The 55,559-nt window shown below is 61.0% G+C and carries 54 protein-coding genes, 4 tRNA genes and 1 other RNA gene (1 of these 59 running past the window's edge); 37 read left to right on the top strand and 22 right to left on the bottom strand.

The window, feature by feature from the left end:
* The 7 genes from J8Z04_RS00295 to J8Z04_RS00265 form a co-directional block, all read right to left on the bottom strand.
* Window positions 1-20, bottom strand: the start of a protein-coding gene (locus J8Z04_RS00295; RefSeq protein WP_192848724.1) for a gluconate 2-dehydrogenase subunit 3 family protein. Its footprint begins 760 nt before the window's first position; only the first 20 of its 780 coding nucleotides appear in the window; its start codon is at window positions 18-20; its stop codon lies beyond the left edge, outside the window.
* A gap of 133 nt (window positions 21-153) precedes the next feature.
* On the bottom strand, window positions 154-996 hold the full coding sequence (locus tag J8Z04_RS00290; protein WP_192848725.1) for a hypothetical protein: 843 nt from the start codon (window positions 994-996) through the stop codon (window positions 154-156).
* A complete protein-coding gene (locus tag J8Z04_RS00285; RefSeq protein ID WP_081562913.1) occupies window positions 983-2,089 on the bottom strand; it encodes a hypothetical protein in 1,107 nt (368 codons plus the stop codon). The genes J8Z04_RS00290 and J8Z04_RS00285 overlap by 14 nt, the downstream gene beginning before the upstream one ends.
* A complete protein-coding gene (hslO, locus tag J8Z04_RS00280; RefSeq protein ID WP_081563433.1) occupies window positions 2,086-3,063 on the bottom strand; it encodes an Hsp33 family molecular chaperone HslO in 978 nt (325 codons plus the stop codon). Before hslO ends, J8Z04_RS00285 begins: the two co-directional genes overlap by 4 nt.
* A 78-nt stretch (window positions 3,064-3,141) precedes the next feature.
* Entirely contained in the window at window positions 3,142-4,110 is a 969-nt protein-coding gene (gene argF, locus J8Z04_RS00275) for an ornithine carbamoyltransferase (protein ID WP_192848726.1), read from the bottom strand.
* 12 nt (window positions 4,111-4,122) lie between these two features.
* On the bottom strand, window positions 4,123-5,298 hold the full coding sequence (locus J8Z04_RS00270) for an aspartate aminotransferase family protein (protein ID WP_192848727.1): 1,176 nt from the start codon (window positions 5,296-5,298) through the stop codon (window positions 4,123-4,125).
* Window positions 5,299-5,503: 205 nt separating this feature from the next.
* A complete protein-coding gene (locus J8Z04_RS00265; RefSeq protein WP_232086419.1) occupies window positions 5,504-7,147 on the bottom strand; it encodes a D-aminopeptidase in 1,644 nt (547 codons plus the stop codon).
* Between the two features lie 91 nt (window positions 7,148-7,238).
* On the opposite strand from J8Z04_RS00265, the gene J8Z04_RS00260 reads away from it, so the two are divergent.
* The 9 genes from J8Z04_RS00260 to dld all read left to right on the top strand — a co-directional run bounded on the left by J8Z04_RS00260 (window position 7,239) and on the right by dld (window position 17,817).
* Complete coding sequence (locus J8Z04_RS00260) at window positions 7,239-7,844, top strand: regulatory protein RecX (protein ID WP_043558945.1); 606 nt, start codon at window positions 7,239-7,241, stop codon at window positions 7,842-7,844.
* A gap of 121 nt (window positions 7,845-7,965) precedes the next feature.
* The gene (locus J8Z04_RS00255; protein WP_192848759.1) at window positions 7,966-8,421 is read left to right on the top strand and encodes a CHAP domain-containing protein; all 456 of its coding nucleotides are present in this window, start codon (window positions 7,966-7,968) and stop codon (window positions 8,419-8,421) included.
* 102 nt (window positions 8,422-8,523) lie between these two features.
* Window positions 8,524-8,799: a twin-arginine translocase TatA/TatE family subunit gene (locus J8Z04_RS00250; RefSeq protein WP_043558941.1), complete on the top strand. Its 276-nt coding sequence runs from the start codon at window positions 8,524-8,526 to the stop codon at window positions 8,797-8,799.
* Between the two features lie 49 nt (window positions 8,800-8,848).
* On the top strand, window positions 8,849-9,781 hold the full coding sequence (locus J8Z04_RS00245; RefSeq protein ID WP_043558939.1) for a bifunctional riboflavin kinase/FAD synthetase: 933 nt from the start codon (window positions 8,849-8,851) through the stop codon (window positions 9,779-9,781).
* Between the two features lie 70 nt (window positions 9,782-9,851).
* Entirely contained in the window at window positions 9,852-12,821 is a 2,970-nt protein-coding gene (gene ileS, locus J8Z04_RS00240; RefSeq protein WP_081562908.1) for an isoleucine--tRNA ligase, read from the top strand.
* Window positions 12,818-13,354, top strand: a complete 537-nt coding sequence (gene lspA, locus J8Z04_RS00235; protein ID WP_081562907.1) for a signal peptidase II — start codon at window positions 12,818-12,820, stop codon at window positions 13,352-13,354. The genes ileS and lspA overlap by 4 nt, the downstream gene beginning before the upstream one ends.
* Window positions 13,355-13,409: 55 nt before the next feature.
* Window positions 13,410-13,967: a DUF3035 domain-containing protein gene (locus tag J8Z04_RS00230; protein ID WP_373364572.1), complete on the top strand. Its 558-nt coding sequence runs from the start codon at window positions 13,410-13,412 to the stop codon at window positions 13,965-13,967.
* 67 nt (window positions 13,968-14,034) lie between these two features.
* Window positions 14,035-15,930 carry a DNA mismatch repair endonuclease MutL gene (gene mutL, locus J8Z04_RS00225; RefSeq protein ID WP_192848728.1) on the top strand — a complete coding sequence of 632 codons (1,896 nt, stop codon included), beginning with the start codon at window positions 14,035-14,037 and terminating at the stop codon, window positions 15,928-15,930.
* Between the two features lie 171 nt (window positions 15,931-16,101).
* The gene (gene dld, locus J8Z04_RS00220; protein ID WP_043558934.1) at window positions 16,102-17,817 is read left to right on the top strand and encodes a D-lactate dehydrogenase; all 1,716 of its coding nucleotides are present in this window, start codon (window positions 16,102-16,104) and stop codon (window positions 17,815-17,817) included.
* Between the two features lie 58 nt (window positions 17,818-17,875).
* On the opposite strand, the gene J8Z04_RS00215 is transcribed toward dld, so the two are convergent.
* Window positions 17,876-18,433, bottom strand: a complete 558-nt coding sequence (locus tag J8Z04_RS00215; RefSeq protein ID WP_081562905.1) for a DUF1643 domain-containing protein — start codon at window positions 18,431-18,433, stop codon at window positions 17,876-17,878.
* Between the two features lie 25 nt (window positions 18,434-18,458).
* A complete protein-coding gene (locus J8Z04_RS00210; RefSeq protein ID WP_052348959.1) occupies window positions 18,459-19,664 on the bottom strand; it encodes a transglycosylase SLT domain-containing protein in 1,206 nt (401 codons plus the stop codon).
* Window positions 19,665-19,920: 256 nt separating this feature from the next.
* Between J8Z04_RS00210 and J8Z04_RS00205 the strand changes: the two genes are divergently transcribed.
* Both J8Z04_RS00205 and J8Z04_RS00200 read left to right on the top strand, forming a co-directional pair.
* On the top strand, window positions 19,921-20,139 hold the full coding sequence (locus J8Z04_RS00205) for a hypothetical protein (RefSeq protein WP_081562904.1): 219 nt from the start codon (window positions 19,921-19,923) through the stop codon (window positions 20,137-20,139).
* A 71-nt stretch (window positions 20,140-20,210) separates the two neighbouring features.
* Window positions 20,211-21,068: a glycosyltransferase family protein gene (locus tag J8Z04_RS00200; protein WP_043558923.1), complete on the top strand. Its 858-nt coding sequence runs from the start codon at window positions 20,211-20,213 to the stop codon at window positions 21,066-21,068.
* Window positions 21,069-21,181: 113 nt separating this feature from the next.
* On the opposite strand, the gene J8Z04_RS00195 is transcribed toward J8Z04_RS00200, so the two are convergent.
* The 3 genes from J8Z04_RS00195 to ssrA form a co-directional block, all read right to left on the bottom strand.
* Window positions 21,182-22,300 (bottom strand): AbrB family transcriptional regulator, encoded by a 1,119-nt coding sequence (locus tag J8Z04_RS00195; RefSeq protein WP_192848729.1) that lies wholly within the window; start codon window positions 22,298-22,300, stop codon window positions 21,182-21,184.
* A 15-nt stretch (window positions 22,301-22,315) separates the two neighbouring features.
* Complete coding sequence (locus J8Z04_RS00190; protein WP_192848730.1) at window positions 22,316-22,969, bottom strand: SspB family protein; 654 nt, start codon at window positions 22,967-22,969, stop codon at window positions 22,316-22,318.
* A 137-nt stretch (window positions 22,970-23,106) separates the two neighbouring features.
* Window positions 23,107-23,428: a transfer-messenger RNA gene (ssrA, locus tag J8Z04_RS00185) on the bottom strand.
* Window positions 23,429-23,571: 143 nt separating this feature from the next.
* Between ssrA and thyX the strand changes: the two genes are divergently transcribed.
* Both thyX and J8Z04_RS00175 read left to right on the top strand, forming a co-directional pair.
* Window positions 23,572-24,477 carry an FAD-dependent thymidylate synthase gene (gene thyX / locus J8Z04_RS00180; RefSeq protein WP_043558921.1) on the top strand — a complete coding sequence of 302 codons (906 nt, stop codon included), beginning with the start codon at window positions 23,572-23,574 and terminating at the stop codon, window positions 24,475-24,477.
* Between the two features lie 3 nt (window positions 24,478-24,480).
* Window positions 24,481-24,783, top strand: coding sequence for a hypothetical protein (locus J8Z04_RS00175; RefSeq protein WP_043558918.1), 303 nt, complete (start codon window positions 24,481-24,483; stop codon window positions 24,781-24,783).
* Window positions 24,784-24,795: 12 nt separating this feature from the next.
* On the opposite strand, the gene fbaA is transcribed toward J8Z04_RS00175, so the two are convergent.
* Window positions 24,796-25,914: a class II fructose-bisphosphate aldolase gene (gene fbaA, locus J8Z04_RS00170; RefSeq protein ID WP_232086420.1), complete on the bottom strand. Its 1,119-nt coding sequence runs from the start codon at window positions 25,912-25,914 to the stop codon at window positions 24,796-24,798.
* Between the two features lie 182 nt (window positions 25,915-26,096).
* Between fbaA and J8Z04_RS00165 the strand changes: the two genes are divergently transcribed.
* From J8Z04_RS00165 to J8Z04_RS00125, 9 genes are all read left to right on the top strand, one after another.
* Window positions 26,097-26,660 carry a NifU family protein gene (locus J8Z04_RS00165; protein WP_043559316.1) on the top strand — a complete coding sequence of 188 codons (564 nt, stop codon included), beginning with the start codon at window positions 26,097-26,099 and terminating at the stop codon, window positions 26,658-26,660.
* Between the two features lie 6 nt (window positions 26,661-26,666).
* Window positions 26,667-27,293: a malonic semialdehyde reductase gene (locus tag J8Z04_RS00160; protein WP_081562902.1), complete on the top strand. Its 627-nt coding sequence runs from the start codon at window positions 26,667-26,669 to the stop codon at window positions 27,291-27,293.
* 20 nt (window positions 27,294-27,313) lie between these two features.
* Window positions 27,314-27,979: a tRNA (adenosine(37)-N6)-threonylcarbamoyltransferase complex dimerization subunit type 1 TsaB gene (gene tsaB, locus J8Z04_RS00155; RefSeq protein ID WP_232086421.1), complete on the top strand. Its 666-nt coding sequence runs from the start codon at window positions 27,314-27,316 to the stop codon at window positions 27,977-27,979.
* Window positions 27,979-28,485 carry a ribosomal protein S18-alanine N-acetyltransferase gene (gene rimI / locus J8Z04_RS00150; protein ID WP_192848731.1) on the top strand — a complete coding sequence of 169 codons (507 nt, stop codon included), beginning with the start codon at window positions 27,979-27,981 and terminating at the stop codon, window positions 28,483-28,485. The genes tsaB and rimI overlap by 1 nt, the downstream gene beginning before the upstream one ends.
* Window positions 28,486-28,949: 464 nt before the next feature.
* Entirely contained in the window at window positions 28,950-29,369 is a 420-nt protein-coding gene (locus J8Z04_RS00145) for a MucR family transcriptional regulator (RefSeq protein WP_043558914.1), read from the top strand.
* Window positions 29,370-29,489: 120 nt separating this feature from the next.
* Window positions 29,490-30,017 carry a Fur family transcriptional regulator gene (locus J8Z04_RS00140; RefSeq protein ID WP_043558908.1) on the top strand — a complete coding sequence of 176 codons (528 nt, stop codon included), beginning with the start codon at window positions 29,490-29,492 and terminating at the stop codon, window positions 30,015-30,017.
* Between the two features lie 128 nt (window positions 30,018-30,145).
* On the top strand, window positions 30,146-30,976 hold the full coding sequence (locus J8Z04_RS00135) for a GNAT family N-acetyltransferase (protein WP_192848761.1): 831 nt from the start codon (window positions 30,146-30,148) through the stop codon (window positions 30,974-30,976).
* A gap of 72 nt (window positions 30,977-31,048) precedes the next feature.
* Window positions 31,049-32,524 carry an apolipoprotein N-acyltransferase gene (lnt, locus tag J8Z04_RS00130; protein WP_332067213.1) on the top strand — a complete coding sequence of 492 codons (1,476 nt, stop codon included), beginning with the start codon at window positions 31,049-31,051 and terminating at the stop codon, window positions 32,522-32,524.
* A 91-nt stretch (window positions 32,525-32,615) separates the two neighbouring features.
* Window positions 32,616-33,083: a helix-turn-helix domain-containing protein gene (locus tag J8Z04_RS00125; protein ID WP_043558903.1), complete on the top strand. Its 468-nt coding sequence runs from the start codon at window positions 32,616-32,618 to the stop codon at window positions 33,081-33,083.
* 22 nt (window positions 33,084-33,105) lie between these two features.
* On the opposite strand, the gene J8Z04_RS00120 is transcribed toward J8Z04_RS00125, so the two are convergent.
* Complete coding sequence (locus J8Z04_RS00120; RefSeq protein WP_043558901.1) at window positions 33,106-33,768, bottom strand: protein-tyrosine phosphatase family protein; 663 nt, start codon at window positions 33,766-33,768, stop codon at window positions 33,106-33,108.
* A gap of 63 nt (window positions 33,769-33,831) precedes the next feature.
* Between J8Z04_RS00120 and J8Z04_RS00115 the strand changes: the two genes are divergently transcribed.
* Window positions 33,832-34,203: a hypothetical protein gene (locus tag J8Z04_RS00115; protein ID WP_192848733.1), complete on the top strand. Its 372-nt coding sequence runs from the start codon at window positions 33,832-33,834 to the stop codon at window positions 34,201-34,203.
* A 29-nt stretch (window positions 34,204-34,232) separates the two neighbouring features.
* Here J8Z04_RS00115 and J8Z04_RS00110 read toward each other — a convergent pair whose 3' ends face one another.
* From J8Z04_RS00110 to J8Z04_RS00100, 3 genes are all read right to left on the bottom strand, one after another.
* A complete protein-coding gene (locus tag J8Z04_RS00110) occupies window positions 34,233-34,415 on the bottom strand; it encodes a Trm112 family protein (protein WP_043558894.1) in 183 nt (60 codons plus the stop codon).
* A 92-nt stretch (window positions 34,416-34,507) separates the two neighbouring features.
* On the bottom strand, window positions 34,508-35,185 hold the full coding sequence (locus J8Z04_RS00105; protein WP_043558892.1) for an LON peptidase substrate-binding domain-containing protein: 678 nt from the start codon (window positions 35,183-35,185) through the stop codon (window positions 34,508-34,510).
* Window positions 35,186-35,274: 89 nt separating this feature from the next.
* On the bottom strand, window positions 35,275-36,195 hold the full coding sequence (locus tag J8Z04_RS00100; protein ID WP_086431542.1) for a tetratricopeptide repeat protein: 921 nt from the start codon (window positions 36,193-36,195) through the stop codon (window positions 35,275-35,277).
* Window positions 36,196-36,370: 175 nt separating this feature from the next.
* Between J8Z04_RS00100 and J8Z04_RS00095 the strand changes: the two genes are divergently transcribed.
* Both J8Z04_RS00095 and J8Z04_RS00090 read left to right on the top strand, forming a co-directional pair.
* A tRNA-Gly gene (locus J8Z04_RS00095) sits at window positions 36,371-36,445 on the top strand.
* A gap of 38 nt (window positions 36,446-36,483) precedes the next feature.
* Window positions 36,484-36,558: transfer RNA gene (locus J8Z04_RS00090), tRNA-Gly, on the top strand.
* 137 nt (window positions 36,559-36,695) lie between these two features.
* Here J8Z04_RS00090 and ppa read toward each other — a convergent pair.
* Complete coding sequence (gene ppa, locus J8Z04_RS00085; RefSeq protein ID WP_043559301.1) at window positions 36,696-37,220, bottom strand: inorganic diphosphatase; 525 nt, start codon at window positions 37,218-37,220, stop codon at window positions 36,696-36,698.
* Between the two features lie 205 nt (window positions 37,221-37,425).
* On the opposite strand from ppa, the gene J8Z04_RS00080 reads away from it, so the two are divergent.
* The 8 genes from J8Z04_RS00080 (at window position 37,426) to J8Z04_RS00045 (ending at window position 44,812) form a co-directional block, all read left to right on the top strand.
* Window positions 37,426-37,499 (top strand) — tRNA-Ile (locus J8Z04_RS00080).
* Window positions 37,500-37,615: 116 nt separating this feature from the next.
* Window positions 37,616-39,295 (top strand): energy-dependent translational throttle protein EttA, encoded by a 1,680-nt coding sequence (gene ettA / locus J8Z04_RS00075; protein WP_043558883.1) that lies wholly within the window; start codon window positions 37,616-37,618, stop codon window positions 39,293-39,295.
* Between the two features lie 21 nt (window positions 39,296-39,316).
* A complete protein-coding gene (locus J8Z04_RS00070; protein ID WP_043558880.1) occupies window positions 39,317-39,826 on the top strand; it encodes a GNAT family N-acetyltransferase in 510 nt (169 codons plus the stop codon).
* Between the two features lie 45 nt (window positions 39,827-39,871).
* Window positions 39,872-40,783, top strand: coding sequence for an N-acetyl-gamma-glutamyl-phosphate reductase (gene argC / locus J8Z04_RS00065; protein WP_043559298.1), 912 nt, complete (start codon window positions 39,872-39,874; stop codon window positions 40,781-40,783).
* 113 nt (window positions 40,784-40,896) lie between these two features.
* Window positions 40,897-40,981, top strand: a tRNA-Leu gene (locus J8Z04_RS00060).
* A gap of 184 nt (window positions 40,982-41,165) precedes the next feature.
* Window positions 41,166-42,332 (top strand): phosphoserine transaminase, encoded by a 1,167-nt coding sequence (locus J8Z04_RS00055; protein WP_192848734.1) that lies wholly within the window; start codon window positions 41,166-41,168, stop codon window positions 42,330-42,332.
* The gene (locus J8Z04_RS00050) at window positions 42,329-43,474 is read left to right on the top strand and encodes an ATP phosphoribosyltransferase regulatory subunit (RefSeq protein ID WP_192848735.1); all 1,146 of its coding nucleotides are present in this window, start codon (window positions 42,329-42,331) and stop codon (window positions 43,472-43,474) included. Before J8Z04_RS00055 ends, J8Z04_RS00050 begins: the two co-directional genes overlap by 4 nt.
* Before the next feature lie 48 nt (window positions 43,475-43,522).
* A complete protein-coding gene (locus J8Z04_RS00045; protein WP_043558873.1) occupies window positions 43,523-44,812 on the top strand; it encodes an adenylosuccinate synthase in 1,290 nt (429 codons plus the stop codon).
* A gap of 325 nt (window positions 44,813-45,137) precedes the next feature.
* On the opposite strand, the gene ftsY is transcribed toward J8Z04_RS00045, so the two are convergent.
* The 3 genes from ftsY to dapF are packed head-to-tail and all read right to left on the bottom strand — an operon-like array spanning window position 45,138 to window position 48,117.
* Complete coding sequence (ftsY, locus tag J8Z04_RS00040) at window positions 45,138-46,052, bottom strand: signal recognition particle-docking protein FtsY (protein WP_086441939.1); 915 nt, start codon at window positions 46,050-46,052, stop codon at window positions 45,138-45,140.
* Between the two features lie 44 nt (window positions 46,053-46,096).
* Window positions 46,097-47,311, bottom strand: coding sequence for a MiaB/RimO family radical SAM methylthiotransferase (locus J8Z04_RS00035; protein ID WP_043558866.1), 1,215 nt, complete (start codon window positions 47,309-47,311; stop codon window positions 46,097-46,099).
* Window positions 47,308-48,117, bottom strand: coding sequence for a diaminopimelate epimerase (gene dapF, locus J8Z04_RS00030; protein WP_043559290.1), 810 nt, complete (start codon window positions 48,115-48,117; stop codon window positions 47,308-47,310). Before dapF ends, J8Z04_RS00035 begins: the two co-directional genes overlap by 4 nt.
* Window positions 48,118-48,291: 174 nt before the next feature.
* On the opposite strand from dapF, the gene J8Z04_RS00025 reads away from it, so the two are divergent.
* Window positions 48,292-48,927, top strand: coding sequence for a class I SAM-dependent methyltransferase (locus J8Z04_RS00025; protein ID WP_227449724.1), 636 nt, complete (start codon window positions 48,292-48,294; stop codon window positions 48,925-48,927).
* A gap of 132 nt (window positions 48,928-49,059) precedes the next feature.
* Window positions 49,060-50,865, top strand: coding sequence for a DEAD/DEAH box helicase (locus J8Z04_RS00020; RefSeq protein ID WP_192848762.1), 1,806 nt, complete (start codon window positions 49,060-49,062; stop codon window positions 50,863-50,865).
* A 32-nt stretch (window positions 50,866-50,897) separates the two neighbouring features.
* On the opposite strand, the gene J8Z04_RS00015 is transcribed toward J8Z04_RS00020, so the two are convergent.
* Window positions 50,898-51,659 (bottom strand): SDR family NAD(P)-dependent oxidoreductase, encoded by a 762-nt coding sequence (locus J8Z04_RS00015; RefSeq protein WP_154981022.1) that lies wholly within the window; start codon window positions 51,657-51,659, stop codon window positions 50,898-50,900.
* Window positions 51,660-51,742: 83 nt separating this feature from the next.
* Here J8Z04_RS00015 and J8Z04_RS00010 point away from each other — a divergent pair, with 83 nt between their 5' ends.
* Window positions 51,743-52,351 (top strand): YqgE/AlgH family protein, encoded by a 609-nt coding sequence (locus tag J8Z04_RS00010; protein ID WP_192848736.1) that lies wholly within the window; start codon window positions 51,743-51,745, stop codon window positions 52,349-52,351.
* A gap of 234 nt (window positions 52,352-52,585) precedes the next feature.
* Window positions 52,586-55,186: an ATP-dependent chaperone ClpB gene (gene clpB, locus J8Z04_RS00005; RefSeq protein ID WP_192848737.1), complete on the top strand. Its 2,601-nt coding sequence runs from the start codon at window positions 52,586-52,588 to the stop codon at window positions 55,184-55,186.
* Window positions 55,187-55,559: the final 373 nt, after the last annotated feature.

Here is a 55,559-nt window from a genome sequence, read left to right as displayed (position 1 = left end):
GGGGAGGAAGATGATGTCATCGCACAGGGCGGCCCGGTTTGAGAAAGTCCAGAAGAGGGGGCAGAATGGGAAAAAAGGCAGCAGAAGACAAGTTAACCAGCTGTCATGCCTGTTTTCTTCCGCCTTTTTTCCCGCATTGGGCGCACAGGTCCGTTATTGGGGCAGGGTGAGCATGTGGGGCTGGGGAGAATGGATGCGGCCTGCGGAAGGTGCCTGGCCTGTTTCCGTATCAGCCGGTTTCTGCCAGCTGCCGGCAGTGCTGGCAGCATTGCCAACGGCCCGGTCTGCCGTTGCGGTGGCACCGGTCACGACCGTGCTGGCCGGGGGCTGCGGTGCAGCCGGGGGTGTGCCGGACAGATCCGTGCTGCTCAGCTCCTGGCTCTGGATGGTGGCGGCATTCAGCGGTGTGCCTGTTGCGTCCGTCAGCCATGAGGCCAGATGGCTGCGAACCTGGTATTCCAGCTCGACATTCATGTCATCCATGAGCTGCGTGTTGAGCGTATGGAGGTTGTGCTCCAGTCCGAGCTTGCCCGGGGCATCAATCGTGCGCTGGACATGCGCCGTGATGAAGCCGTGGTGATGGCTGGCGGTGTCATTCAGGTTCAGCTGGACTGTATAACTCCCGCTGAGGGCATGGTGCGGGGCCTTGCTCATCTCCGCTTTCGTGATGGTGAAGCTGGCCGTACCGGATGCCCCCATGGCGTGCAGGCGCTGGCGCCCCATAAGGGCCAGAGCGTCGGTGGGGTTGGTCGGGCTGTGGGAGGACAGGGCGTCACTGTCGGGCTGGACCTGGTTGCTGACATCAACCTGGCTGACATTCAGGTTGAGGGGGGGCAGGTAGCTGTAATCCGGTGACGGGAATGTTTCCTCTCCGGAACCGCCGGAGGCACAGCCTGCCAGCAGAGCCAGCGCACAGCCCATTCCCAGGCTGAAGAGAGAGGAACGCAGCTTCATGCGGCTGACCAGATGAGGCGTTCTGGCACTATGGTTCGTCATGGTTTTCATGTCCGGCGCCTGTTGTTTTTTCGTGGTCCTGCGGGGTGAGCCGGTCCCGGTCGGGCAGGCCTGCTGTCCGACCGGCCTCAAAAAAGAAAGACTGCCCCCAGTGTCTGGAAGAAAATGGAAAAGATGTCCGGTTTTGTCCAGTCTCTTCCTGTGTGGTGGCCTGTGTATCGGTCTGGGAGGACGAAGGTGACAGGGCGATGTCCTTCCACAGGGCCGAGGCCTTGCCCACGCCATAATCTTCCAGCCGGAAGGGGTGGGCATGTTTCAGTTCCTCAATGCAGTTGGGGTTGCTGATGAACCATGAGAGGAGAAAGATGGGGACCAGTGGCGTAAGCGGCCCATCTCCCAGCAGGAGTTCACCCTGCGGGTGGTAGAAAAGGGGCTGCTGTGCTGTTTGCGGGTCTATCTGCCCTGCTGGGCCGGGCCAGAAGAGGTAGAAGGTTTCTCCGTTTCTTTCGTCACTGAAGCGGCAGGCCACACCTCTGTCTGTCGGCATGGTCAGTTCGGCCCGGATGATGCGGCCACTGAAAGGGGAGCAGGCCAGCGTGTGGGGGCCGGCGGGCCGTGTCTCCAGCATGGCCCGGATGAACCGGGGCGCAAAGGGCTGGCCAGTTGCATCCGCTGCCTCCAGCTCCAGTGAGGTCTCTTCACCATCCAGCAGTGTGGCGGGAGACAGGACAAGAAGCGACCTGCTGACAGAGCGGAACCAGAGGCCGAGCAGCTGGAGGCGGGCCGTGTGCGGCAGGTTGGTGAGTGGGGCCATGGCCTCATGCGGGAAGCAGGCCTCGGCTGGCAGAGGCGTTACCCGGCCCAGCAGCGTCGTGCTGAGTTGCTGTAGGGCGGGGGCAACGGCCTCCCTGATCTTCTGGCTCCAGTGTTTGTCCAGCGCCAGGGCGTGGCAGGCGAGGATATCCCCTTCAGGTGTGAGCCACCAGCAGGCTTCCTGCCCTGTGTGCCTGTGCTGGAGACTCAGGACCTCCATCCCGGCAGGGGCCGGATGACGCCCGTTGCACTGCCAGCCCGGATAGAGCCGTTCGACGGGCTGCCCGTCCCGCTGGAGAGGTACTGGAAGCCCTGCTGTCATGGCGCTCCAGCATCACCGTTTTTCTGGCCATCGGGCAGGCTTTCACGGGTGAAGGTGAAAGCCGTGTTGCAGAAATGGCATTCCATGGAGATCACGCCATCCTGTGCCATGTGGTCGAGGTCCTCCCCGCTGAAACGTTCCAGCACCCCCTGGAGGCGGGCCCGGCTGCACCGGCAGCCGAAGGAGAGAGGCCTGGCCGGGGCCAGCTCCACATCCAGCGTGCCGAAGAGACGGTTGATGAGCGCCCCGGGGGAGAGCTGTGGGTTGAAGAGCTCCTCTGCCGTCAGGGTCTGGCCAAAGGTGCAGGCCGTTTCCCACAGGTCCTGGATGGTGGCATCGGCTGGTCTGTGGTCATCATTGCCCGCAATCGGGGTGCTGTCTGGCAGGCGTTCCAGTACCAGGGCTCCGGCCTGCCAGCCCGATTCCGTATGGCGGGAGAAGAGGTGGATGGCGCAGTCATGCTGCTCACTGGTCTGGAAATAATGTTCGGCCATGTCAGCCAGAGTGGGGCCTTCGAGCCCGACAATGCCTTGATAACGGTCGGTATCCGGCCCCTGATCCACGGTAAAGGCCATATAGCCCTTGCCCAGCAGTCCGGAAGCATTTTCCGGCAGGGGGAGGGTGTAATCTTCAGCCATGCGGGCGGTAAAGCGCAGTTCGCCTGTATCGGTGCAGTCTGCAAGGAACAGGGAAACAGGTCCGTCTCCTTTGACCTGAAGGGAGAAGGACCCTTTGAATTTGAGGGCCGTCGCCATGGCTGCCACGAGGGCGAGCGCCTGTCCGCCAAGGAGGCGGACCGGTTCTGGCAGTTCATCATGGCGGGAGAGGATGGCCCCGGCCAGCGGGCCAAGTGTGATCAGCCGCCCCCGTACTGGCACATGGCCAAGATGGAACGGTGTGATGGCATGGGCGACCGTGAGGTCGGGGACATCATGCGGGCGGGGCGTTGCTGCGGGCGTGGTGGTTTCTGTCACCGGGGTCACAATCCTCTCTGTCGGGCCTGTCTGGCCTGATGCCGTACCCCCTCCGGGGCAGGCATCAGGCGGAAGGGTCTAGCCCTGATAGGCCGAAAGATCATCCTTCTCCATGCACCAGAGCAGAAGCCCTTTCTGGGCATGCAGGCGGTTTTCGGCTTCATCAAACACGATGGAGGCCGGGCTTTCGAACACGGCCTTGCTGACTTCTTCCCCTATATGGGCAGGCAGGCAGTGCATGAACAGGGCCTGGGGTGAGGCCAGCGCCATGAGGGTTTCATCCACATGGTAAGGGCGGAACAGCCTGAGGCGTTTTTCCGCATCTTCATCCCCCATGCTGACCCATGTGTCCGTGATGACGGCATCCGCTCCTGCTGCGGCCTCCTTGGGGTCATGCGTCAGGCGGATGTCACCGCCATTGTCCCGGGCCCATTGCACTGCGGTTTCGGACGGGGTGAATTCCCCTTCCGGTGTGGCCAGATGCAGGGTGAAGCCCAGTCGGGCTGCGGCCTCGATCATGGAGGTGGCAACATTGTTGCCATCGCCGATCCAGGCCAGTTTTTTGCCGGTGATCGGCCCCCTGTGTTCCTCAAAGGTAAGGATGTCGGCCAGAATCTGTACAGGGTGGGAGATCGGTGTCAGCCCGTTGATGACCGGCACGCTGCTCCAGCGGGCCAGCTCACGCAGGTTGGCATCCTTGCCCGTGCGCAGCACGACGACATCCAGAAAACGGGAGAGGACACGGGCCGTATCGGCAATGCTTTCTCCACGCCCCAGTTGCATGTCGGATGGAGCCAGCACGTTGACGGTCCCGCCAAGCTGTTTCATCCCGACTTCAAAGGAGACACGGGTGCGGGTGGAGGGGCGGGACATCATCAGCCCCAGCGCACGGCCGGCCAGTGGCTGGCCGGGGCAGAGCGGATGTCTGCGCCCCTGCTGGAGAGCCTTGACCCGTGCGGCGAGCGTGAGGATGTGCCGCAGTGTCTCGGTGGAGTGGTCCTTGATGTCCAGGAAGTGACGGGGCGATGAGGCCTTGGTGGTACTCACGCAGGTGTCTCCTTACTTGTTGGCAAGGGCGTGAGCAGCACGCCCGATGCGGGTGCAGGCTTCCTGACAGTCAGCCTCGGTTGCAATGAGGGGCGGAACCAGACGCAGCACGTTGTCCCCTGCGCCTATGGCCAGAAGGCCCTCGGCCATGACAGCGGCCAGAACATCCCCGACAGGGATGCGGCAGCGCAGGCCCCGCATCAGTCCGACACCACGGACTTCCTCGAAAATGGTGGGATATTCCCTCACGCAGGCTTCAAGCATTGTGCCAAAGGCGGCACCGGTCTTGCGGACATGCTCCAGAAAGCCGGGTGACAGAATCTCTTTCAGCACGGCCAGCCCGGCCGAGCAGGCCAGTGGGTTGCCGCCATAAGTGGTGCCATGCGTGCCGGGTGTGAGGTGCTGGGCCAGGTCTTCACGGGCCAGTACAGCCCCGAGCGGTACGCCCCCGCCAATGCCTTTGGCGGAGGACACGACATCCGGTGTGATGCCTGCCTGCTCGAAGGCGAAGAGCGTACCGGTACGGCCCATGCCGCTCTGTACCTCATCAATGCCCAGATAGAGGCCTTTCTCATCGCACAGGGCACGGAGGCCCTGCAGGAATTCATGGTCTGCTGCCCGGATGCCACTTTCCCCCTGCACGGGTTCCAGCAGGATGCCGGCTGTCTGGTCTGTCACGGCGGCCCGGACGGCGTTGAGGTCGTTGAAGGGCACATGGTCGAACCCTTCCACCGGTGTGCCGAACCCTTCCAGATAGGTCGGGTTGCCGGTTGCGGAAATGGTGGCCAGTGTCCGTCCATGAAAGGCATTGTTGAAACAGATGATGCGTGTGCGTTCGGGGTGACCATTTTTGTACTGGGCCCGCCGGATCAGTTTGATGAGGCCCTCATTGGCCTCCGCACCGGAATTGCAGAAGAGGACTGAATCCGCAAAGCTGTTCGCCACCAGCATGTCCGCCAGGGCCCTGGCCTGTGGAACCTGATAGAGGTTTGAGACGTGGATGACTTTGCTGGCCTGTTCGGTGATGGCCTTCACGAGGGCCGGGTGGCTGTGGCCCAGGGAGGACACGGCAATGCCAGCCCCGAAGTCCAGATAGCGTCGTCCATCCGTGCCGGTGAGCCAGAGGCCTTCGCCATGCTCAAAGGCAAGGTCAAAGCGTTTGTAGTTCGGCATGATGGAGGCGATCATGGTGGACGCGTTCCCGGTCTGAAAAATCAACGACATACAGCCCGTATCCGGTGGCGCATCAGTTCCATGCCTCCAACGGAAAATACCCCTGTCCGGTTTTCAGATCAGGGGGAGCTGCCCGACCATACTGCTTGCAGAACGGGGAATCGTCAAACCCTGTTTTGCAGGCAGGCCATGGAGGGCTTTGCAGCCGGACGCATGGCCTTCAGTCCGGCAGCCGCCGATAGATGAGATTCCGTGCCAGCCAGCAGCTGACACGCAGCTGGTGGAGGCGCCCGTTTCGCCGTTCGAAGTGGAGGGTCCAGTCGCCGGGCGGGGTGTGATCCAGAGCCCGGGGGCAGGGGAAGGCCCACAGGTCCGGTCCCAGTCCGGTCAGCCGTTCCATCCGCCCTGTTCCCAGAAAACCGGAGAACCCGCCATGCAGCAGCCCGCTCTGGCTGGTGATGGTGAAACGGGAGCCGTCCAGCTCCTCACATTCATAGTCTCCGGCAAGTTCTTCCGGGTCGGGCTGGGGGCTGGCAGGGTAGGGGCGGAGCAGGGCATGCCGGTTCTCCCCTGGCCGTTCCATGATGATGTGGGGCGTGGGGATTTCCTGTGTGCTGGCCTGCATGTGTTCGCCCTGTATATGCCGCACACGGAGGTTCCCGGCCTCGGCAAGCTGGGGGGAGATGATGTCCAGCGTTTCCGGCAGCATGAGGTAGCGGAGCTGAAGCTTGCCCGGTGCTGCTGCGGTGATGCGGGCGGAGAGGCCGGTTTCCTCATCCAGCCAGAGGCCCTCCAGTGCATGGGGAGCCTGTCTGCCAGAGGGGGCCTGTCGGGCAGCCGGTTTTCCCTCTTCTCCCAGAAAGGCCCGGAACAGGTTGGCGGCGGCCTGCTGGGCCGGGGACATGTGGTTGAAGAGGACCACGACAGAGAGGCGCAAGGCGGCACAGTGCAGCCGGTGGGACCGCCAGCCCCGCAGGGCGCCGCCATGGGCTGTGATCTCATGGCCTGCGATGGTGCCATGCTGCAGCCCGAAGCCGTAAGGCGCCTTGTGCCCGTTATCGAACAGGACGGGGCGGCTCATGCGGTTATAGAGGCCTTCGGGGTCATCACGCTGCTGGTCGATGAAACGTTCCCAGGCGATCATGTCATCCAGCGAGGCTGCCATCCCGGCATCCCCTGTCCAGTAGATGTGATTGCGGGCGGGCCAGTAGCCGCCCTCCTGTGTCCCCTCATAGCCGGTCGTGCCATCGGGCAGGGCGCTGGTTTCCGCCGCCAGGATGGCCCGCCTCATGCCGACCCTGTCGAAAACATGCTGCTGGAGCAGCTCGGCAAAGCTCAGCCCGCTTTCTTCTTCCATCGCCTCGGAAATCAGACGGAAATTCTGGTTGACGTAGGAATAGGATGTGCCGGGAAGAAACTGGAGGGACCGTGTCCCGGTGATGACCCTGTTGGAATCCGCCGGGCTGAATGTGCCTTCAATGGCGGCACCATGCAGCATGGCCACGGCCCAGTAATCCCGCAGGCCGGACTGGTTGTGAGCCAGCTGTGTGACAGTGGGCGGGTCGGAGCGGAGCCGGGGCAGCCGCCTGTGGATGTATGGGGCCAGGGTTTCCGGGTTTTCGTAACGGTCCAGCAGGGTGGCGCAGGTGAACTGCTTGGTGATGGAACAGATGCGGAACAGGCTTGCGGGCGTGAAAGGCAGGCGGCGTTCCAGCGAGGCATAGCCCCAGCAGTGCCGGGCGATCACTTCCCCCTCATGCAGGACGGCAACAGCTCCACCGGGGCCGGGATAACGGGAGGCCGTGGCGTGCATTTCTTCCTTCAGGCGCCCGGTCCGGGGCAGGATGGAGTGTTGTGCGTGCATGAGAACTCACTGGCGGGTACTATGGAGAGGCCTGTTACCAGTGATGAAGATTTTGGACGGGCAGGGCAAGAGCAAGTTATGGACTGATCGCATGGATGTTATCCCACCTTCACCAGATTATCAGAGCCTGAAAGACGCAGCTCTGGCCCATCTGGCCCGCTTTGCCACGACCCGGCAAAGCTTGCGGCAGATGTTGCAGCGGCGTGTTCGCCGCTGGGGGGTACGGGCTGCCCGGGCTGGCATGTTTGCCGAGGAGGTCGCTGCACATGAGGCCGTCTGCCTGCCGGTTATCGACCAGATCGTGGAGGAGATGGGGCGCCTCGGAGCTGTGGATGATGCGGCCTTTTCCCGTTCCAGGTCCCGCAATCTGGCCCGTGCCGGGCGGTCCCGCCGAGCTGTGCAGGCCCATCTTCAGGCAAGGGGCGTTGATGGTGAGACGGTCCGGCAGGCGGTGGATGAGAGCCTGGGAGAGGCAGGGGAGGAGCAGGCCCATCAGGCCGAACTGGCCGCCGCACTCATCCTGGCTCGCAAAAGGGCGGTCGGGCCATTCCACAGGCCCGACAGGCCGGAGAAGGAACACATGAAGGTACTGGCCATTTTTGCCCGCAACGGTTTTTCGCAGGATGTTGCGGAGAAGGCGCTTGGAATGGACAGGGAGGATGCGGAAGATCTGATTATCGGATTCCGGTCCCTGTGATGTTCCGTTGGGCAGGAACCAGATTCAGCCTCAATGTCCGGTTAGGCTGATGTCCGGCGAGAATGGGCAGAGCGTGAGGTGGACCATGCAGAAAAGCGGGGCTGTCATGCAGGGATGGCAGATGCGGGACCGCCGGAAGGAGGTGCTGGCCCTGTGTGTCTGCCTCACTCTCGGAGCATGCAGCTCGGTCGGATCCTACCATGGGCCGGTGCAGTGTGCGCCTTATGCGCGGCAGGTGAGTGGGGTCAACCTGCGGGGGCGGGCTGCCAGCTGGTGGTGGGAAGCCCGGGGCCACTACCAGCGTAGCCACAGGCCACAGCCGGGGAGTGTGCTGGTGTTCCGGGCAAGCTCCCGTATTCCGGATGGGCATGTGTCGGTCGTGCGGCGCCTGCGGACGAGGCGGCGGATTGAAGTGGATCATGCCAACTGGGTTGGCGGGCGTATTGAGCACAGCGTGCCGGTGGAGGACATCTCCCCAAGGGGGGACTGGTCGCTGGTCCGGGTCTGGTGGGCCCCGGCAGGAAGTATGGGCAGGCGTGCATATCCCACCTATGGTTTTATCCTGCCAATGCGCTAGGATGCCTTCACGACATGGGTGGGCCCATGGGCCGGGGGTTGCACAATCAGTACGCCCCTGCCACATGGGGGACGCCTCAACCTTATCAGGGAGTATGGTCCTATGGGCAGCATGAGTCCGATTCACTGGATAATCCTTGCCGTTATTGTACTGGTGCTGTTCGGTGGTGGCGGCAAGATCAGCAGCCTGATGGGCGATTTCGCCAAGGGGATCAAATCCTTCAAGAAGGGCATGGCCGAGGATGACCGGGAGGGAACCGCCGCCCCGCAGCAGGCTGACGAACGTCTGTCCCCGCCCCAGCCCCAGCAGGGTACGGCAGCGCCCCATCAGCAGCCGGATGCCCGTATGGCTGATGATGAAAGCCACCGTTCCCGCTGATCCCGCTCTGCGGAACAGTTCCGGCACCTGAAGACCCGATGATACCCATATGACTTTCTGCACAGACTGGCGGGCCGTGCCCCGCTCCTGCTGGGGTGCGGCCGTGGCTCTGGGCAATTTTGATGGCGTGCATCGAGGTCATGTCCATTTGCTTCAGAGCCTGAAGATGGCTCGCCCCGGCTGTCGGTTGGGGGTGCTGACCTTCGAGCCACATCCACGGTCTTTTTTCCGTCCGCAGGACCCACCCTTCCGTCTCATGCGGCCGGAGGTGCGTGCCGCCGCCCTGAAGGAACAAGGCGTAAGCTGCATCGTGCAGGCAGAGTTTGATGAGGCTTTTTCCCATCTGGGTGCCGAGGCCTTCGTGCGGGATGTGCTGATCGAGGGGCTGCATGTGGCTCATGTGGCCTGTGGGGCGGACTTCGCCTTCGGGCACCGGCGGGAGGGTGATGTCACGTTTCTGGAGCAGCTTCTGGTGGAGCATGGCGTGGGCGTCAGTATCGTCCCGCAGCTGGCGGATGTGGCAGGGCCGGTGTCTTCCAGCCGGATACGCCGTCTCCTTCAGGAGGGTTATCCCGAGAAGGCAGCGGAGCTTCTGGGGCGCAACTGGGCCATCACGGGAGAGGTGGTCCAGGGGGATCAGCGGGGGCGCCTTCTGGGGTTCCCGACAGCCAACATTGCGCTGAAGGAGCATCTGGAGCCTGCCAGGGGTGTCTATGCCGTGAGGGTGCAGATGCCGGACGGCCGGCTCGTGCCCGGCGTGGCCAATCTTGGCCGCCGCCCGACCATCAATGACGGGCGGGAGAGCCGGCTGGAGGCTCATCTTTTCGATGTGGATGAGGACCTGTACGGCCAGATTCTGGGGGTGGAGCTGGTTGCTCTGCTCCGGGACGAGAAACGCTTTTCCTCCCTTGATGAGCTGAAGGCCCATATTGCGGCAGATGCCGCACAGGCGAAGCAGGTGCTCGGCAAGACAGGGGGTTGACCGGGACGGCAGGCTCTCTCCATAAGTACAGTTATTTTTATCCCGTACTGAGAGCTGGCGCACCTATTCCATGTCTGAGCCTGTAGAAAAGACCGATACCGTTTTCCGTGAGCAGCAGGAGCGTTACCGGGGAACGGTCTTCCTGCCCAAGACGTCTTTCCCCATGCGGGGCAACCTGCCAAAGCGGGAGCCGGACATGCTGGCCCATTGGGCGGAGACGGGGCTGGATGGCCAGATAGCGGAGGCCGGGCGTCGGGCGGACAGCATCTTCACGCTGCATGATGGCCCGCCCTATGCCAACGGGCATATCCATATCGGCCATGCCCTCAACAAGGTGATGAAGGACGTCATCAACCGTGCCCAGCGCATGAATGGGGCGCAGGTGCGCTACATGCCGGGATGGGACTGCCACGGCCTGCCGATCGAGTGGAAGGTCGAGGAGGAATATCGCCGGAAGGGCAAGGACAAGGATGCCGTGCCGGTTCTCCAGTTCCGTGCGGAATGTCGGGAATATGCCGCAAAGTGGGTGGAGGCCCAGCGGGAGGACTTCAAGCGTCTGGGCATCCAGGCGGAGTGGGACAACCGCTACGTGACGATGGACTTCGCCTCCGAGGCGCAGATTGCCGAGGAAATCGGCAAGTTCCTTCTCAATGGCCGTCTCTATCGTGGGTTGCGCCCCGTGATGTGGAGTCCGGTCGAGAAGACGGCCCTGGCCGAGGCGGAAGTCGAATATCACGACATCACCTCCACGACCCTGTTCGTGGCTTTCCCCAATGTGAAGGACCCGACGGAAGGGCAGCTGCTCTCCGGTGCCTCGGCCGTGATCTGGACCACGACCCCGTGGACGATTCCCGTCAACCGGGCCCTCGCTGCCGGGCCGGATATCACCTACACGGTCATCCATGTCACCGGCGTGGCCGAGGACAGCCTCGTGCCGGTTGGGGCAAAGCTGATCGTGGCCGTGGACCGTCTGGAAGACTTCCTCTCCGGCGCAGGCGTTACCGGGCATGAGGTCCTTCACACCCTTCCCGGCCGTGCGCTGGAAGGGGCCGTGTTCGCCCATCCGCTGCGGGGGCGTGGGTTTGATTATGACGTGCCGCTGCTGCTTGGTGATTTCGTCACGACGGATGCCGGTACCGGTCTGGTGCACATGGCCCCGGCGCATGGTCATGACGACTTCATGCTCTGCCGTGCCCACGGCGTGGAAGTGACGGAAGAGGTCTGCGACAACGGAACCTATGTGGACTGGATGCCGGAGCTTGGGGGTGTTCATGTCTTCAAGGCCACGCAGCCCGTATGTGATCTGCTGACACAGGTGCGGGATCAGGCCCGGCAGGACGGTGCCCCGGCCCGTGGCCTTATGGCACGGGCGGAGATCGTCCATTCCTATCCCCATTCGTGGCGGTCCAAGAAGCCGGTGATTTTCCGGGCCACGCCGCAGTGGTTCATCGCCATGGAGCCCCGTGAAGGGGATGAGGGTGGCCCAGGCCTGCGTGAGCGTGCCCTGAAGGCCCTTGATGACATCAGCTTCGTACCGGCCAGCTCCCGCCGCCGCCTGACGAGCATGATCGAGCAGCGGCCGGACTGGTGCATCTCCCGCCAGCGGTCCTGGGGCGTGCCGATCGCCGTGTTCGTGGAGAAACGCACCGGTGAGGTGCTGCGGGATGCCGATGTGATGTCTCGCATCGTGCAGAGCTTCCGGGAGCGTGGGGCGGATGCCTGGTATGACACGGACCCTGCCGTCTATCTCGGTGAAGGCCGCAATCCGGAAGACTATGATCAGGTTTTCGACATTGTTGACGTCTGGTTCGAGAGCGGATGCAGCCACCGTTTCGTCCTGCATCAGGAGGGCGTGAACTACCCGGCTGACCTGTATCTGGAAGGTTCCGACCAGCATCGCGGCTGGTTCCAGTCCTCCCTGCTGGAAAGTGTGGGGGCCGAAGGCGTGGCGTCCTACAGGACGGTCGTGACGAACGGGTTCGTGCTGGACGGGCAGGGGCGCAAGATGTCCAAGTCCCTCGGCAACACCATCGTGCCTGATGACGTGACGAAGACGCTGGGTGCGGACGTGCTGCGCCTGTGGGTCCTGAACTCTGATACCAATGAGGACCTCCGCATCAGTCAGGAGATTCTCAAGCAGCAGGGCGAGCTGTACCGCCGTGTGCGGAACACGCTGCGCTGGCTGCTGGGGGCACTGGATGGCTTCACGCAGGCCGAGGCCCTGCCGCTGGGCTGGGATGACGTGTCCGCCCCGGTGGACGTGATGCTGGACAGGCTGGTCCCGGACGAGGCGGCCCGTGCCCTCCGCCACAAGGCAACGGTGAAGGCCCGCAAGGCCCTGCCGCTGCTGGAGCAGTACATTCTGCACCGTCTGTACGAGCTGTACCAGCGTGTGCAGGAGGCGGTGAAGACCCATCAGTGGAACGGCGTCTATCCGCTGCTGCACAATTTCTGCAACAATGAGCTGTCGGCCTTCTATTTCGACATCCGCAAGGACGTCCTCTATTGCGATCCAACGGACTCCCATGCACGCCGGGCGGCCCGCACCGTGCTGGACGTGCTGCACCGTGCCCTGACGACGTGGCTGGCCCCGGCTCTGGTCTTCACGGCGGAAGAGTCGTGGCAGGCCCGTTTCGGGCAGGAAGGCAGCGTGCATCTGGAGCGCTTCTTCGTGCCGGAAGAAGGCTGGCATGATCCTGAACTGGCCGGACGGTGGGAGACGCTGCGTCAGGTCCGCCGCCGTGTCACCACGGCTCTGGAAGTCGCCCGTCGGGAAGGGTTGATCGGCTCCTCGCTGGAGGCCCAGGTCCATCTGCCCCTGACGGCCGATGAGCAGGTCGTGTCCGAAGGGATCGACTGGGCGGAGCTTTGCTTGGCGTCCGAGGTCCATGTGCAGCCGGGTCAGGCCGAGGATGAGGTGAGGGTCAGCCGTGCGGACGGGCAGAAATGTGCCCGTTGCTGGCGTGTCCTGCCTGATGTCGGGCAGAATGAGGACCACAGCCATCTCTGCCTGCGCTGTTTTGGTGCGGTGAGTGCATGAGGTCGGCCCGGGCTGAAGGTACAGGGAGCGGCGCATCCCCGGCCCCTGTACCGGGGTCGCCACGGTGGCGGCTGGTCGGGTTGGTAACGGCTCTTGCTGTCCTGTTCGTGGACCAGGCGAGCAAGGCATGGATTCTCTACGGGCTGAACCTGCCGGCACGGGGGACCATGGATGTCATGCCCTGCCTCAGCTTCACGATGGTATGGAATCACGCCGTGACGTTCGGCATGTTCGGCGGGCACGGACGCTGGCTGTTCATTGCCATCTCCCTGCTGGCAGTGTTGGGGCTTCTGGTCGTTCTTCTGCGGTCACGCCGTCGGCTGGTCAGTCTTGCCTGCGGCGGGATCATCGGGGGCGCCATTGGCAATGTGATAGACCGTCTTCATTACGGGGCTGTAGTGGATTTCCTGCATTTTCATGTCGGGGGATGGTCCTGGTATGTTTTCAACATTGCGGATTCCGGCATTGTCTGTGGTGTTGGCCTGTGGCTGCTGGACTCCTTTCTGGCGGAGCGGCGGAGCCGGAATGGCTGAAGTGACAACCGGCTTGCCCATTGCAGGCAGGCCCTATAGGATTGGGCATCTTTTTGTGAGTGCAGTGCGGGAACCTGTCATGCGGCTTTTTGCTCCTTCAGTTATACGTCACGGAGTCCGGTTGGGTGCTCTGGCCACGTTCGGGCTGGCGTTGGCTGGGTGCTCCGGCAGTGATGTGGCGCGTGGCTTCGGCCTTCAGCGCAGCCTGCCGGATGAATACGCCGTGACGACCCGTGCGCCACTCTCCATGCCACCCTCGGAGAAACTGGCCCTTCCGGGGGCAGCCAGTGCCAACCGCCCGGATGAAAGTCCCCGTATGCAGGCGCTGGAGACGCTGGCCCCGGATGTCGCTCTTCACCCCAATGAGGGGACGGAGAGCGTCGGGCAGGAGGCCCTTGTCCAGCGGGCCACATCGGCGGCCCGTGGTCCGAACAATGCCGAACTTGGCGATGCTGATGCTGGATTTGTGGACAGTCTTCTTTTCTGGCGGGGTGGCCGGGCTGGCAATGTCGTGGATGGCGAAGCGGAAAATCGCCGCATCCAGAAGAATGCGGCCCTGGGGCAGAGCTTTGCTGAAGGCGCCACGCCGACCCTGCGGAAGGGTGGCAAATAAGAGCTTCCAGGCTCTCCTTTTGCGGTTGGTGTTCCGTCCTGTTCTGCCTCCTGTCTGAGGAGAAGTCATGATGAGGCCTGTCATCCGCCGTCTTTCCAGCCATGTTGTGGATCTTATTGCCGCTGGTGAGGTGGTGGAGCGCCCGGCGGCGGCGCTCAAGGAACTGGTGGAAAATGCGCTGGATGCCGGGGCGACCCGTCTTGAGGTCACCCTGCGGGGGGGCGGCTGTGAGCTGATTGATGTCCGGGATAATGGCCGGGGGATGGAAGCCGAGGAGCTGCCCCTGGCGGTGGAGCGGCACTGTACCTCCAAATTGCCGGATGATGACCTGACGGCCATAAAAACACTGGGGTTTCGGGGGGAGGCGCTGCCATCCATCGGGGCCAGTGCCCGCCTTTTCCTGACATCACGGACAGAAACGGCTGAAACGGCCTGGGAGCTTTCCGTGCAGGGGGGTGTTGTCAGCGGGCCGGTGCCTTCTGCTGGTTCTGTGGGGACCCGTGTTGTGGTGCGGGACCTGTTCTTTGCGACACCGGCCCGCCGCAAATTTCTCAAGACAGCCAGAGTGGAGGGCAATCACGCTGAAGCCGTCATGCGGCGTGTGGCGTTGAGTGCGCCGGATTGTGCCATCAGTTTCGTCATGGATGGGCGGGAGATCTTCAATCTGCCGCCGCAGGATGTCCGTGCCCGTGTGGCTAGCATTCTTGATGTGCCCGAAGATGGCCTTCTGACGGTTGATGAGCAGCGTGGCCCCATGCGGCTGGGCGGGTATATCTGTGGTCCGGGTGAAACCAGGCGGACAGGCAGCGGCCAGTTCATGCTGGTCAATAATCGCCCTGTGATGGACCCCATCCTGCGGACTGCCATACGGGTGGCCTATCGGCCCGTGATCGAGAAAGGGCGTTTCCCTGTTCTCCTGCTGCATCTGCGCCTTCCGCTTGATCGTGTGGATGTGAATGTCCATCCTGCCAAGACAGAGCTGCGGTTTGCGGATGAGGCCGAGGTGAGAGCTTTTGTCATTGGGGCTGTGGGGCGTGCGTTGGCCCGTAGCGCCGGGGACGGTGGAGGCATACAGGCCGATCTTGGCATCATTGGCCGCCGGGCAGCTTCCATTGGGCAGAACGTGCCGGGTACGTCCTATTCATATGATCATACGGGCGCCCGGGCTGTTCCTCCGGCCGATCTTGGTCTGGGGACGTCCGTTCGCCGTTTTGCTTCGTCTGCCGTGATGAAGGAGCGGCAGTTTGCTCCCGGCCTTGCAGAGCCGCAGCAGGGTTATGTGACGTCGGGCCGGGTTGCGCAGGTGGAAGATGGCGGAGGGGAGGAGGTGCCTCATCCGTCTGTTGGCGGCAGACAGCCGGAGCAGCCACTTGGTGTGCCGATCGGGCAGATTCATGCCACCTATATTCTCTCGATTGCCCCGGATGGTGACCTGATCCTGACAGACCAGCATGCTGCCCATGAGCGTCTGACCCATGAGCGCCTGCGTGCCCGTTTTGCTGAAGGGGCCGTGCAGGCGCAGGCCCTTCTGATGCCGGAGGTGGTTGATCTGCCGCATGGGGCGGCCGAGGCGCTGTCACGATGTGCGGAGGAGCTGGCCCGTTTTGGTCTGGAGATAGAATCTTTTGGCAGTGGGAGCGTTCTGGTCCGCAGTCTGCCCGCCCCATTGAGCGGTAGTGACGTGGCGGGCCTTCTGCGGGATGTGGCGGATGAACTCGTGCAGATGCCTGACCTGCCAGCCCGGCAGACAGACAGTCTGGATGGGCGGTTTGAAGCCATCATGGCCCGGATGGCCTGTCATGGCAGCATCCGTGCCGGCCGTATTCTCAAGCAGGAGGAAATGGATGCTCTGTTGCGGGGCATGGAGCAGCATCCCCGGGCCAATACCTGCCCTCATGGCCGTCCGACATGGTTGAAGCTGGACAAGGACGGGCTGGAGAAACTTTTCGGGCGGACCAGGTAATACTGGTGCCGAAAGGCATTTCACATTTCTTTGACAGGAAAACAGGGCGGCCCAAAGGGCCTTTCTATGGTTTTCATCGCATTGAAAGAGGTAATGTCACATCTTGTTTCATGGATGTGCCCTTTCCTTCCCGGAGTTGATCTTGAAGGAAAGGGGCGGAAAGAGGATGGAATGGTCGATCTTGTTGGCGAGTTGAAATCTGTTGTTGGCACCAGATATGTCCTGACCTCGGAAAGTGCGACCTACGGGTACCGCAAGGGGTTCCGGTTTGGTGATGGCCGGGTGGAAGCCGTCGTTATTCCCGGCTCTCTGGTTGAGCTGTGGCGTGTCTCGAAGCTGGCGGTGGAATCAGGGCGCATCATTCTCATGCAGGCCGCCAATACAGGGCTGACGGGCGGCTCCACACCGGATGGTAACGATTATGACAGGCCGATCATTCTCATCAGCACACGCAGGCTGAAAGGTATCCAGCTTCTGGGAGAAGGCCGACAGGTTGTCTGCCTGCCGGGGGCGGATCTTTACGAGCTGGAAGAAAAACTGGCTCCGCTGGGGCGGGAACCCCATTCGGTCATCGGGTCTTCCTGCATCGGGGCTTCTGTCCTCGGGGGGGTGAGTAACAACTCGGGCGGGGCCCTGGTGCAGCGTGGTCCGGCTTATACGGAAATGGCCCTCTATGGACAGGTGGATGCCGAGGGCAGGCTGAATCTGGTCAATCATCTGGGCATCCGCTTCCCGGATGAAGCTGTGGCAGAATCCGTGCTGGATGCGCTGGAACATGGTCGTTACAGCCCGGATGATGTGGACTGGTCGGGCACGAGAAAGGCCCATGATGATGATTACGTCAACCGTATCCGCCAGGTCGATGAGGCATCCCCGGGGCGTTACAATGCGGACCCGGGCCGTCTGTTCGAGGCATCCGGTAATGCGGGAAAGCTGATCGTCTTTGCCGTGCGGCTGGATACCTTCCCGGCAGCGAAGGATACGGCCGTCTTCTATCTTGGCACCAACCGGACCGATACGTTGGAAAAGGTCCGGCGGCATCTTCTGACGGCGTTTGAGGAGCTGCCCGTTGCGGGTGAATACATGCATCGGGATGCTTTTGCCATTGCGGATGAATACGGGCGGGATACCGTGGCGCTGATCCGTTTTCTGGGAACGAAACATCTGCCGCTCATGTTCCGTCTGAAGGCTCGTGTGGATGCCTTCGCCCGGCGTTTCTCATGGGTACCGGACGGGCTGAGCGACCTGCTCATGCAGTCTGGCAGCCGGTTCCTGCCTTCGCAGGTGCCAGCCCGCATGAGGGCCTATCACGAGACATATGACCATCACCTCATGCTGCGTGTATCTGGCACGCTGGCCCGGCAGGTCCGCCCATGGCTGGAGAGCTTCTTTACCGAAGGGCAGGAGGTGGAGGGTGCCTTCTTTGAGTGTACGGCGCAGGAGGGGACGCTGGCTTTTCTGCACCGGTTTGCGGCGGCGGGGGCAGCAAACCGGTATGTGGCTGTTCATGGCAGGAAGACGGGCGGCATGATGGCACTGGATGTCGCTCTGCGCCGCAATGACTGGGAGTGGCAGGAGCGTCTTCCGCCGGAGGTGGACGACCAGCTGCTGCTGAAGCTCTATTACGGGCACTTCCTCTGCCATGTCATGCATCAGGATTATGTTGTCAGGCCTGGTGTGGACCCCATGGAAGTTGAGACGACCATGATGTGGCCAATACTGGACAAACGGGGAGCCCGTTATCCGGCCGAGCATAATGTGGGGCACCTCTATCATGCTCCGCAGAGCATGGCCGCCCATTACCGCTCGCTCGATCCTTGCAACTGTTTGAATCCCGGCATTGGCCGTCAGACAAAGAAGAAAAATTGGGTCGCAGAAAGCGTCTGAAGCCAGATGGGCGCGCCTCCCCTTGCGGGAAAGCCCTGTCTGCGTGGTGGGAGGTGGATCAGAAATCGTCTGCCGTCAGGGGGACGGGTGTAAGGTCCGCCGGGAGATAGAGCGGGTGTTCGGGGCGATGGCCTTTGCGGCTCAGCCGCAGGGCCGTGACCCTGTGACCAGCCCGGAGCAGCAGCCGTGCCACCTCAGGTCCCCGGTAGCGCAGCTCCTTGGCCTGCGGGGTGCCGTAGGCCAGCACGATGAGTTCAGCCTGTCCAGCCATGTCCAGCAGGTAGTGGTCGGTCTCCGGGCCGACGGGGTCGGCGACCTCGAGAAGGCGTTTCTGGTCCGTGCAGCGATAGGCGAAGCTGTTGCCCACGAACATGCCGCCATAACCCCATTGCCGACTGTAACGCTGGCATTTGGCCACGGAACGGTCATCTCCATATTCCGTGGCGACAGAGGGATTCATCATGATCCACATGATGAGGGGCCCTGTCTCATTCCAGATACGCCTGAGCGTATAGCGGTAACAGTCACCCGGCCCGGCATAGAGGGCCGTGCTGGTGACATCATCAGCGAGCCGGAGTGGCCTGGCCGTGCCGACATGGTGCGGTGTGTGCGGCATGTCCCGTGTGTTCCTCCGATGATGGTCAGGGAGCGTTGGGGGGAATTGTCAGGCAGTCTATGGTCCCCCGCAGATGCCTGCACGCCCCGGTAGCCTGGCTGTGCGTCAGGTTGATGAGCCGGGCCCGGTAGAGTGTACCTCTGGCCGTACGAACGGGCATGACATGGACGGAGGCCCCGCCGGCAATGGGGGTAATGCGGGGGCGTAGCTGTGTGGCAACCATGAGGGCCTGTTTTTCACCAGCATAGCTCCCCAGCTGGATGGCCCAGTCATGGGTTGATTCGGCCAGCATGTCTGTCGCTCCCCTCCGTCTGGCTGGGGCATCAGCCAGGGGAATGGACTGGATGCGCAGCGTATTTCTCTGTGGTTCTGGCGGAAAGGAGCGTGGTGGAGGCGAATGGGGCCGGGCGATGGGAGCTGCTGGCTGCGGCTGAGGGGAGGAAAAACCGCGGGCGGCCCATGCGGCCCGGATATCCTGTGTTTCGGCTGTTTGGACAGCCTGTCCGGCCGTGGTGGTTTCGTCATAGCTCCCACCACCATCCAGAGGTGTGGCCGTATCCATGCGGGCGGGCCCCTGCGCCGTCCTGTCATGGCGGGCCACGATGAGGTCATTGCGGGAGCGCTGATGCGGCCAGATGCCCATGATCTTGGGGGCAATGGCCGCCACATAATTGCGTGTCTCCCGTGGGAGGGCCCTGTTCTGGCGGAGGTAGTGGTCCAGACTGCCCGGGCCATAATTATAGGCAGCCAGAAAGCCGGGAGAGCCGTATATTTCATACATCTGGCGGATATAGGCTGTTCCGGCGAGAATGTTGTCGTGCGGGTCGTAGGGGTCAGGTCCCAGATTGTACTGGGTCCGCAGGTCGTCATAGGCGGGTGGCATGATCTGCATCAGCCCCATGGCGCCGGGCGTGGAGGTGATGAAGTTGCCATAACGGTCATACAGATGCCCCCCTGACTCCTGATGCATGACGGCCCTGATCCATTCAGCAGGCACATCGAAACGGTTTGATGCTTCATTGATGTAAGGCCCCCAGGGGTCTTCAGGCGGGCCGGGCGGTGTGTAGTGCGAGCGGGCATGGGCCTGATAGTCTGCCTGTTCCTCCAGCACGGGCATGGTCGGGCTGTTGCCGCTGGGACGTGTGGCGCAGGCTGCCAGAAGGGCAGGGAGGAGCAGGGCAAGGCAGAGGCGGACCATACGCAGGGTAGAGGACGGGGCAGTGCGTATCATGGGGGCTTCCTGAACAGGGACATGCGTGAGCTTCCTCTCCCTATCATGGAAATGATGGAGGGCAGAGAGGAGCCTGGTTTTTATAAGTAAAGATCACGTTATAAAAGAGGTTTAATGGAAGGTAGGGGATTGAAAAAAGGAAGGAAACGGGACTACTGTAGAGGGGATTATATTGGCTGGCAGCGGGAGCTGCTCCGTTCTGTACCTGCCCGAGGCGGGGGAATGGTTTTATTGGTAGGAATTGAAGGACGAGATCATGTCTTACGCTGCGCTGGATGCAGGCCGTGTTGCCCGTGCTGCCGAGCTGGCCCTGCAGACGCTGGCCGGGGAGAAGGAGACCTCTGAGGCGCATCAGCGCAAAACGATCCTGATCGAGCGTATACATGCTCTTGCCAGAGCCGCCGCAGATACGGCAGGACAGGGGACGGTGACGCTGACGTCCGAAGAGTTCTGGCTGATTTCCCGGAACTGGTGACGTGTCAGTGGGGCATGGCGAATGAATGATCATATGATTCTGAGAGACTGGGTGTCAGGGAGCGTTGAGGGATGAAGTGGTTTTTTGCGATTACAGAGAAGACACTGTCCAACGACCCTGATCATGGTTTTATCGATTGTATCCGGGCTGCCGTACAGTCGGCCCGTGAGAATACGACGCTGATCCCGCACATGGTGTTTGATGGAAACGAATGTGACTTCACGCGGGAGATGCGGGCTGCCGGGGTGAATGTCATTTTTCACCGTCTGCATTTCTATGACCGCCTGCTGGAGGCCCAGCGTCGCCTCAAACCGGAATGGCCCAATTACATTTTTACGGCGGCTGGTGCCTTCATGCGGCTGGAGCTGCCCCTGCTGGAGCAGGATGACCAGTACGTCCTGTACACCGACTGTGACGTGATGTTCCTGAAGGACCCGCAGGTCGAGTTCTGCACGCCGGAAATCTTTGCGGCTTGCGGGCAGTTCGGCAAGCAGGATTACTACGTGGACATGAACTCGGGGGTCATGGTGATGAACCTTGAGCGTATGCGTCGTGACCTGCCAGCGATGGTGGATTTCCTGTGCGATAATCTGGACCATGTGGCTGGGTATGATCAGGAGCTGCTGCGCATTTTCTACAATGCACAGTGGAGCCCACTTTCCGCCCGCTTCAACTGGAAGCCTTACTGGGGGGTGGATGACAACGCTACCATCGTCCATTTTCATGCGGCCAAGCCACCTGCTGCGCGGCATCTGCTGAATGATCCGGCCTATCGTGAGCATGATCATGTCTTCCATGCCTGGCGTCACTGGTTCTTCCAGAATCCGGCTGGGTACGGCTATTACGTTCCGAAGTGGGAAGAGTATCTCGAAAAGGCCCGCCGGTCTTACCAGGCGGACGCAGTCAGTGAGTTTGATGCCCTGAGATAGACTGGGGGTTCAACCCATTCAGGCAGTGCTGGAATATGGAAAAGCCCTCCTTCGTGGAGGGTTTTTCTTTGCCGTCATGCCAGCAGGCGGCGTGGCCGTGCCCTCTTCCGGGGTTACTTGCTTGTGGGAGGGGAGCGGGGCAGCTGCTCCATCTGCTCAGGCATGGCGGCCGTGCGGCTGGTATGGCGTTCCAGCCATCGCCCAAGGGGACGGGCAATGGCTGGCCCGAGCGTGATGATGGCGAGCATCCGGGCTGTCTGCATGGCAATGATGAAGGGCAGGGCAATCGGGACGTTGGCGCTGATGACGATGATGGTGTCCAGCCCGCCCGGGCTTGTGGCCAGGTAGGCACTGAGGAGGTCAATCCGGGCGAAATGGGCTACCGGCAGGGCCAGCAGGGCGCAGCTGGCAATGAGTGTCATGGAGGAGAGGGCGACCGCTGGGATGGAGCGGAGTGCATAACGCAGGACGGGTGCGGTGAAACGCAGCCCGATGGACCAGCCGATGGTCAGATAGGCCGGGATGCGGATCCAGAAAGGGGCGCTGATCTGGAACAGGCCACTCAGCTGGGCTGTGGCACCTGTCAGAATGGTCAGCAGAAGTGTTGCCGCTGGTGAACGCAGCCTGAGGCCGATGACCGTACTGATGGTGACAAGCAGCAGTGTAGGTAGCAGGTTGCCTCGCATTGGTGCGGGCGTGGGAGTGGCGTGGCCCGTGCGTATGACGATCCATGAAATCAGGGACGTGGCAACGGCAACCATGATGACCCTGAAATAGAGCATGAAGGCTGTCAGCCTTGTATCAGCTCCGAAAGACCCGCAGAGCATGACCATGGTGGAGGCTGCGCCCGGTGATGTGCCCCAGAGGGCCGTCGTCCCCGGCATGACCCCGAACCAGGCCAGACAGGCCCCCGTGGAAAAACTGACAAGGATGACGGAGAGGACACTGAAAAGAACCAGTACCCAGTGGGACATGATGTGGTGGAGGACAGAGCCTGTCAGGCTGTTGACGACCACACAGGCCAGTATGGCCTGTGCCATGGTAAAGAAAACGGGTTTGATGGTGACGCCACGGTTCCTGATCGACAGGATGATGCCGGCCGCCATGGGGCCCAGCATCATGCCCGCTGTCAGATGCAGCAGCATGAAGAGGCCGGAAATCACGGCAGAAAAAAATACCAGCTCTGCCCATCGTGACCCATGGGAGCGCCAGGAGAGGGAGGACAGGGTCACACGCCCGGTCCCTGCTCAGCGGTCCCTGTCATCAGGGGTTCCAGAGGGATCATTGCTTGAGGGTTTCTTGCGGAAGGCTGCCAGACTGACAACCTTCGCCCCCTCATTTTCCTGGTCATGGGAGTCACCGTCATGGCCTGCACTGGTTCCGGCATGTGCCTTCGGTTCGTCTGCCGAGGGGTGGAAGGTGTGGACCTCGGCCAGACCGCCCTTGTCCCCTCCGTGGAGGTCAGGGTCTGTCGGAGTGTCGGCATCTGCCATGTGCTGCTGGGGCGTGAAATGCATGACGAGATGGATGTGAGGGTCCGCAAAGGCCGTGACCGCTCCCAGAGGGATGTGCAGGGTGCTGGGGATGCCGCCAAAGGACAGCCCGACAGAGAAGGTCCGGGTGTCATGGTCCACCGTCAGGTTCTGGAACTGGTGTTGCAGGACGATGGTCATTTCTTCCGGGTAGCGATCCTTGAGGCGGGAGGGGATGTCCACTCCCGGCATGTCGGTACGGAATGTCATGTAGAAATGATGGTCACCAGGGAGGCCATGTTCGCTGACATGGTCCAGCGCCTTGATCATGACGATACGCTGGGCATCCTCCATCCAGCGGTCATAAGGGAGGAGGCTGGCTGGCATGGAGGGGCCGAGCCCGTCGGAGCCGTTGGTATCATCACTCATGGAACAGCACCATCACCTGTTGCATCTGGGAAGTTACCTCAGGTGTGCGACAGGCGACATGAAATCGCAAGGGGCCGGGTTGCATATTTTCCGGCCCGACCTTTTATCGTGGGATGGTGTTTCAGAAAAGAAACAGGTGGGGGGGCTTCTGTTGCCCGGTGCACCCCCCGGACCGCGCTTATCGCTTATGCAGCAACAGCGAGCACCTCAGAGTTATCGTTGGCACTTGTAAAGTCAGCCCGATGACGGCGGAACAATACCGGGCAAAAAGTAGATCTTTACCATGCGTGTCGAGCCTGTTTCGTCCCCATAGCGCCAGCCCGGAAGGCTGATGGTGGAGACGCCGGGCACTGCCCCCGGGTCCACAACACTTATTCCATCTACCGTTTATCGCCATAGCCAAGGCCGAAGCCTCCAGCAGGAACAAATATAGGCAGTTATGTCCGGTATGGCAAGGTGAAACGGGCCTTCCCTTCTGCCATCTGGGCGGTTACATCTGTCACCGTTATGGTTACATTCAGTAGCTGGGGGAAGTGGATGGCCGTGCTGATCCACCTCCGTGGATAATAGCCCGGCACAGCCAGATGAGCGGGAGAGAAGTCATGGCCCTGACAGACGAGCAGCGTTCCGAAATAGAGGCCGTGCGTGCCGCCCCCAACCAGACGGTGCGGCCGACCGTTCCGGCCATGGAGGCACTTCTTTTTGAGCCTTTCCCGCTGCTGGATCATGGTTTCATCCGTGTCGTGGACTATATGGGGGATGATTCGGCTGTCGTGCAGGCGGCCCGTGTGTCCTACGGCAAAGGAACACGGAAGACGTCGGAAGATGCCGGGCTCATCCGCTATCTGATGCGGCATCGTCACTCCACACCGTTTGAAATGTGCGAGATCAAGTTTCACGTGAAACTGCCACTTTTTGTCGCCCGGCAGTGGATTCGTCACCGCATGGCCAGCGTGAATGAATATTCTGCCCGGTATTCCGTACTGGACAGGGAGTTCTATCTGCCCGATGCCACGCAGATTGCTGCGCAGAGCAAGGTCAACAATCAGGGGCGGGGCGAGACCCTCAGCGCAGAGACAGCGGCAGAGGTGCTGTCCATTCTCCAGCGGGATGCCCTGCAATGTTATGGCGACTATGAGCAGCTGCTCGACCCGGAGGGGCTGGGTGTGGCCCGGGAACTGGCCCGCATCAATCTGACACTCAACACCTACACGCAGTGGTACTGGAAGATTGACCTCCATAATCTGATGCATTTTCTGGCGCTGCGGTCCGACCCACATGCCCAGTATGAAATCCGTGTCTATGCCCAGAAGATGATCGAGATTCTCAAGGCGTGGGTACCGCATACGGCACAGGCTTTTGAGGATTATCGCCTCGGAGCTTACAGCTTCTCTGCCGGGATGCTGAAGGTGCTGCGCCGCCGCCTTGCCGGGGAGAGTGTCACGCAGGAAACATCCGGCCTGACGAAGCGGGAATGGACAGAGATGCAGGCTGTTCTGGAGGGCTGAGACGTGTCCGGCTCTGACCTTTTCCCTGAAGAGGAAGACCGGCCTGCTGGTCCTGTCCCGGATTCAGCGGCTTTGCTGGAGGAAGGGCGCCGGTTCCAGCGGGAGACGGGTATCCCGCCTCTTCTGGGTCACAGGCCACGTTTTCTGCCATGGGTGCTGCTGGCAGCCCTGCTCATGCTTGTCTCTCTGGGTATTGAGATTTTCTGGCCCCTGCCGGGGCGGCATGGCCCCCTGCCTGTTTGTGGGCAAGGGGCGGTGGAGACGGTTTCCTGTCAGAAACCGGCTGCGGTTCCATCTGCCCGCTGATGGAGCGGACGGTCAGGGCTGGCGGGCAGTGCTGCGCCCCTGAGCCCCGAGTACACGGAAACTGTCTGTCAGCCGTTGGATGAAACTGTCCTCTCCGGCCTTCATCCAGGTACGGATGTCGTACTGTTTTTTCAGTGGCCGCCCCGTTACGGGTGAGACCTGATGGGCGAAGGCTTCTTCATGTTCCTGCATGTAACGGGCCACACCTTGTGCGTAGGCGAACTGGGTGTCTGTATCGATGTTGAATTTGAAGACCCCGAAGCTGACAGCCTGTTTTATGGCGTCTTCATCCGATCCAGACCCGCCATGGAAGACCAGAGGAACAGGATTGGGGCCCGTCTGGAGCCGCTCGGCCACGAGAGCCTGGGACCTGCGGAGTATGTCCGGGCGGAGGCGGACATTGCCGGGGGCGTAGACCCCGTGAACATTCCCGAATGAGGCAGCGATGGAAAGCATCCCCAGAGGGGACAGGGTCTTCCATGCGGTCAGAACATCTTCCGGACTTGTATAGAGGGAGGGATGGTCAGCCGGTCCGGTGCCATGCAGCTCGTTGCCAATGCCGTCTTCTTCTCCCCCCGTGATTCCCAGTTCGATCTCAAGGCCGATTCCCAGAGGGGACAGTTTTTTCATCAGGGTCGCTGCCGTGGCGATGTTGTCGGCGACCGGTTCTGTCGAGAGGTCGAGCATGTGGGAGGAGAACAGGGGTTGGCCTGTCTGTTCGTGGTGGCGGCGGCTTTCTTCCACGAGCCCGTCAATCCAGCCCAGCAGGGGACGGTTGGCGTGGTCCGTATGGAGGATGACGGCTACCCCGTAATGGCGGGCCAGAAGATGGACATGCCGTGCCAGAGCCACGGCCCCCAGAATCCGGGCCTGCTGCTCATCCGGCAGGGACTGGCCAGCGTAGAAGCGGGCCCCTCCGGCGGAAATCTGGATGATGATGTCAGCCCTGTTGGCCCGTGCTGCGGCAAGAGCTGCATTGGCAGTGGATGAACTGCTGACATTGACAGCCGGAAGGGCATAGCTCCCCATCTGGCAGGCCCGGAGCAGGGTACGGTATGCACCGCCAGTGGCCACACCCGGCGGAATGGCCGACATGCTGTTGGCAGGGAGTGCGGTGGAGGGGGGTGTCATGGATCCTCTTGGGTGGAGCTGGAGAAGGGGGAACGTGGCAGAGGTAGCCTGTTCTGCCAGTCTGATATACATACTGTCTGCAAATAGGACTATAAAGGTCCAAAAGTGGTAGAGTTGCGTTAGAGGGTGCTCATTCCATCGGGTATCTGATAAGAGAGGCGTTCATGACACAGAATGATCTTATGATGATTGAAACTGAAGATACTCCCAACCCGGCGACACTGAAATTTTTGCCGGGTCGTGACGTGACGGGCGACCGGTCCCCTGTCGATTTTGCAGAGGCCGGGGTCGTGGCGGGGCGTTCTGCTCTGGCAGATGTTCTTTTTGGCATGGCCGAGGTGAAGCGTGTCTTCCTGGGAAGTGATTTTGTTTCTGTCACGAAGGATGATGGAGCCGACTGGGATGCACTGCGTCCGCAGGTGCTGGTGGCCCTGACAGATTTCTTCAAAAGCGGGAAGCCAGCCCTTGCAGAAGACATCGCTGCCCCGGAGGCTGACATCTTTCCCGAGGACAGCGAGATCGTGGCCCGGGTGAAGGAGCTTCTGGATACACGGGTCCGTCCGGCCGTGGCCAGCGATGGGGGGGACATAGTCTTCCGTGGTTATCGGGAAGGTGTCGTCTATCTGAGCATGCAGGGCGCCTGCTCTGGCTGTCCGTCTTCCAAGGCTACATTGCGGCACGGTGTGGAGAACATGCTCCGTCACTACATCCCGGAGGTGACGGCGGTTGAACCTGTAGAGGAGTAAAAGCTGATGACATCATCACCAGCCCCGGAGGGGCAGCCGGCAGAAGGAGAGGTCTCCAGCCCTGTTCTGGCCGAGGAGCTTTTTACACGCTGCCGCACGGCAGACTGTTTTTCTGACCGGCCAGTGGGTGATGATGTCCTGCATCGTCTTTACGATCTGCTCAGGATGGGGCCAACATCGGGCAACTGCTCACCGGCCCGCTTCGCTTTCCTGAAGACGGAAGAGGCCCGGCAGAAAATCCGGCCTGCCCTGTCTCTGGGCAATGCGGAGATGGCCATGACGGCGCCGGTGCTGGTTGTTGTCGGGTATGATCCCCTGTTTTTCGAGAAATTCGAGACTCTCAACCCCATGCCCGGCCTGCGGGACTGGTATGCGGCTGATGTCGGGCTGAGTGACGAGACGGCGTTTCGTAACGGTACCCTTCAGGGGGCCTATCTTATCATGGCAGCCCGTGCGCTGGGGCTGGCTGTGCGGCCCATGTCCGGCTTTGATGCCGTGATGGTGGAGGAGGAATGTTTCCGCAAGCAGGGCTGGCGGGCCAATTTCCTCGTGGCACTGGGTTATCCCGGGGGGGAAGCATCTTCTCCCCGGGCGCCCCGCCTGCCTTATGAGGAAGTCTGCCTGTGGCTGTGATGCCGGGGCGGTGTCTCGTCATGAACGGGGCGGGAGCCGGACGGGGGCAGAGCAATCTGATCGCCCTGCTGGAACATGGCCAGGTGGTGGATGAACAGGTGCTGTCCGGGCGTGGTGCTTCGGAACGTTTTGCTCCGGCCGTGCAGGCCATGTTGGCCCGGGCCGGTTGGAAAGAACCACCGGAGATGGTGGTGGCTGTGGTTGGCCCGGGCTCTTTTACGGGGTTGAGAGCGTCTCTTTCCCTTGCTGCCGGGTTGGTCCGGGGATGGTCCTGTCGGGGCGTAGGTGTTCGGCTGGGTGATGCACTGCGGGCGACCATGAAGCATGATGAGGCCACTATCCTGTGCCTTGCCCGTCGGGGGCGGGTTTTTGTGGATGCGCCGGGGCGGGAGGCCTGTGCCCTGCCGGTAGGCGAGATTCAGCCGGGGAGCTGGCCGGTCGTGGCAGGTGATGCCGTCCATGGGGATGATGCCTTGCCGGAGCTGAGTGGCCAGACAGGCTGTGGTGTTCTGGGGAATAACGTGGTCCGCCTGCCTCATGCCGCTCCGACGGCGGAAGGCATTTTCAGGGCTGCCTGCCAGAGTCTGGATGATGGGACGGTCGAGGCCTACCCGCTTGAACCCCTGTATGTGGACCCCCCGGAGGCAAAACCCCCGGCAGGTGGTCTGAGACCGGCACCGCAGTGATGTCTGGCACGGGCTGTCCGGACAGGGCGGATCATGATGGCCAGAGGGAGGTCCGGTCGGACGTGCAGGGGCCTGAGCTGGTGGCTGTGGGGCCAGAGGCAGCCCGTGTCGTGTCGGCCCTGCATCATGCGGCCTTTTCGGGACGTGACCCTTGGGATGAGGCAGCCTGCGGGCAGATTCTGGCCCTGCCGGGTGTGGAGGCCTGGCTGGTTTGCGTGAGTGATGTTCCTGTGGGTTTCATCATCAGTCGTCATGTGCTGGATGAAGGTGAGGTCCTGTCTCTGGGGGTGCATCCACAATGGCAGCGGCAGGGTCTGGCGCATCGGTTGCTCTCCCATCTCATCAATCGGGCCCGACAGGAGGCAGCCACCCTGTTTCTGGAAGTGCGGTTCAGTAATGAAGCCGCTTTTGCCTTGTATGGGCGGTGCGGCTTTCAGCAGGTAGCGGTGCGGCGTCGTTATTACGACGATGGTGAGGATGCCCGTCTTTTGAGGTGGTCGCTCTGACAGGTCATACCCTGTCTTCTTTTGCATGGCACGACGTATGGGCCGTGTAATGCTGGAATAGCTGTTGAACAAGGGTCGGTCAGGCTGTGTGGTATGCCTGTAATGGTAGGTCGTCATGTACATGATCTTGCAGCTGTTATGTTCTTGTAACGTCTTTCCTTGTCTGCTCCATGTAACAGCCTTCTATAAGACTTGTCATGTCATTCATGATGAATATTCCTTATAAAACAGCGTGATCTTTGTAGGGCGCCTGTATTTCCCTGTGAGAAATGGTGCTATTTGGGCGCAGGCGGAAGGGAGAAGTTCTCTTATGTAATGTCGTGATTTTGTAAGAAGTTCTGTCTATGTTGTGGATTTTCTTATCTTATCAACAAGTGTTTACTATTACAGAAACGGTTTTTCTTGTTGTCTTTTTCTACAATCCGTTATAGGTCGAACTAAATTTCTTGGGAGATAGGTTTTTTATGTCGTCGTCTGAGACAGAAACACAGGCCCTGCGTCAGCTGACAGCACAGATCGTCACGGCGTATGTGAGCAGTCATGATGTTGCTGCCGAAACTCTGCCGGACCTTGTCCGTTCGGTGCACGGTGCCCTTGCAGGGGCCGGTGTTGCCGTGGAGGCAGAGCCCGAAAAACCGGTACCGGCCGTACCGCCCCGCAAGTCGGTCTTCCCCGATTATATCATTTGCCTGGAAGACGGTAAAAAGCTGAAGCTGCTGCGTCGTCACCTCAAGACAGCCTACAACATGACACCGCAGGAATATCGTGAGCGTTGGGGGCTGCCGCCGGAATATCCGATGGTTGCTCCCAACTATGCCAATCATCGTTCTTCCCTTGCACGGCGCATCGGCCTTGGCCGCCGCCGTGAAGGGAGCGAGGGGTAATCAGGATGGTCTGTCCTGTTTCTCAGGACAGACCCGGTTGAGTCTGCATGATGGAGGAGGTGCGTTTCGTATTATGATGTGGATTGGACAAACCGTATCATAATCGGATAGATCATCAGTATGGTGATGAGCACAAAAAAAATGGGGCGCGAGGGTGCTGCGTCCGGGGATACTGTGGGTGATTCGCCCATTGCACGTCTCTGCGTCAAGCATGGTCTGAAGATGACTGGACAGCGGCGGGTGATTGCTCGTGTCCTTTCGGAGGCGGAGGATCATCCGGATGTGGAGGAGCTGTACCGCCGTGCTTCGGAACTGGACAGCCGCATTTCCGTTGCTACCGTTTATCGGACAGTCCGCCTGCTGGAAGAAAAAGGAATTCTGGAACGCCGGGATTTTGGCGGGGGCCGTGCCCGCTACGAAGCCAGTGAAAATGGGCATCATTATCATTTGATTGATATTGATAGTGGTAACGTCATCGAATTCGAGAATGATGAACTGGTCGGCCTGCTGGCGAAGATTGCTGCGGAACTGGGGTTTGATCTCATGTCTCACCGGGCGGAGCTTTTCGGACGGCGTACGGCACCCGAAAAGAAGAAAGATGCCGCTCCCGAGGATGGGAACAGGTCCAGTCCAACAGGCCGGGCATAAGGAGTGACTGATTTCGTATGACCGGGAAGAGGCCGTCAGATACCATTGGGGATGCATGCATCCCTTCCTGTAATGCAGAGCAGCCGGAGGCGGGGGGATTCATCAGCAGCGAGAAAACGCAGCGGCAGATGGATACCCTGGCGACTCTTGCCCTGAACCGTGAAGGCGGTTTTCAGGAACTGCGTGGCGGCAGCTTGGGTGTCAGGCTTGCCACGACGGAAGAAGAGATCCGTGCGGCACAGGCCCTGCGTTATCGTGTGTTCTTTGACGAGATGGGGGCTCATCCCAGTGAGGAGGCCCTGCGGACCCGTCTGGATTCTGACCGCTTCGACGAGATTGCAGATCACCTTCTTGTGGTGGACCATGCCCGTGGTGGTGGTGCAGACAGCGTGGTGGGGACGTATCGTCTGCTGCGTTCCGATTCGCTGGGGGAAGGTGACCGTTTCTATACGGCGGATGAGTATGATATTTCCTGTCTGACAGATTTCCCCGGTCGCCTTCTGGAGGTCGGGCGGTCCTGTGTGGCACGGGATTACCGTGGTCGTGCGGCCATGCAGCTGCTCTGGCGGGGCATAGCCTCCTATATCTTCCTGCACAGGATTGACGTGCTGTTTGGCTGTGCCAGCCTGCATGGGACATCACCGGATATGATGAGTGATGAGCTGACATGGCTGTATCACAACCATCTGGCGCCGCCCGCCCTGCGGGTTCGGGCCCTGCCAGAGCGCTATGTCAGCATGTGCCGGACAGACCCTGCCACGCTGGACCGCCGCACCTGCCTCAGCAAGCTGCCGCCCCTCATCAAGGGGTATCTGCGTCTTGGTGGGTATGTTGGTGATGGTGCCGTGGTGGATGAACAGTTCAATACCACGGATGTGGCCGTGCTCGTCAAGAGTGAGCTGCTGGCTGACAAATATTACCGTCATTATGAGCGTCGTCTGAAGGACGCACTGGATTAACAAGGGATTTTCATGGTGGTGAAGGCATTGTGCTCCCTTCCACAGCAGGGAGGGTGGCGCGGCGCCGTCTTCATGTTGGTTCTGGGGGCGGTGGCAGCGTTGGCTCTGCCACCGCTCTGTTTTTCTCCGATTCTGCCTTTGGCATTGGGGCTGTTCTACAAGGCTGTCTGTGCCGCACCGGGGCGCCGTCAGGCTGCCCTGTGGGGATTCCTTTTCGGGATGGGGTATCATACGGCGGGTCTTTACTGGCTGACCAATGCAATTCTGACCCGGGTGCATGAGTTCTGGTGGGTGGTGCCTTTTGCAGCGCCTGGTGTCGCGTTGCTCATTGCACCTCTCGTGATGGTTCCGGCCCTGTTCTGTCGCTCCGTACCGCCGGGCTGGCCACGTGTGGCGATGTTCGCCGGGAGCTGGACGTTGGCCGACATGGCCCGGGTTTTCTATTTTTCCGGTTTCCCTTGGAATCCTCTGGGCAGTGCGCTGGAAGTCCCAGGATGGCTGGGGGATTGGCTCATTCAGCCAGCGTCCCTGATCGGTGTGGATGGGCTGACGCTTCTGCTGGTGCTGGCTTCACTGGCCGTATGGCAGGGACGGCGGGGGCTGCTGGCCGTGGTCGCCTGTGCAGGTCTCTGGTGTGGCTGGGGGGCATGGCGTGCTGGGCATGAGGCCGTTCTGCCGGGGCATGTCAATCCGGCTGTCGTGGTTGTGCAGGGCAACGTGACAGAAGATGAGGTGCTGGGGCGGGATGATGCGGTTTCACAGTTCCGGTCTTATCTGGAGCTGACAGCGCAGGGCGTGAGAGATGCGCAGCGCCTGGTGCCGGGACGCCTGGCTGTTGTCGTCTGGCCGGAATCTGCTTTCCCCGGTCTTCTGGAGGAGGAAGGCTGGGCAAGGCAGGCTATTGCCGCCGCTGCCTCCGGGGCACCGGTATTGCTCGGGTCGGACAGGCGTGCCGCCGGTGTGGATCGCTGGTACAATAGCCTGATGGCTCTGGCCCCGGATGGACACATAGAGGCCATTTATGACAAAAGCCGTCTGGTTCCGTTTGGAGAGTATGACCCCTGGATACTGCCCTTCCACCTGCTGCCGGCCGAGGTGGTGCCGGGCCCGGGGTTGATAACCTGGAACCTGCCACAGGTTGGTCGTGTCGGTCCCATGGTCTGTTATGAGATCGTGTTTTCTGGTGGTGTTGTGGCACCGGGGCAGCGGCCAGACTGGCTGCTGACGATCTCCAACGATGCCTGGTATGGCAACAGTGCCGGGCCGAGGCAGCATCTGGCAACAGGGCGGCTGCGTGCCGTGGAAGAAGGGTTGCCGGTTGTTTTTGTCAATAACCGTGGTGTGTCTGCCATTTATGATGCCCGTGGCAGGGAAGTTGGGCGAACGGAATGGGGCAGGGAACAGGTGCTTGTACGCCCTCTTCCGGGACCGGAAGCAAAAACATTTTTTGCTTTGCTGGGGCGCTGGATACCGGCGCTGATGTCTCTGCTGTTTGTGGGGGCCGCTCTCGTCGGGCGGTGGTTTTATGAAAAGGGCAGATCGGTGTAGCCTGAAAAAATTGAAAATATAATTTATTGTTAACCACTATCGATGAAGAGTAGAAACCTTTTGACCTGATTTTTATTGAGGTTCGTGATTGATGACAGAACTAGCGTCGTTTGTCGATGCACATGTTGGCAAACGTATCCGGCTTCTTCGGGGGCTGCGGAAATTTTCACAGGAAAAACTGGCCAAGGCACTTGGTATCACTTTTCAGCAGGTTCAGAAATATGAGCGTGGGGCAAACCGCGTCGGGGCGGGTCGTCTGTATGAGCTGGCCCAGGTTCTTGAAGTGCCGGTAGGTTTCTTTTTTGACGAGCTGGATGGTTTCGCCAGTCCCGCAGCAGGACCGGGGAATCTTCAGGAAGAACAGGCTCCCTTCCAGAAGGATGATGGGGGCGGGGAGAAAATGGCTGAGGCCCCCCAGGAGAAAAATGGGAGCGGTATAGAGCTGCTCATGTTGCCGGAAACAATGGAACTGGCACAGGCCTATTACAGTATCCGGGAGGAGAAGATCCGTCAGCAGCTCATGAATTTCATCCGGGATGTGGCCAGACGGTCCAGATGAGGGGGGGTGGAAGCGGAGAGGGCTACTCTCGCCGCAGGATGGCATCGTTGAGAAAGGCGCTGAAGCGCCCGGCCCTGTAGGCGTTCCGTAGCGCTTCTTCGTCATATTCCTGTTTCACCCAGTCGATGAAAGGCAGACGACCTTCTGCCGTTTTCTGGTAGAGCTGGAAAAAGGCATCCAGAATTCCCGTGCGGGACCGACGGAAATGCAGGAAGCGCCAGTGCAGATGCTTCAGGGCATTTTCGGCCGTTCCACCTTCAAAGAGGATCACCAGTCCGCTGGCAAGCCCGGCCCTGTCCGCTCCGGACTTGCAATGTAGCAGCAGGGGGAACCGGGCTTTTTCATAGAGCTCATGGAAGCGGAGAATACGGTCCTTATGGGGGGCATTGCGGCTCTCGAAGGCCATGTCGAGATAGGGGAGGTCCAGTCTCTGGCAGGCCTCCCGCCCCAGGGCATCGGCACCACATTGCCGGTGTCCCCGCAGGTTGATGACCATGACAAGCCCCAATGTCCTGCGCCAGCGGTGCAGTCGGCCCGGTGTGGGATGGTTGCTGCGCCAGACACGTCCCGGCACGACAGGGGCCAGATTTGTCCAGACCAGCCGGAAGATGGCATGGTCCACAAACAGGGCGTCATGCCAGGCGCGCAGCCGCCGTGCAGGGGTGGAAAGGGTACCTTTGAACATGCCTGTTCTTTTCACGCCTGTGGGTCTTCGTCAATTGGGCAGAAGTGCTATAGGGTGAAGGTCATGAGGCTGCCTTTTCCCCCTGTCCTGTCTGTCCGTCCGGTATGCCGGGTCCTGTGGCCCTGTCTGCTGGGCTGTACCCTGATGGCAGGCTGTGCGACGGAAGAAGATGCCCCTGTCCGGCACCTGCCCAAAGCGGACATGACGGAGGCCTATCCCAGAAAACCGTTCCGGGAGCTTCATCATCCCATGCCGCCTTATTCAGGCGGGATGGTGCCCATGGTGCAGGCCATACAGCCCACGCCAGATGAAATTTCCGGTCGGACTGTTCATACGGCTGAAGGTGGCAGCGCTGGTGGTGATGATCTGCCGCATTTCCCTGCACAGACCCATACCGAGGCGTCTTACGGGGCTCCTGCACCTAGGCAGAAATAGATTGGCGATCCGTCAGGGACGGGTAGGAATCAGTCCTCCAGTTTCGTGGCCTGTTCCGGCAGCATGACGGGGATGCCATCCCGTACGGGAAAGGCCAGTCCGGCCCGGGGACTGATGATGCTGTTGCTGGCCGGGTCGTAATGCACGGGGCCTTTCGTGACGGGGCAGACGAGGCGGGCCAGCAGTTCTGGGGATGGAGATGTGTGGGTCATGATGATTTTTCAGTCCATGCGGTTGGGGGCGAAGGGTACCTGAAAGCACCCTGAGACAGGGAACCAGCCTTACATGATGGCATGCTCATCGCCTAGCGGGACAGTTCGTCCAGAAGGTGGCTGGCCCGTTCCGTCGTGTCCGGGCATTCCAGCAGTTTCTGTTTCACCCCGGCGGAGAAGGGGAGCAGCATGGGCAGCATCGTCAGCAGGGTGTTGTCGTCCAGTTTCTTCAGATTTTCCCAGTTGATGGCCATGGCATGGCGCTCGCCATAGTTTTTCAGGACGATGGAAAGATCTTCACGGTCGAGATTCAGGGAAGGGTTCTCCAGCAGGTCGTGGGAGAAAGGCATGGCATTGATGCGCCCTTCCCGCCAGCCCCTGTCAGTCAGCCTGTCCTGTAGCAGGCGGAAGCGGCAGACCCCTGTAAGGGTGATGAAGAACTGCCCGCTTTCCTGCTCCATGAAGGAGGTTACCCGCCCTATGGTGCCGACATGCTCCAGTGGAGGGGCCATGTCGCCGTAACGGGCCGTTTCGGAGGGCTGGATGATGCCGATGAGCCGATGCTGGGCGAGGCAGTCTTCCAGAAGGGTCAGGTAGCGGGGTTCAAAGATGGTCAGGGGAAGCTGCCCCTGCGGCAGAAGAATCGTACTGCCCAGGGGCAGCAGGCCGATTCGGGGGGGCAGGTCCGCCAGTGTCATGTCTGTCAGGACGGGGATCCGGCGTCTGGAGCCGCAGGGTGTGTCATGGGCAGGGTGGTGGGCATCAGGCATGGGGCGTCTCCTCCAGCGGGGCAGGCAGGGACTGCATCATGGATGGACCATTTCCCTGCATATGGTCGTGTCTGTGCCGGATCATCCGGTCATGAGAATAACAGGGAGGACAGTTTGCGCCGTGCCGCCAGGGTGGCGGGGTCTGCCATGCCCCAGGCTTCAAAAAATTTCAGAAGTTCGGCCCTGGCAGCCTGTCCGGCTCCTTCCCTGTCCCGGGCGATGATGTCCAGCAGGCGCTGGGCCGCTTCCTCCCGCTGGCCCGTGCCATTCAGTGCTTTGGCCAGCTCCGTCTGAAGGGCGGCATCGTCAGGGGACTGCCCCAGTTTCTGGCGGATTTCATCGATCCTTCCGGCACTGTCCCGGCCTTCCTGATAGAGCTTCAGGCTGCTCAGGGCGCTGGTGATCAGGGGCTCCCCGCCAATGGATTCGGGAATCTGGGAGGCTGCTTCTTCTGCGCCTTCCGGGTCATCCATGGCGATCATGCAGCGGATCAGCCCAGCCCAGCCTGCCGGATGCTCCGGTTCACTTTCCAGCACGGCGGCATAGAGGTTGGTGGCCTCAGCCAGCTCACCTTCTTTGAGGGCGGAGTCAGCCATTTTCAGCTGTTCGGCAACGGGCATGGCCTGTCCGCTGTCCTTCAGGAGCTGTTCAATGAAGGCCCGGATACCGCTTTCCGGCTGTACACCTTGCAGGAGGTCCCGTACCTGCCCCTGCCAGAAGGCAACCACTACCGGGATGGACTGTATGGGCAGGCCCATCTGCACCAGCTGGCTGACCAGCGGCCGGTTGGCGGTTACATCCAGCCGTACCAGCTTCACCCGGCCTTCCGTGGTCTGGACGAGTTTTTCCAGCACGGGGGAGAGCTTTTTGCAGGAAGCGGATGAGGCCGCCCAGAACTCCACAAGAACCGGCGTGTTCCTGCTGGCCTCGACAACCTGTTCCATGAAGTTTGACTGGTCCACCTCCATGGTTCGGGAGGGGCTGCTGGAGGGGAAAAGGGCTTCTGTCATGGTCGGCAACCTCTGTCAGCTGGCGGTGGAGTCTGTCACAATCGCTCCAGTTAAAATTGTTTCCACAGGGCATGGAGGCAAGGGGGGCAGAACCTTCAAAAAAGGAAAATAAAAATGTGTTGGGGGGGATTGCGTCGGGAGCTTCTTTGAGGCATAAGCCTCCCACCGACAGCATGCGGGCGTAGCTCAGGGGTAGAGCACAACCTTGCCAAGGTTGGGGTCGAGGGTTCGAATCCCTTCGCCCGCTCCAGATTTCAGGGTCTGGAGAGCTGCTGGTGACAATGTGATGCGGGCGTAGCTCAGGGGTAGAGCACAACCTTGCCAAGGTTGGGGTCGAGGGTTCGAATCCCTTCGCCCGCTCCAGAAAGACGGAAGAACCACTTTGCCGGATCGGGTGAGGTGGTTTTTTTGTGTCTGCCGTTTTTCCCGGTCCTGCTGAATGGACATAAAAAACGGACAGTCCCCGAAGGGACTGCCCGACTTTCCAGCAGCAGTAAAGATTACTTCTTTGCCGCAGCAATGGCGGCTTCGATGACCTTGCCAGCCTCGGCCTTGTCGCCCCAGCCGGAAACCTTCACCCATTTGTTGGGCTCGAGGTCCTTGTAACGCTCGAAGAAGTGGGCGATGGCCTTCAGCGTGATTTCCGGCAGCTGGTCGAGAGAGTCGATCTTGCTGAACTGCGGATGAATCTTGTCATGCGGTACGCAGATCAGCTTTTCGTCCTGTCCGCTTTCATCTTCCATCTTCAGCACGCCGATCGGGCGGGAGCGGATGACACTGCCGGGGAGGACATCAGCCGGGGTCAGGACCAGCGCATCCACCGGGTCACCATCAGCGGCCAGCGTGTTGGGGATGAAGCCATAGGCTGCCGGATAGGCCATCGGCGTGAAGAGGAAACGGTCCACGAAGATGGCGCCGCTGTCCTTGTCCACTTCGTACTTGACCTGGGACCCCTGTGGAATCTCGATCACGACGTTGATGTCATGCGGCACATCCTTGCCGGGGGAAATCTTGGTAACGTCCATCGTCTGCTCCATCCGTGTCTGTGGGTGATGTGATGGGCGCATTATTAATGAATATGCCCGGTGTTGTATATGTGTATTGCCTGCGGCCTCTCTGCTGCGGTGAAGTCGGGAAAAAGAAAGCGCATTATTTGCCCTGTCAGGCGTGTTTTTGCCCCGCAGGGGCTTGAAAAAAAACTGCGTATGAGCGATGTGGCGAAATGTCTGTGCGCCTGTAGCTCAATTGGTTAGAGCTGGCCGCTCATAACGGCTAGGTTGCGGGTTCGAGTCCTGCCGGGCGCAGGTGACGCCTCCATGCATGTGGAGCCGCCTGTATTTGTTGGGAAACGCCCCGGGCGAGAGGGGGCACAGTCCTGCTTCCTGCCTTTTCGTTCGTGTGTTCTAGAGGAGACCGTTCCATGGCCGCCTATCAGTATGTCTATGTCATGAAGGACGTCACAAAGTCCTATCCGGGCGGCCGTGAGGTGTTCAAGGGGATCACGCTCTCCTTCCTGCCGGGGGTGAAGATCGGTATCCTCGGGGTGAACGGCGCAGGTAAGTCCACCCTGCTGAAGATCATGGCTGGAATCGAGAAAGAATTCGGCGGTGAGGCCTGGGCTGCCGAAGGTGTCCGCATCGGCTATCTGGAGCAGGAGCCGCAGCTGGACCCGAACCTGACCGTGGGCGAGAACGCTGCACAGGGCTTCGGTGCGCTGAAGAAGGCCGTGGAGCGTTTCAATGAAATCTCCATGAAGTTTGCCGAGCCCATGTCCGATGAGGAGATGAACGACCTTCTCGCCGAGCAGGCCGAGCTTCAGGAAAAGATTGATGCCGAGGATGGCTGGGAGCTGGACCGTCATCTGGAGATCGCTCTGGATGCGCTGCGCTGCCCTCCGGCGGACAGCCCGGTGGACAAGCTCTCCGGTGGTGAGAAGCGCCGTGTGGCCCTGTGCCGCCTGCTGCTGGAGAAGCCCGACATCCTGCTGCTCGATGAGCCGACCAACCATCTGGACGCCGAGAGCGTGGCATGGCTCGAAAAGACCCTGCGTGAGTACAAGGGCACCGTGATGGTCATTACCCATGACCGTTACTTCCTCGACAACGTCACCAACTGGATTCTCGAGATCGAGCGTGGCCGTGGCTATCCGTTCGAGGGCAATTACTCGTCCTGGCTGGAGCAGAAGCGCAAGCGGCTGGCTCAGGAAGAGAAAGAGGAAAGCTCCCGCCAGCGTGCCCTCGCAGCGGAACAGCAGTGGATCGCCAGCTCGCCCAAGGCCCGCCAGGCCAAGAGCAAGGCCCGTATCACCCGTTATGAGGAAATGCTGGCTGCCGGGCAGGAAGCTGCTGGAGGCACGGCGGACATCGTCATCACGCCCGGTCCCCGTCTGGGGCAGACGGTCATCGAGGCCGAGAATCTCTGCAAGGGCTTTGGTGATCGTCAGCTGATCGACAATCTCAATTTCAAGCTGCCGCCGGGTGGCATCGTGGGGGTCATCGGGCCGAATGGTGCTGGCAAGTCCACACTCTTCAAGATGATTACCGGGCAGGAACAGCCTGATTCAGGCTCCCTGAAGATCGGCGATACGGTCAAGCTGGGCTATGTTGACCAGTCCCGTAATGATCTGGACGACAGCAAGACCGTCTGGGAAGAAATCTCCGGCGGAACGGACGTCATCCATCTGGGCAAGCGGGCCGTGCCGTCCCGTGCCTATGTCGGGGCTTTCAACTTCAAGGGGCCGGACCAGCAGAAGCGTCTGGGCGTCCTCTCCGGTGGTGAGCGCAACCGTGTCCATCTGGCCAAGATGCTCAAGGAGGACAACAACGTCCTGCTGCTCGACGAACCGACCAACGATCTGGATGTCGATACGCTCCGTGCGCTGGAGGATGCTCTGGAATCCTTCGCAGGCTGCGCCGTGGTCATCAGCCATGACCGCTGGTTCCTCGACCGTCTGGCCACGCATATCCTCGCTTTTGAGGGGGACAGCCACGTGGAGTGGTTCGAAGGCAACTTCCAGCAGTACGAGGAAGACAAACGCCGCCGTCTGGGGCCTGATTCCACGGAGCCGAGCCGCATCCGTTACCGCCCCATCGCCCGCTGATCGCCGTCCGGGCGGCATGTTGTGCTAGGCAATGAGCTGCGGACAGCCCGCCTGATCCTCCGCCCGGTCAACTGGCCGGACATGGAGGACATGGCACGGCTGAAAGCGGATGTCGGGGCGTTCGGGGCCATGCTGGGTGGTGTGCGGACCCGTGTCCGGGCGGAAGCCGAGATGGCCGAGGATGTGGCTTTCTGGGCCGAGCGGGGCATCGGCATCTTTTCCATTTTTGAGGAGGGGCGTTTTGTCGGCATGACGGGCGTGCATGAACGCCCCGATGGCCGGGGAATCGGCCTGCGTTTTGCCCTGTTCCCGTGGGCTGCCGGGCGTGGCATCGCCCGTGAGGCCGCTGGTACGGCCCTCACCTTTGTTCTGGATGCGGGGGTGGAGCGTGTCGTTGCCGTCGCCCGTGAGGATAACCGGCCTTCCCGCATCGTGCTGGGTAGCATCGGCATGAGTCTGCTTGACCAGTTCGAGCGGGACGGGCACATCATGCTTCTGTATGAAAAGAGGCGGATGCTGTTCCAGTGGTGAATGGCACCGCCCCGGTCAGGGGCAGGCAACAGGGAAGCCGGGACGATGACGACGCACATATTCATTGATGGTGAGGCAGGCACGACGGGCCTGGGGATTCGCCGCCGTGTCGAGGCCGTGGCGGATCGTCATGACCTGAAGCTGCTGAGCATCGATCCTGCCCAGCGGAAGGATCCGCAGGCCCGTCGTGCCCTCATGGCGCAGGCTGATATCACCGTGTTGTGTCTGCCGGACGATGCCGCCCGTGAGGCCGTGGCCCTTGGCCAGGATACGGGTACCCGTTTTTTGGATGCCAGCACGGCCCATCGTGTGCATCCAGACTGGGTCTATGGCCTGCCGGAGCTGGATGCCACCCAGCCGGAACGGATCAGGAAGGCCCGGTTCGTCAGTAATCCCGGCTGTTATGCTACAGGGGCCATTGCCCTGCTTCGCCCGCTGGTTCAGGCGGGGCTGCTGCCGGTGGATGCCCATGTCTCCATCAATGCGGTGTCCGGTTATAGCGGTGGTGGCCGCACGATGATCGAGCAGCAGGAGGAGGCGGGTGGTCCGGCTTTTTTCCTCTACGGCCTGAACCTTCAGCACAAGCACCTGCCGGAAATGACGCAGTATAGCGGCCTGACCCGCAACCCGCTGTTCGTGCCGTCTGTCGGGCATTTCCCGCAGGGAATGATCGTGTCCATTCCGCTGCATCTGGTATCTCTCCCCGGTGTACCGATGATCGAGGACGTCACGGCTGTTCTCAGAGAGTTCTACAGGGATGCGAAAACCATCCGTGTTGTGGGGTCCGAGCCGAAGCTGGTGGCTGAAGCCATGGCGGGCCGGGATGACATGGAGCTGCGTGTGAGTGGCCATAGCGGGCAGGCCCTTCTGACAGCGTCTCTGGACAATCTTGGCAAGGGGGCTTCTGGTGCGGCCATGCGTAACATCCTGTTGATGAGTGGGCAGGACATCACCTGAAGGGTCGGGCAGCCTATCCGATTTTTTTTTCGGGCCGCTCTCTGGCCCTTTGTGCCGGGATATCTTATAAGCAGGACGTTTTCTGCGCCCCATGGGGCGCAGGCAGATCATGGGCGAGAGTGGCGGAACTGGTAGACGCAGTCGGCTCAAAATCGACCGCCGCAAGGCATAGGGGTTCGAGTCCCCTCTTTCGCACCATTTTTACAGGGCATGACAGTAGAGTGATGTGGCGGCCTGGCCTGGATGGGCTGGCTTGACCCCTTCTGGTGCCTGTGACACCTAGGAAAAAAGTAACCGTTTGCCGTGAGGGGCCGCTGTCGCCTGCCTGTGGTGGGGACGTATGGTTTCTTGCGCCTTCTGAATCATGGATGACCTGCCAATCATGACCGCAGCCAAGCCTTCACACCGTCCTCAGCGGCCCTATTTTTCATCCGGCCCATGTGTCAAACGTCCGGGCTGGACACCAGAGGCCCTGAAGGGGGCCTTCCTCGGGCGGTCCCATCGTGCGGCAGAGGGACGGGCACGGCTCCATGAGGTCATCACCCGGTCGGCGGCCCTGCTGGGCATACCGGAGGACTGGCAGGTCGGCATCGTGCCGGCCTCCGACACGGGGGCCGTGGAGATGATTCTCTGGGCACTGGCAGGCCAGCGTGGCATGGATGTCCTGTCCTTTGAGAGCTTTTCTGGCACGTGGGCGCAGGACCTGAAGGACATCCTGAAGCTGGAAGACCTGCGTGTTCTGGAGGCTCCCTATGGCGAGCTGCCTGACATGGCGCAGATCGACTGGTCCCGTGATGTGGTGCTGACATGGAATGGCACGACATCAGGTGTCTGCATCCCCTCCGTGGAGAGCGTTCCGGCGCAGCATAATGGCCTCGTGATCTGTGATGCCACCTCGGCGGCCTTTGCGATGGACCTGCCGTGGGACCGGCTGGATGTCGTCACATGGTCCTGGCAGAAGGCCCTGGGCGGTGAGGCAGCTCATGGCATGGTGGCCCTCAGCCCGAAGGCGGTCCGGCGGCTGGAAGAAGGCAGCCAGAGGCCGCTGCCCAAGATTTTCCGCCTGACCAATAAAAAAGGGCTGAATGAGGCCATCTTCCGGGGGGACACCATCAACACGCCGTCCATGCTTTGCGTGGAGGATGCGCTGGATGGTCTGCGCTGGGCTGAGTCCGTTGGTGGACTGGAGGCCCTGAAGGCCCGTTCCCGCAAGAATCTGTCCGTCGTGGAACGCTGGGTAGCGGCTCGTGACTGGGTAGCTTTCCTCAGTGAGAAGAAAGAGACACGGTCCTGCACCTCCATCTGCCTGAAGATCATCGCTCCGTGGTTCGAGGCACTGGATGATGCGGCACGGTCCAAGGTCATCAAGACCATGACGGGTCTGCTGGAGGAGGAAAAGGCCGGATACGATCTGGCCGGTTATCGTGATGCGCCCGCCGGTCTGCGCATCTGGGGCGGAGCCACGGTGGAAGCCGAGGATATTGAGGCCCTTCTGCCCTGGCTGGACTGGGCTTTTGCCCGTATTGAAGAGAAGTTTGCTGCGTCATGATCAACGGTCCCGAGACATCCAGTCCCGCCCTGCTGCCGATGGGGTTCGTGGACCTTCTCCCTGCCGAGGCAGAGGCAGAGGCCCGTGGCCTTGCTGAAGTGATGGACGTGTTTTCGTGCCATGGGTATGAGCGTGTCCGTCCGCCTCTGCTGGAGTTTGAAGGCTCCCTGCTGAGCGGGGCCGGTGAAGCCCTGGCGGAGCAGAGTTTCCGTCTGCTGGACCCGTCCTCTCATCGGATGATGGCCCTGCGGCCGGACATGACGACCCAGATTGCCCGCATTGCTGCGGTGCGGATGCAGGATAGTCCCCGCCCGCTGCGTCTCTCCTATGCGGGGGATTGTGTGGTGATCGGCACGCTCGGTCGTGAGGGACAGCGGCAGATATCGCAGGCCGGGATTGAGCTGATTGGCCCGGACAGGGCCGAGGCGGATGCCGAGGTGATCGCCCTCGGAGCAGAGGCTCTGGCCCGTCTGGGTATTGCCAATGTGTCCTTCGACCTTTCCATGCCTGTCATGATCTGGAGCCTGATTGAGGACAGTTTCTCTGGCGTCGAGCGGGACAGCATCATTCATGCTCTGGACAGGCGGGATGCAGCCGCCGTGCGGGACTGTGGCGGCCCGTGGGCGGAGCTTCTTCTGGGCATGATGGCGGCTGTTGGCCCTGCCGCCATCGCTCTGGAAAAGCTGGCGATGCTGGACTTCCCCGACATGCTGAAACCTCATGTCGAACGGCTGAAGGCTGATGTGGCGGCGATTCTGACCCGTCTGCCGGATGCCCGCCTGACAGTGGACCCGGTGGATTTCCGGGGCTGGCGGTACCATACGGGGGTCTGCGTGACGGTTTTTGCCATGCATTCCCGTGAGGAGCTGGGACGTGGCGGCCGCTATCTGGCCGGGGAGGAGCCCGCCTGCGGGCTGACCCTCAACCCCCATGCCTTTTTGCGGGTTGCGGAAAAGCCGAAGCGGCGGCAGCGCTGCCTCGTTCCGCCCGTAATGGCGCAGAAAGACTTGTCCAGCCTGCATGAGGCAGGCTATGCCACGATCGCATCGCTTGGGGAATCAGGCGAGATGGAGCAGGAGGCGCATCATCTGCGGTGCAGCCATATCTGGAAAGATGGAAAACCCGTCGTACTGGCACGCTGAGGTGCAGGCAGGGGCCGCCATCGTGAGACGTTGAGGGAAGACATTCTTATGGCCAATGTTACCGTAATCGGAACCCAGTGGGGCGATGAGGGTAAAGGCAAGATCGTTGACTGGCTGGCCAGCCGGGCCGATATCGTTGTCCGCTTTCAGGGCGGGCACAATGCCGGCCATACGCTGGTCGTGAACGATCAGGTCTACAAGCTTTCCCTGCTTCCTTCCGGTCTGGTTGGCGGGAAGATTGGCGTCATCGGCAATGGCGTGGTGGTGGACCCCAAGGCCCTGATGAGCGAGATCGACCGTGTGACGGAACAGGGACTGACCGTCACGCCGGAAACGCTCTGGATCGCCGAGACGGCCCCTCTCATCCTGCCCCTGCATGGTGCGCTGGACCGTGCCCGTGAGGTTGCCCGTGGCAACCACAAGATCGGCACGACAGGCCGTGGCATTGGTCCGGCCTATGAGGACAAGGTGGCCCGCCGGGCCATCCGCATCTGCGATCTGTCCGAGCCTGAAACGCTGGACTGGAAGATCGACGAGCTGCTGCTCCACCACAACACGCTTCTGGCCGGTCTGGGAGCGGAAACCTTCACCAAGCAGCAGATTCTGGACTTCCTGAAGGAGATCACGCCCCGTCTCCTGCCCTATGCCTGCTGTGCGTGGGACCGTCTGGCCGAGGCGGACCGGGCTGGCAAGCGTATCCTCTTCGAGGGGGCACAGGCTGTCATGCTGGATGTGGACCACGGGACCTATCCTTTCGTGACAAGCTCCAACACGGTGGCGGCCATTGCGGCTTCCGGCAGCGGCATGAGCCCGAAATCCGTCGGGTTCGTGCTGGGCATTGCCAAGGCTTACACAACCCGTGTTGGTGAAGGGCCTTTCCCTTCCGAGCTGTTTGATGAGGTCGGAAAGGGCATGGCCGAACGTGGGCGTGAGTTCGGGACCGTAACGGGCCGTCCCCGCCGCTGTGGCTGGTTCGATGCGGCCATGGTCCGCCGAGCCGTGCGTGTTGGTGGCGTGAGTGGCGTGGCCCTGACGAAGCTGGACATTCTGGATGGCATGAAGGAAGTGTCCATCTGCGTCGGTTATGAGCTGGACGGCCAGAAGATTGACAGTTTCCCCTCCGCACCGGGGGCCCAGGCCCGTGTGAAGCCCATTCTGGAGACCATGCCGGGCTGGAATGAGACAACCGGTGGTGCCCGTTCCTGGGCAGAACTGCCGGCGCAGGCCATCAAGTATGTCCGCCGCATTGAGGAGCTGATCGGCACGCCGGTCACCCTGCTGTCCACCAGCCCGGAACGTGAGGACACCATCCTTGTGACGGACCCTTTCGAGGGCTGATCAGTCGTCAGGTCATGTTGGATGAAGGCCAGCCCTGTAGAGGCTGGCCTTTTTATTTTGATCGAATGACAGCTTTCTTCAGGCGGGAAGAGATAAAAAAAGGAGTGTCCAGTTTCTGGGCACTCCCTTTTCTGTCTGATGTCCTGTTGAGGAGAGCCTGACAGCCGTTCAGGCCTTGTTGTCGGGAAACAGCCTGTCCAGCAGTTTCTTCAAAACCTTTCCGACAACGACAGTCATGACTGTTTCGACCGCAAATCTCAAAAGTGCTCTGAACATGAGAAAATGCCTCCTTCTGGGCAGATGGTCATATCGTGACGGGGACAGGTTACGCCGTTTTGGCGTCGCCGACCAGCCCACGGGAATAATCTTCGGCAGAGAATGGCCGTAAATCCTCGGCCTGTTCGCCAACGCCGACAAGGTGGACAGGCAGTTTGAACTGTTCGGCCAGAGCCACCACGATTCCACCACGGGCGGAACCATCCAGCTTGGTCACGACCAGTCCACTGACATTCACAAGCTCCCGGAAGACCCGCACCTGCTCAATGGCATTCTGCCCGGTTGTGGCATCCAGCACCAGCAGGACGCTATGGGGCGCAGAGGGGTCGAATTTCTGCATCACACGGATGATCTTGGCCAGTTCATCCATCAGGGCCTGTCGGTTATGCAGGCGGCCCGCCGTGTCCACGAGGAGCAGATCGGCCTTTTCCTCCGTGGCCCGTTTCAGTCCGTCATAGGCCAGTCCGGCGGCATCGCCGCCCGGTTTGCCGGCGATGACCGGGGAGCCTGTGCGCTCCCCCCATATCTGGAGCTGTTCGACTGCTGCCGCCCGGAAGGTATCGCCCGCCACCATCATGACGGACCTGCCCTGCTGGTGATACTGATGGGCGATCTTGCCGATGGTCGTGGTCTTGCCCACACCATTGACGCCCACCACCAGAACGACATGCGGTTTCTTGCTGTCGTCCAGTTTGAAAGGCTGGGCTACGGGTTCCAGAACCCGGGAAATCTCGGCGGCCAGTGTCTGGCGGATTTCCTCCGGGGTGATGTGCTCCCCGAAGCTCTTCTCACGGAACTGTTCGATGATCCGTCCGGCCACGGCAGGACCGAGATCGGCAGCGATCAGCTCGTCTTCAAGCTCTTCCAGCGTTTCATCATCAAGTTGCCGTTTGACAAACACCGCATTGAGGCGTGCGCTTGAACGGGACAGACCCTGTTTGAGTCGAGAAAAAAATCCAGCCATGACTGTCGAATTGGTGTGAGAAGGGGGGAGCCGTCAAGCCCTGTTCAGGGGATTTCTGCCATGAGCATACCATCCTGCACAGCTGTGATGCGGATGCGCTCCAGCCGTCCCCGGTGGGATGGTTGCGCTTGCGGAAGTGTGAAGGCGGCAAATTCGGGTGTATGGCCGGTTGTCGGGCTTTCCATGAGGACGGTTTTTTCCTGCCCGACAAAGCGGTTCAGGAAACGGTCCCGTATGGTCTGGCCCAGTGCCCGCAGTCTGGCGGCCCGTTCCTGCCTTGTGGCTTTCGGCATGGCGGGCATACGGGCTGCCGGTGTTCCGGGGCGTTCGCTGTAAGGGAAGACATGGAGGAAGGGAATGGCCTGCTCTGCCAGAAAATCGTACGTTTCCTGAAAGAGGGCATCCGTCTCGGTGGGGAAGCCGGCAATCACATCAGCTCCGAAGCCGGTATCAGGCCGCAGATGGCGGACCTGTGCGATCAGTCCGGCTACGTCAGCTGTATTATGGCGGCGTTTCATGCGTTTCAGGATCAGGTCGGAGCCCGCCTGAAGGGAAAGATGCAGATGCGGCATGAAGCGGGGCTCATCAGCGATCAGGTCCCAGAGGGCCTTGTCCCCTGTATCTGGCGTGAGAATCATGGGGTCGATGGAGGAGAGACGCAGGCGGGCAATTTCCGGCACTTCATCCAGCAGATGGCGGCAGAGCTGGCCCAGCCCCATATCCTTCTGCTGCCATGAGGCAATGTCCACGCCTGTCAGGACAATTTCACAATGTCCCGCTTCTGCAAGAGCCCGGGCCTTGGGGATGATCTCCCCGGGAGGCATGGAGGTGGACTGCCCCCGGCCCGCCGGAATGACGCAGAATGTGCAGTCATTGTCGCAGCCCTGCTGAACCTGGAGAAGGGCCCGGATGTAGCGGGATGGTGGGGGAGCCTGCCCTGCCTCATCAGGCAGGCCCCATGTGGCAGGGAGCGTCTTTTCCGTATTGGGAATCACCCGGCTGACACCGGGCAGGGCAGCCCATGCATCTGCGGCCCGCTCGGAGGCGCAGCCTGTCACGATGATGCGGGCTGCCGGATTTTCCCGGTGTGCACGGCGGATGGTCTGGCGGGCCTGCCGCTCGGCCTCTGCCGTCACCGTGCAGGTATTGACGATGATGGTCTCTTCGTCCCGCATCTGCCCCAGGCGGGCCAGATGCTCCATGGCATCGCTTTCATGGGCGTTCAGGCGGCAGCCGAAGGTGAGAAGGGTGACGCTCATGGTGTGGTGGTCTGTCCTTTTTCCAGCCAGCTCTCATCCAGCGTGCCGGTGAAAACGGTCTGGGCCGGGCCGGTCATCAGGACGGAGCCATCATCCTGCCATGTGATGGTCAGGGAGCCACATTCCATGGTGACACGGCATGTCCGTTCCACAAGGCCACGCCGTGCTGCATTGACGACCGCTGCGCAGGCGCCTGATCCGCAGGCAAGGGTCAGCCCGGCACCCCGCTCCCAGACCCGCAGGCGGATGTGGGTGGGGGAGAGAATTTCCGCAAAGCCGATATTGGCCCGTTCCGGGAAGAGGGGATCGGTTTCCAGAACTGGTCCCAGAGCGGCGGCATCCTCAATGGAGCGGAACAGTGTGAGATGGGGATTGCCCATGGAGCAGGCTGCTCCGTCGTGAAGGGGGAGACGGGCCGTGTCGCATTCCCGGGCGAGAGGGATGGTCTGCCAGTCCAGGTGGGGCGTGCCCATGAGGACGGAAATCAGCCCGTTTTTCTGCGATGTGGGGAGCAGGCCATTCTGTGTCTGAAGGGTTGGGCTGCCGCCCAGCAGGGCCGCAACGCAGCGGGAGGCATTGCCGCAGGCGCCGGCCTCTGAGCCGTCCGGGTTGAAGAAGCGGACCCGCACGTCCGCACCATCCCGTGTTGGGGCGGAAAGTGTCACAAGCTGGTCGCAGCCGATGCCCGTGCGGCGGTCGCAGAGGCGGCTGATGAGTGTGGTGGAGGGGGATAGTGGTGTCGTTCTGCCATCCAGAATGACAAAATCATTCCCCAACCCATGCATTTTCGTGAAGGAAACGCCCATGATGCCCCTCTGAGACGTGATGAAACCGCCTCTTTCTATAATGTTGCACGGCCGGGGTAAAATGAAGCCTTCCTGCTGCCGGTCTGTTTTTCCTGCCGGGGCAGGCATTGTTCAGGAATCCAGCTGCCCTATATTAAGAGACGACAGCAAGGAACAAGCCGAAAAGGGGAAGGCGTGCAGGGCCTACACGAAAAAGCATTCACACAGGCATCTTCAGAGCCGGATGAGGCTTTCTGGGCCCGGCAGGAGCTGGATTCCCTGATGGATATGGGAGCTCGCACGGCCATTACTGCCCTTTACCGTACCGCCCTGCCCGTGGGGGGGCGGACGCTGGACCTGATGTGCGGGGCCATGAGCCATCTGCCGGAGGATGCCACCTTTCAGGAATTCATCGGGCTGGATGTCAGCAAGGCGGCTCTCAAGGCCAATCAGGCCCTGAGCAGCGCTGTGGAACAGGACCTCAACAGCACGCCTGTCCTGCCGTTTGATGAGGCGAGTTTTGATGGAGCTCTCCTTTGTGATGGGCTGGCCTATCTGACAAAGCCGCAGCAGGTCATCGAAGAGCTGTTCCGTGTTCTGCGGCCCGGTGCGCCGCTGATCATCAGTTTTTCCGACAGATTCGTACCGGCCAAGGCCGTGGCCATCTGGCAGGCGCTGGAGCCGGAAGACCGGGTCCGTTTCACCAGTGCCCTCATGCAGCGGGCCGGTTTTGCGGAGCTGGATACCGGTGAGGTTGTCCCGCCGGAAGACCTTACAGCATGGCAGGATACGGTTCGGGCTGTCATTGGCCGCCGTCCTGTGGCAGGTTGAGCTGTAATCCAGCTTTTCAATATGGTGGTGGATCGTCTCTGGCCTTGCAGGGCAGAAAGGGGTATTCACCGTTTTTCTGGCTGCCACAAACTGGTTCGTGGCAGCATGTGTATGACCGAGTGTTCGTTGACGATGCCTTTTCCCGATACCCATCCCGCCCTGACCCGTGCTTTGGCTGCACGTGGCTATGAACAGCCAACGCCTGTACAGGAGGCCGTGCTGGAGCCGGGGCTGGAAGGGCGTGATCTGCTCGTCTCTGCGCAGACGGGCTCTGGCAAGACAGTGGCCTTTGGTCTCGCCTTTGCGACCGATCTGCTGACGGAAGGGGACAGGATGGCCCCGACCCGCTCCCCGCTGGCGCTGGTGATTGCCCCGACCCGTGAGCTTGCCATGCAGGTTCAGACAGAACTTTCATGGCTTTATGCCGAGACCGGGGCCCGTATCGCCAGCTGCATCGGTGGGACCGATGCCCGCCGTGAGGCCCGCTCTCTGGAGCGTGGTGCTCATATCGTGGTTGGTACGCCGGGCCGTCTGTGTGACCATCTCTCCCGTGGCAAGCTGGACCTGACGGGCCTGCGTGCCGTTGTGCTGGATGAAGCTGACGAGATGCTGGACATGGGCTTCCGTGAGGAGCTGGAACAGCTGCTGGATGCATCCCCGAAGGAACGCCGCACCCTGCTGTTTTCCGCTACCATCGCTCGGGAAATCGCCTCTCTGGCACGGCGCTATCAGCAGGACGCCAAGCGGATTGATACGGTCTCCGGCCAGAAGCAGCATGCCGACATCACCCATCGCTGCGTGGTGACGGCCCCGCAGGAAGTGGAGCGGTCGCTTGTCAACGTGCTGCGGTATTATGAAAGCCAGACAGCCATGGTGTTCTGCAACACCCGCCTGCTGGTGAATCAGGTTCAGGCAGCCCTGCTGGAGCGGGGCTTTGCCTCCGTCGCCATTTCCGGTGAGATGGGGCAGAATGAGCGGTCTCGTGCCATCGAGAGCCTGCGCTCCGGTGCGGCCCGTGTCTGCGTGGCCACCGATGTGGCGGCCCGTGGCATTGATGTCCCGGCCCTCGGCCTGGTTGTCCATGCCAGTGTGCCGTCTTCTTCCGACACGTTCCTGCATCGTTCCGGCCGGACAGGTCGTGCAGGGCGCAAGGGCGTGAGCGTGCTGATGGTACCATTCAACCAGCGGCGCAAGGCGGAGCGTGTTCTGGCGCAGGCCCGTGTGAAGGCTGAGTGGGAGCCGGTACCAACGGCAGAGGCCATTGCCGAGCAGGATGCACAGCGTCTGCTGGAAGATCCGATCCTGACCGGGGAAGCCTCCGTTGCCGTGCCGGAAGAGATCGTGGCCAAGCTGACAGAACGTTTCGATGCCACGCAGCTGGCCCGGGCTCTGGTAGGGTTCCACAAGGCGCATCTGCCCCGTGTGGAAGATATCCGTCCTGTGTCTGTCGAGCCACCAGCCCGTGGTGCTGCCCGTGAAGGGGGACGTGGGTATGAGATGGCTGGTTCGTGGTTCCGCCTTGGCGTAGGGCGTAGTGAAAAGGCCGATCCAAAGTGGCTGATTCCGCTCATCTGCCGTCTTGGTGGCGTGCAGAAGCGGGATATTGGCAATATCTGCATCCAGCAGGATGACACGCTCTTCCAGATTTCTGATGAAAAGCTGGCCCGCTTCAATGCCTGTCGGGCAGGAGCAGAGCAGGACGAGGTGACCATTGAGCCAGCCGAGGCTCCTGCCGGTGGGGCCGGTCCCCGCCGGGGTCGTGGTGGCCCGCCGGGTGGGCGTCGCTTTGGTGCACCGAAAGGGCGTTTTGGTGGCCCCGGTGGCGGGGGACGTCGTGAGGGGCGTGAAGGTCGGGAAGGGGGCCGTGGCCCGTCATCCTTCAAACGTCGTTCCGGCCCGGCCCGCAGCGGCGAGAAATCCACCCGCCGCCGGAGCTGATTCCATCGCCGTTGAAGTGGAGAGGGAGGGGGTTACCCCTCCTTTTTCATGACGGCCAGCCCGCCAGATGCCTGACAGACAGGCATGATCTCCAGATGGTTCACGTTCATGTGGGTCGGTAGGCCAATCAGCCATGAGACGGTTTCTGCAATATCGGCAGGCATCAGTGGTGTGGTGTTTTCATAGACGGCCCGTGCCTTTGCATCATCACGCAGCCGTACGTTGCTGAACTCACTGCCACCCACAAGGCCGGGTTCGATGGTCGTGACACGCAGTGGCGTGCCCAGCAGGTCGGTCCGCAGATTCTTCATGAACTGGGAGACGAAGGCTTTCGTCGCCCCATAGACATTCCCGCCCCGATAGGCGTAATGACCCGCCGTACTGCCGATGGAGAGGATGTAACCGCGCTCCCGTTCTATCATGCCGGGGAGCAGGGCGTGGGTGATCTCCACGAGGCCGGAGATGTTTGTGTCGATCATGGTTTCCCAGTCATCCACGCTGGAGTCCTGTGCGGGTGTGACGCCCAGTGCCAGCCCGGCATTGTTGATGAGAACATCCACATGGCGCCAGCCCTCTGGCAGGGTTTCGGGCAGGGCGCGCAGGGCGTCCCGGTCGCTCATGTCCAGTGTGAGGGGGAGGAGGCTGGTGCCGAGTGTCTCATGCAGGTTGCTCAGCCGTTCACTCCGGCGCCCCGTGGCGATGACACGGTGCCCCTCCCGGACCAGCCGTGTGGCGATGCTTCTGCCGAACCCGGATGTGGCGCCCGTCACGAGGATGGTCTGTGGCTGGGTCATTGTGGGAACTCCGTGTATGAAGAATGAAAAACAGAACTATCTTCTGTTATGCTGGACGCATCCCCTGTTTGTAAGAGGTGTTCATGCCGATTCTTGAGCCGATCGAGACATTGACGGGCCGTTTGCTGGTTGCCACCCCTGTTCTGGCAGGGACCGAATTTGCCCAGACGGTCATCTATCTCTGCGCCCATTCCGCCGAGGATGGAGCCATGGGGATGATTGTCAATCGTCGGCTGACCCACCCGGACATCAGTGCGTTGCTGCGCCATCTGGATGTATCGCCCAACCCGCCGCAGCGTCTTTTTGGTGTGGGTGTTGGCGGGCCGGTGGAGCCGGGGCGGGGTTTTGTTCTCCATTCGCCGGAAGGTGGAGGCCTTGGGCGTGGCAGGACAGGCAGCCGCATGACCGTCCTGCCGGATGAGCCGTCCGTGGCAGAAGTCAGTGCCAGCATCGAGATGATCCGGGAGCTGGCGGCAGGCCGGGGGCCACGGCAGGCCATGCTGCTGCTTGGCCATACCGCATGGGCCGCCGGGCAGCTTGAAGAAGAGATTCTCCATGGCAATGCCTGGTATGTTGTTCCGGCTGATGAAGATATTGTCTTTGGAGCGGATCCCTCCACAAAATGGCAGCGTGCGCTGGAGAGTGTAGGGCTGGAACCGTCCTCACTTACGGCTTCAGTGGGGGAGGCATAAGGTTTCTGCGGGGCTGCCTTTCTATTGCCTGCCTTCTGTTTTGGTCTCAGACTTTACCAGTCTGAAAGGTCCCGGAATCTCCTTGCAGACAGGCGTTTTTGTGGGTGAATCCAGAAACGCCCTCTTGAAACCGATGTGATCGTGCCTAAATTTTAGGCACGGTCTGTCGCCATATCGGGGCAGGCTGAACAGTCATCGCTGCCAAGGATGGGGCGAGAAGGAGAGGCAAATATCATGGATATTCAGAAATTTACGGAGCGGAGCCAGGGGTTCATTCAGGCTGCCCAGACCATTGCCCTGCGAGACTATCACCAGCAGCTGACGCCGGAGCATCTGCTCAAGGCCCTGCTGGATGACGAGCAGGGAGCGGCGACAGGGTTGATCCGTGCCGCAGGCGGGGACCCGAAGGTCGTCCGGCAGGCCAATGATGCGGCCCTGGCCAAACTGCCGGCTGTGCAGGGCAGCGGAGCGTCCCAGCCCCAGCCGACGCCTGATTTCGTGCGGGTGCTGGATGGTGCGGAGGCGGCTGCCAAGGCGGCTGGTGACAGTTTCGTGGCGCAGGACCGTCTGCTGGCAGGCATTGCGGCCAGCAGGACACCGGCCGGTGAGGCCCTGCGGCAGGGCGGGGCGTCTGCTCAGGCTCTGGAAAAGGCGATTGCGACCGTCCGCAAAGGGCGGACCGTGGATTCGGCCTCGGCAGAAAACAATTTTGATGCGCTGAAGAAATATGCCCGTGACGTGACGGCTCAGGCGCAGGAAGGCAAGCTGGACCCGGTCATCGGGCGTGACGAGGAAATCCGCCGGGCCATTCAGGTTCTGGCACGCCGCAGCAAGAACAATCCCGTGCTGATTGGTGAACCCGGTGTTGGCAAGACCGCCATCGTGGAGGGGCTGGCCCTGCGTATCGTCAATGGCGATGTGCCGGAGGCTCTGCGCAACAAGAAGCTGCTTTCTCTCGACATGGGGGCACTGATTGCCGGTGCGAAATATCAGGGTGAGTTTGAGGAACGCCTGAAGGCTGTCCTCAAGGAGATTGAGAGTGCCGAGGGGCAGATCATCCTCTTCATCGATGAGATGCATACGCTCGTTGGCGCAGGGCGTTCCAGCGGGGCGATGGATGCGTCCAATCTCATCAAGCCGGAACTGGCCCGGGGTGTGCTGCACTGCCTTGGCGCCACGACTCTGGATGAGTACCGCAAATATATCGAGAAGGACGCTGCGCTGGCCCGCCGCTTCCAGCCGGTCTTTGTGGGTGAGCCGTCCGTTGCGGACACGATCTCCATCCTGCGTGGGATCAAGGAGAAGTACGAGCTGCATCATGGGGTGCGGATCACCGACAATGCACTGGTTTCCGCAGCGACCCTGTCCAACCGGTATATCACGGACCGCTTCCTGCCGGACAAGGCCATCGATCTGATTGACGAAGCCGCCAGCCGCCTGCGGATGCAGATCGACAGCAAGCCTGAGGCTCTGGATGAGCTGGACCGCCGCATCATCCAGCTGAAGATCGAGCGTGAGGCCATCCGCAAGGAGGATGACACGGCCTCCCGTGAGCGTCTGGAAGCTCTGGAAGCTGAACTGGCTGACCTTCAGGAGAAGTCTGATGCGATGAGTGCGGCCTGGCATGCGGAGAAAGACCGCATGAATGCCGTGCAGAAATACAAGGAAGAGCTTGACCACGCCCGGTCCGAGGTTGAGGTGGCGCAGCGCCAGGGAAATCTCCAGCGGGCATCCGAGCTGATGTACAGCCGTATTCCGGAGCTGGAACGTCAGATCGAACAGGCCCAGCAGGCAGAAGCCCAGTCTGATGGCAATACGCTGTTCGCTGATACCGTGACGGATCAGGGAATCGCCGCTGTCGTGTCCCGCTGGACCGGCGTGCCGGTGGACCGGATGCTGGAAGGTGAGCGTTCCAAGCTCATGCGGATGGAGTCCGTGCTGCGTGAGCGTGTCGTGGGGCAGGAATCGGCTCTGGTGGCCGTGTCCAATGCCGTGCGCCGTGCCCGTGCCGGGTTGCAGGATCCCAACCGCCCGATCGGTTCCTTCCTGTTCCTTGGTCCGACCGGTGTGGGCAAGACCGAGCTTGCCAAGACGCTGGCGCAGTTCCTCTTTGATGATGAACGTGCCCTGCTGCGGATCGACATGAGCGAGTTCATGGAGAAGCACTCCGTCTCCCGTCTGATCGGTGCCCCTCCGGGGTATGTCGGTTACGATGAGGGTGGCGTGCTGACCGAGGCCGTTCGGCGTCGTCCCTATCAGGTCATCCTCTTTGATGAGGTGGAGAAGGCGCATGAGGATGTCTTCAACATCCTGCTTCAGGTGCTGGATGATGGCCGCCTGACGGACGGGCAGGGTCGTGTGGTGGATTTCCGCAATACGATCATTGTACTGACCAGCAATCTCGGTTCCGAGGTTCTGGCGCATCAGAAGGATGGCGACTCAACCGAGGCCGTGCGGAATGAGGTGATGGAGGTTGTCCGGGCGCATTTCCGGCCGGAATTCCTGAACCGTCTGGACGAGATCATTCTCTTCTCCCGTCTCCAGCGGGCGGACATGGGCCAGATCGTGGAGATTCAGCTGGGCCGCCTGCGGCATCTTCTGGCTGATCGCAAGATCACCCTGTCTCTGGATGAGAAGGCACGGGAGTGGATGGCCGAGGCTGGGTATGATCCGGTCTATGGTGCCCGTCCGCTGAAGAGGGTGATCCAGCGTGAGTTGCAGAACCCTCTGGCCGGTCTCCTGCTGGAAGGGACCATCCATGACGGAGATGAGGTGACCGTCTCGGCCAATGATCAGGGACTGCTCATAAATGGACATTCGGCAGCCCAGAGCTGAATGGCGTGATGGAAGGCCGCCCCGCAGGGGGCGGTCTTTTTTCTGTTGTCGATTCTTTTTGGTGGGGTGATTCGCCGGGGGTTGTGTTTTTGGGGTTGGGTGGCGGTTTTCTGGGGTTTTTGGGGTTTATGTGAAGAAACTTTGAGAAAGTTTCGGGAATCGTGTTGACCGTATGGGGGTGGGTGCGTATAAGCCCATTCACCGGCGGCGCTGGAGCGGAAGTTTCGGGGCGGCTGGGGTGGTCATTGACAAGAGAATATGGGTTATAAAGTAGAGACTGGAAGGGATATGTTGGCGGCGTTTTCGTTGGCGAAGGCTGATGGAAGACGGAAGCTGATGTATCTGACTTTAAGTTTGATGCGTTGAATTGAGC

Origin of the sequence: Bombella apis (assembly GCF_018221685.1) — a bacterium.
Lineage (GTDB): Bacteria > Pseudomonadota > Alphaproteobacteria > Acetobacterales > Acetobacteraceae > Bombella > Bombella apis.
Note: the sequence above shows the minus strand (reverse complement) of the source record. Positions and strands in the feature narration are given on the sequence as shown.

Excerpts from the sequence above, each read along its gene's own strand:
- J8Z04_RS00270 (WP_192848727.1), bottom strand. The coding sequence starts at position 5,298 with ATGATCGCCTCCATCATGCCGAACTACAAACGCTTTGACCTTGCCTTT.
- J8Z04_RS00200 (WP_043558923.1), top strand. The coding sequence starts at position 20,211 with ATGAAGTGGTTTTTTGCGATTACAGAGAAGACACTGTCCAACGACCCT.
- dld (WP_043558934.1), top strand. The coding sequence starts at position 16,102 with ATGGTCGATCTTGTTGGCGAGTTGAAATCTGTTGTTGGCACCAGATAT.
- lnt (WP_332067213.1), top strand. The coding sequence starts at position 31,049 with ATGTTGGTTCTGGGGGCGGTGGCAGCGTTGGCTCTGCCACCGCTCTGT.
- J8Z04_RS00055 (WP_192848734.1), top strand. The coding sequence starts at position 41,166 with ATGACCGCAGCCAAGCCTTCACACCGTCCTCAGCGGCCCTATTTTTCA.
- J8Z04_RS00115 (WP_192848733.1), top strand. The coding sequence starts at position 33,832 with ATGAGGCTGCCTTTTCCCCCTGTCCTGTCTGTCCGTCCGGTATGCCGG.
- mutL (WP_192848728.1), top strand. The coding sequence starts at position 14,035 with ATGATGAGGCCTGTCATCCGCCGTCTTTCCAGCCATGTTGTGGATCTT.
- argC (WP_043559298.1), top strand. The coding sequence starts at position 39,872 with ATGACGACGCACATATTCATTGATGGTGAGGCAGGCACGACGGGCCTG.
- rimI (WP_192848731.1), top strand. The coding sequence starts at position 27,979 with ATGTCTGGCACGGGCTGTCCGGACAGGGCGGATCATGATGGCCAGAGG.
- J8Z04_RS00140 (WP_043558908.1), top strand. The coding sequence starts at position 29,490 with ATGGTGATGAGCACAAAAAAAATGGGGCGCGAGGGTGCTGCGTCCGGG.
- J8Z04_RS00145 (WP_043558914.1), top strand. The coding sequence starts at position 28,950 with ATGTCGTCGTCTGAGACAGAAACACAGGCCCTGCGTCAGCTGACAGCA.
- ppa (WP_043559301.1), bottom strand. The coding sequence starts at position 37,220 with ATGGACGTTACCAAGATTTCCCCCGGCAAGGATGTGCCGCATGACATC.
- fbaA (WP_232086420.1), bottom strand. The coding sequence starts at position 25,914 with ATGACACCCCCCTCCACCGCACTCCCTGCCAACAGCATGTCGGCCATT.
- J8Z04_RS00015 (WP_154981022.1), bottom strand. The coding sequence starts at position 51,659 with ATGACCCAGCCACAGACCATCCTCGTGACGGGCGCCACATCCGGGTTC.
- ettA (WP_043558883.1), top strand. The coding sequence starts at position 37,616 with ATGGCCGCCTATCAGTATGTCTATGTCATGAAGGACGTCACAAAGTCC.
- lspA (WP_081562907.1), top strand. The coding sequence starts at position 12,818 with ATGAGGTCGGCCCGGGCTGAAGGTACAGGGAGCGGCGCATCCCCGGCC.
- J8Z04_RS00245 (WP_043558939.1), top strand. The coding sequence starts at position 8,849 with ATGACTTTCTGCACAGACTGGCGGGCCGTGCCCCGCTCCTGCTGGGGT.
- clpB (WP_192848737.1), top strand. The coding sequence starts at position 52,586 with ATGGATATTCAGAAATTTACGGAGCGGAGCCAGGGGTTCATTCAGGCT.
- J8Z04_RS00010 (WP_192848736.1), top strand. The coding sequence starts at position 51,743 with ATGCCGATTCTTGAGCCGATCGAGACATTGACGGGCCGTTTGCTGGTT.
- J8Z04_RS00255 (WP_192848759.1), top strand. The coding sequence starts at position 7,966 with ATGCGGGACCGCCGGAAGGAGGTGCTGGCCCTGTGTGTCTGCCTCACT.
- J8Z04_RS00050 (WP_192848735.1), top strand. The coding sequence starts at position 42,329 with ATGATCAACGGTCCCGAGACATCCAGTCCCGCCCTGCTGCCGATGGGG.
- J8Z04_RS00210 (WP_052348959.1), bottom strand. The coding sequence starts at position 19,664 with ATGATACGCACTGCCCCGTCCTCTACCCTGCGTATGGTCCGCCTCTGC.
- J8Z04_RS00190 (WP_192848730.1), bottom strand. The coding sequence starts at position 22,969 with ATGAGTGATGATACCAACGGCTCCGACGGGCTCGGCCCCTCCATGCCA.
- J8Z04_RS00205 (WP_081562904.1), top strand. The coding sequence starts at position 19,921 with ATGTCTTACGCTGCGCTGGATGCAGGCCGTGTTGCCCGTGCTGCCGAG.
- J8Z04_RS00110 (WP_043558894.1), bottom strand. The coding sequence starts at position 34,415 with ATGACCCACACATCTCCATCCCCAGAACTGCTGGCCCGCCTCGTCTGC.
- J8Z04_RS00165 (WP_043559316.1), top strand. The coding sequence starts at position 26,097 with ATGATGATTGAAACTGAAGATACTCCCAACCCGGCGACACTGAAATTT.
- J8Z04_RS00250 (WP_043558941.1), top strand. The coding sequence starts at position 8,524 with ATGGGCAGCATGAGTCCGATTCACTGGATAATCCTTGCCGTTATTGTA.
- J8Z04_RS00100 (WP_086431542.1), bottom strand. The coding sequence starts at position 36,195 with ATGACAGAAGCCCTTTTCCCCTCCAGCAGCCCCTCCCGAACCATGGAG.
- dapF (WP_043559290.1), bottom strand. The coding sequence starts at position 48,117 with ATGGGCGTTTCCTTCACGAAAATGCATGGGTTGGGGAATGATTTTGTC.
- J8Z04_RS00285 (WP_081562913.1), bottom strand. The coding sequence starts at position 2,089 with ATGACAGCAGGGCTTCCAGTACCTCTCCAGCGGGACGGGCAGCCCGTC.
- J8Z04_RS00290 (WP_192848725.1), bottom strand. The coding sequence starts at position 996 with ATGACGAACCATAGTGCCAGAACGCCTCATCTGGTCAGCCGCATGAAG.
- tsaB (WP_232086421.1), top strand. The coding sequence starts at position 27,314 with ATGAACGGGGCGGGAGCCGGACGGGGGCAGAGCAATCTGATCGCCCTG.
- J8Z04_RS00265 (WP_232086419.1), bottom strand. The coding sequence starts at position 7,147 with ATGCACGCACAACACTCCATCCTGCCCCGGACCGGGCGCCTGAAGGAA.
- J8Z04_RS00160 (WP_081562902.1), top strand. The coding sequence starts at position 26,667 with ATGACATCATCACCAGCCCCGGAGGGGCAGCCGGCAGAAGGAGAGGTC.
- J8Z04_RS00120 (WP_043558901.1), bottom strand. The coding sequence starts at position 33,768 with ATGTTCAAAGGTACCCTTTCCACCCCTGCACGGCGGCTGCGCGCCTGG.
- J8Z04_RS00215 (WP_081562905.1), bottom strand. The coding sequence starts at position 18,433 with ATGCCGCACACACCGCACCATGTCGGCACGGCCAGGCCACTCCGGCTC.
- J8Z04_RS00260 (WP_043558945.1), top strand. The coding sequence starts at position 7,239 with ATGGATGTTATCCCACCTTCACCAGATTATCAGAGCCTGAAAGACGCA.
- ileS (WP_081562908.1), top strand. The coding sequence starts at position 9,852 with ATGTCTGAGCCTGTAGAAAAGACCGATACCGTTTTCCGTGAGCAGCAG.
- J8Z04_RS00125 (WP_043558903.1), top strand. The coding sequence starts at position 32,616 with ATGACAGAACTAGCGTCGTTTGTCGATGCACATGTTGGCAAACGTATC.
- ftsY (WP_086441939.1), bottom strand. The coding sequence starts at position 46,052 with ATGGCTGGATTTTTTTCTCGACTCAAACAGGGTCTGTCCCGTTCAAGC.
- J8Z04_RS00045 (WP_043558873.1), top strand. The coding sequence starts at position 43,523 with ATGGCCAATGTTACCGTAATCGGAACCCAGTGGGGCGATGAGGGTAAA.
- J8Z04_RS00135 (WP_192848761.1), top strand. The coding sequence starts at position 30,146 with ATGGATACCCTGGCGACTCTTGCCCTGAACCGTGAAGGCGGTTTTCAG.
- J8Z04_RS00035 (WP_043558866.1), bottom strand. The coding sequence starts at position 47,311 with ATGAGCGTCACCCTTCTCACCTTCGGCTGCCGCCTGAACGCCCATGAA.
- J8Z04_RS00020 (WP_192848762.1), top strand. The coding sequence starts at position 49,060 with ATGCCTTTTCCCGATACCCATCCCGCCCTGACCCGTGCTTTGGCTGCA.
- J8Z04_RS00105 (WP_043558892.1), bottom strand. The coding sequence starts at position 35,185 with ATGCCTGATGCCCACCACCCTGCCCATGACACACCCTGCGGCTCCAGA.
- thyX (WP_043558921.1), top strand. The coding sequence starts at position 23,572 with ATGGCCCTGACAGACGAGCAGCGTTCCGAAATAGAGGCCGTGCGTGCC.